This window comes from Agromyces ramosus, from assembly GCF_030817175.1.
Lineage (GTDB): Bacteria > Actinomycetota > Actinomycetes > Actinomycetales > Microbacteriaceae > Agromyces > Agromyces ramosus_A.
In genome coordinates, this window is sequence record NZ_JAUSYY010000001.1 from 2,259,057 (window position 1) to 2,315,463 (window position 56,407).

Genomic DNA, 56,407 nt, shown 5'->3' on the forward strand with positions numbered 1-56,407 from the left:
GACCTCGTAGCCATGCGCCTCGAGCGTGGGCCCGAGGTTGCCGAGGCCGATCGCCGAGTCGTGCCGGAGCACGAGCGCGGTGAGGCCGGCGCCGCCGGTAGTGCCGGTGCCGCCGGTGCCGCCGGCGCCGCTGAGGCCGCGCGTCACTCGAGTCCCTTGATGACGATCGCGTCGGTGGCGGGCGCCACCTGGTTGGGCTCGACGTAGACGTCGGGCTCGACGTAGATGACGCGCGCCGCAGGGACGGCGTGGCGGATGCGGGTCTCGATCGCGTTCGTCGCGGCCGACACCTCGAGCAGCTTCTGGTCGGCGTGGAAGCCGACCTTCGCGGCGACCATCAGCTCGTCGGGACCGAGGTAGAGGGTCTTCATGTGGATGATGCGGTCGGCCTCGGGACCGGCGAGGATCGCCTGCTCGATCTTGGCGTGGTCGGCATCGGTCGCGCCCTCGCCCACGAGGAGGCTCTTCGTCTCGAGGCCCAGGATGACGGCGACGACGATGAGCAGCGCGCCGATGAAGAGGGTGCCGATCGCGTCGAAGAGCGGATCGCCGGTGATGATCGTGAGCCCGACGCCGATGAACGCGAACACGAGGCCGAGGAGCGCCGCGATGTCTTCGAGCAGCACGACCGGCAGCTCGGGAGCCTTCGCGTGACGCACGAACTGCACCCAGCTCTGGCGGCCGCGCACGTGGTTCGACTCCTTCACGGCGGTGCGGAGCGAGAACGACTCGAGCACGATCGCGATCGAGAGCACGAGGATCGGAAGCCACGGCACGTCGAGCTCGTGCGGGTGCTGCAGCTTGTCGATGCCCTCGTAGATGGAGAACACGCCACCGACCGAGAAGAGCACGATCGACACCACGAAGGCGTACACGTAGCGCTCGCGGCCGTAGCCGAAGGGGTGCTCCTTGTCGGCCGCCCGTTTCGCCTGGCGACCACCGAAGATGAGGAGCAGCTGGTTTCCCGCGTCGGCCACCGAGTGCACGGCCTCGGCGAGCATCGAGGAGGACCCCGAGAAGAACCAGGCGATGAACTTGGTGATCGCGATGCCGGTATTGGCGAGGAATGCCGCGATGATTGCCTTGGTTCCGCCTGATGCGCTCATAGCAGCAATCCTAAGGCGGCCATCGGGCGCGTTGCAGCGCCCCATCGGGTCTGTGGAGGCCGATCCTAGGATGGTCGCATGAGTGCCGACACCCCCGTGAAACTGCCCCCGATCGCCTTCCTCGGCGCCGGCTCGATGGCCCGCGCGATCATCTCCGGGCTGCTCACGCCGACGGTCACCGTCGAGGGCGGCATCCGCACGACGAACCGCACGACCTCGAAGGCGGCCGAGCTCGCCGGGCTCGACGGCGTCACGGCCTTCGCCACCGAGACCGATGCCGCGGCGAACGTCGCGGCGGTCGCCGGTGCGAAGCTCGTCGTCGTCGCGGTGAAGCCCGCGATGGTCCCCGAGCTGCTGCGCGAGATCGCCCCGTCGCTCGAGCCCGGCACCGTCGTGGTGTCGGTCGCCGCGGGCGTCACGGTCGAGACGTTCGAGCGCCTGCTGCCCGAGCACGTCTCCGTCATCCGCTCGATGCCGAACACCCCGGCTCTCGTCGGCCGGGCGATCACGGGCGTCTCCGCGGGCACGCGTTCGAGCCATGACGACCTCGCGCTCGCGGTGGCGCTCTTCGAGACGGTCGGCGAGGTGCTCGTCGTGCCCGAGTCCCAGCTCGACGCGCTGTCGACGATCTCGGGCTCGGGGCCGGCGTACGTCTTCTACCTGATCGAGCAGCTCACGGCCGCGGCCGTCGACAAGGGGTTCACACCCGAGCAGGCCGCCGTGATGGTGCAGGGCACGTTCCGCGGAGCGAGCGAGCTGCTCGCGGCATCCGACGACGACCCGGCCGAGCTCCGCCGCCGGGTCACGAGCCCGAAGGGAACGACCGAGCGCGCGATCGTCGTGCTCGAGGAGGCGGACCTCAAGCAGACCTTCGACCGCGCGACCGACGCCGCGCTGGCTCGCGCACGAGAGCTGGCGGCGGGCGCGTGATCCCGCGCCCGCTGGAGGTCCGCCGAGGCGCAGGGCACTTCGCGCTCACCGCCGACACGGGCATCCAGGCGGTCGCGGATGCCGCGGCATCCGTCGCCCGTCGGCTGCAGGCCGAGCTGCGCGAGGCGACGGGGTTCGCGCTGCCGCTGGCAGCCGGCGACCCGGCCGGCGGCGATGCCGATGACCGTGGCGCGATCCGCCTCACGCTCGATGAGCGGATGCCGCGCGAGGGCTTCCGGCTCGAGGTGACGCCGGCGGGCGTCGCGATCACCGGTGGCGGCGAGGCCGGGCTGTTCTACGGCGGGCAGGCGTTCCGGCAGCTGCTCGGGCCCGACGCGTTCCGGCGCGCGCCGGTGGCCGGCCGCGAATGGGCGGTCGAGGCATCCGTCATCGACGACGCGCCGCGCTTCGGCTGGCGCGGCTTCATGCTCGACGTCGCCCGCAGCTTCCGGCCGAAGCACGAGGTGCTGCGGCTCATCGACCTGCTCGCGCTGCACCGGGTGAACGTGCTGCAGCTGCACCTCACCGACGACCAGGGCTGGCGCATGGAGATCCGCCGCTTCCCGCGGCTCGCCGAGGTCGGCGGATGGCGGCCCGAGTCGCAGCTCGGGCACGGCCCGGAGTCGACGCTCGACGGGCGCCCGCACGGCGGCTTCTACACGCACGACGACCTGCGCGAGATCGTGGCATACGCCGCCGAGCGCATGATCACGGTCGTGCCCGAGATCGAGACGCCCGGCCACGTGCGGGCCGCGCTCGCCGCCTACCCCTCGCTCGGCGTCAGCGGCGAGCCCGTCGAGGTGTGGACGCGCTACGGCATCACCGACGACGTGCTCAACGTCGAGGAGTCGACCGTCGACTTCTTCCGCGGCGTGCTCGACGAGGTCATGCACGTCTTCCCGTCGACCTACATCGGCGTCGGCGGCGACGAGGCCCGCAAGACGCAGTGGGCGGCGGATGCCCGCACCCGCGAACTCATGGCCGAGCGCGGACTGGCGACGCCGAACGAGCTCCAGGCCTGGTTCATCCGTCAGCTCGACGACCACCTGACCGCGGCGGGGCGTCGCCTCTACGGCTGGGACGAGGTGCTCGAAGGTCCCCTCGCGCCCGGCGCGACGATCGCCTCGTGGCGGGGCCTTCGGGGTGCGCAGGTCGCGGTCGCCCGAGGTCACGATGTGGTGCTCTGCCCCGACGACTTCGCCTACCTCGACTACCGGCAGTCGGATGCCGCCGACGAGCCGATCCCCGTCGGCACCGTGCTGAGCCTCCGCGACGTCTACGACTTCGAGCCGCTGCCCGGCGACGCCGACGAGGCGATGCGCCGGCACGTGCTCGGCGTGCAGGCGAACGCGTGGACCGAGCACCTCGACACCGCAGCGCGGCTCGACTACGCGGTGTTCCCGCGGCTCGCGGCGTTCGCCGAGGTCGCGTGGAGCGCCCCCGGCAAGGACTGGGACGACTTCTCGTCGCGGCTCGACGAGCAGCTCGCGATCTACGACGCGATCGGCGTGGGGTACCGGCCGCTCGACGGCCCGCATCCGTGGCAGCAGCGGCCCGGCGTGCCCGGCGCGCCGCGGTCGAAGGCGGCCCGGCAGGCCGAGCTCGCGGCGCTGACCGCCGACCTGCTCGAGTAGCGCGCGCCGGCCGCTCCCACCCGCCCCCATACCCATCCCCCATCCCTCATCCCCTCGCACCCCCCTCGACGTCGCGTCGAGAGTGCGCTTGCCGTCGGTATCCGTGACGCGTGGACGGGGTGGAGGGGGTGCCGCGCGCGTCAGGCGCGCTCGAGGAGCACCATGACCTCGGCGTGGGTCGTCTGCGGGAACATGTCGAACACGCGGCCGCGCACGGGGCGCAGCGACGGCATCGCGTCGAGGTCGCGCGCGAGCGACGCGGCGTTGCAGCTCGAGTAGAGCACGTGCCGGGCGTCGGATGCCTCGAGCCAGCCCGCGAGCGTTGCGCCGATGCCGCGGCGAGGGGGGTTCACGATCACGAGTTCGGGCGAACGCGTCGCCGCGAGCGCGAACGCCGTGGCATCGCCGGCGGCGAAGCGCAGACGGGGGAGCGAGGCATCCGCCCGGCTCTGTTCGGCGCTCGCGACGGCCTCGACGCTCGTCTCGATGCCGACCACCTCGCCCGCGTCGCCCGCGATGTGCAGGGCGAAGCCGCCGACGCCGGAGTAGAGGTCCCAGGCGCTCGCCGGGGCGAGTTCGCGCACCCACTCGCGCGCCTCGCGGTACAGCGCCGACGCGATCTCGGTGTTCGTCTGGAAGAAGCCCTGCGGGCGCAGGTGCAGGGTCACGTCGTTCACGCGCATCGGGAGGGTGTCGGCGTCGGTGAGCACGACCTCGTGCGCGCCCTCGAGCACGGCCTTGTGCTCGGGCAGCACGTTCGCCGTGACGACGAGCGCCTGCGGCAGCGCCTCGAGGAGCGACGCCAGGTGCTTGCGGATGCGCGGGAGCGCCTCGGTCGAGCGCAGCACGAACCGGATCATGAGCTCGCCGGCAGGGGACTCCGTGATGATGAGGTGCTTCAGCTCGCCGGTTCGCGCCGGCACGTCGTACGGGGTCAGCCGGGCGCGGAAGATGAATGCCGAGATCGCCGGGAACGCCGCGCGAAGGCCGGGGGAGCAGATGCCGCACGCCTGGAGGTCGACGCCGTAGCCGTCGGCGTCGAGGATGCCGATGGTCGGGGCGTCGACGGTGCCCCCGACCACCATCTTCGCCTTGTTGCGGTAGCCCGCCTCGGTGCTCGCGACGGGCGGGAGCCAGCTGAGCCCGCGGTGCCGCTCGAGCAGCGCCGCGACGAGCCGCTGCTTCTCGTCGAGCTGCGCGGCATACGGCTGACCCATGAGCGTGCACGAGGTGCATCGCAGGTCGTCGAAGTAGGCGCAGTCCACCAGCCCAAGCGTAGGCGGCGGTGCCGAGAGCTCCCTGACCCGCGCAGCTGCGTTCGAGCACGCGTCGCCGCGACGGTACCGTAGGCGCATGGGTGCAGCAGAGGTCGTCTCGGTCGTCACCGAGGTGATCAGCTGGATCGCACTCGGCGGCGGCATCGCGTGCCTCCTGCTGGCGCTCCTCATCCGCATGGCCGACGGGCGGTGGCTGCGCACCGAGGCCGTCGTCATCGACGGCGAGGAGGGCAGCGTCGTGCGGTGGTTCGCCGAGGGTGCGTTCCACTCCCGGCATCTCAGCGCCGAGGAGCGCGCGCACGTGCAGCACCCCGAGGAGGAGCCCGCCTTCTACAAGCAGCGCGAGCCCGACCGGTTGCGGCTGCATGAGCCGCCCGTCGGTCGCCGGGTCATCCGCACGCTCGGCCTCGTGCTGCTCGGCATCGCGTTCGTCGCGGCACTCGCCGGGCTCATCGCCACGCTCGTCGCCTGAGGCCGCCGGCGCGGGCCGGCACCTTGCGGCATCCGACCTCGTTCGCTACTCGAGCGCCGCGAACTTCTCGATGTCGCCCTCGGTGCCCGACACGATGATGAGATCGTGGTTCGAGACCACGGTCTTCTCGGTCGCATACGTGAACGGCTTGCCCGGGCTCTTCACGCCGACCACGGTGACGCGGTGCCGGGAGCGCACGCCCGACTCGGTGAGGGTCTTGCCGCGAATCGGCTTCGGCGGGTACATCTTCACGAGGGCGAAGTCGTCGTCGAACTCGATGAAGTCGAGCATGCGGCCGCTCACGAGGTGCGCGGTGCGCTCGCCGGCCTCGCGCTCGGGGTAGATGACGTGGTTCGCGCCGATGCGCTGCAGGATCTTGCCGTGCGATGCCGAGATCGCCTTCGCCCAGATCTGCGGGACCTTCAGGTCGACGAGGTTCGCCGTGATGAGCACGGATGCCTCGATCGAGGAGCCCACCGCGCAGACCGCGATCGAGAAGTCCTGTGCGCCGATCTGGCGGAGCGCGTCGATGTTGCGTGCGTCGGCGACGACCGCGTGCGTGACGCGCTCCGCCCACTTCTGCACGAGGGCCTCGTCGCCGTCGACCGCGAGCACCTCGCGACCGAGGCGGTCGAGTTGGCCTGCCGTCGCGGCGCCGAATCGGCCGAGACCGATCACGAGCACCGGGGCATCGTGCTTGATGCGATCAACCAACGATGGGCCTCTCTTCCGGACGCCTGAACAACTGTCGGCGCTGGCTGGCCGCCAGAGCCGCGGCGAGTGTCACTGTACCAACCCGCCCCATGAACATGGTGGCGGCCATGACGTACTTGCCCTCGGGGGGCAGCTCGGCGGTCAGGCCCGTCGAGAGGCCGCACGTGGCGAAGCCCGAGATCACGTCGAAGAGCACGAAGTCGAGCGGTTCCTTCGTGATCTGGGCGATGGCGATCGTCGACACGGCGACGATGGTCGCTCCCCACAGCACGACGCTCACCGCGAGCCGCAGGATGTCGCGGGGGATTCGCCGTCCGAACGCCTCCATCGCGGGCGCACCGCGCGCCTCGGCGAACGCCGCGAGGAACAGCACGGCGAGCGTCGTCACCTTGATGCCGCCGGCGGTCGACGCCGAGCCGCCGCCGACGAACATGAGCATGTCCGAGACGAGCATGCTCGAGCTGTTCAGGTCGTGCATGTTGATCGTCGCGAAGCCACCCGAGCGCGTCATCGCCGACATGAAGAACGACTGGAAGACCGTGGGCGACGCGTCGAGCTGGCCGTAGGTGCGCGGGTTGTTGTACTCGAGGAGCAGGAACATCGCCGCGCCCGCGACGAAGAGGATGACCGTCGTCGCGATCGTGAGCTTGACGTGCACGCTCCACCGGCGCGGCTTGCGCCAGGTGCGCAGCAGCGCGAAGATCACCGGGAACCCGAGGCTGCCGAGGAACACGTCGAGCATCAGGAGTGACTGGAACCAGTAGTCGTCGACGAACTCGACGGGACCCGCTGGGTTGGGGCTGAACCCCGTGTTCGTGAAGGCACTCACCGAGTAGTAGCTCGAGTACCAGGCGCTCGTGCCGAAGTCGTAGCCGGCGGCGAACATGCTCGGCATCATGGCGATCGCGATGACGGCCTCGATGACGAGCAGGCTCGCCGCCACGGTGACCAGCAGCCCGCCGACCTCGCCGAGCCGCACCGCCTGTCGTTCGGCGACGGGTCCGACGTGGATGCGCGACGGGTTGGTGTCGCTCGCCGCGATGAGCTTCGCGCGCAGTCCGAGCCGGCGCGAGATGACGAGACCGAGGATCGACGCGAGCGTCAGCACGCCGACGCCGCCGACGTTCATGCCGATGAAGATGACCGCGTTGCCGAACGGCGACCAGTAGGTCGCCATGTCGACGGTCGCCAGGCCCGTGACGCAGATCGTCGACACCGCCGTGAACACCGCGTCGGCGAGCGGCGTGACACTGCTCTCGCCTGCCCGTGCGATCGGCAGTGACAGCAGCAAGGTGGTGACGAGGATGAGGGTCGTGAAGATGAGGATCGCGAAGCGCGACGGCGAGTGCTTGACGAGCCCGTCGATGGCGTCGCGCACCTGCCCGAACCATGACCGCCCATCGACTCGACCCAGGCGGGCCAACGGCTGTGCGCGCATCGAGCCCCCTCCGTGCCATCAGCGAATGCGTGAGTCATGGTACTCCCCGCCGGGAGTGACTACCCTTGGGGCATGGCGGACATCTTCGATGTGGTGGCGGACTCGACGCGGCGCGACATCCTCGCGGTGCTGCTCGAACGAGAGGGCGTTCCGCATTCGGGTGGGGAGATCAGCGTCTCAGAGATCGTGACGGCGCTCGGGGCGAGCCAGCCGACGGTGTCCAAGCACTTGAAGGTGCTGCGCGAGTCCGGACTCGTCGTCGTGCGCGAAGAGGGCCAGCACCGCTACTACAAGCTCGACCGCACCCCGCTCGAGACGCTCGAAGACTGGCTGATCCCGTTCGTGTCATCGGATGCCGCGGCCGACGCCGCCACGCTGGCCGGCGCCGAATTCGGCGACGAGACCGCGCTCAACCACGAGCAGCGGGCGTTCGCGTCGGCGATCGGCAAGGCGTTCGCCGAGACCGCCCACCAGGTCACTGCGGTCGTCGCGCCGAAGAAGCGTCGTTAGCGCCTGGCCTGCGCACTCAGCTCACGAGGGCGACCACGAGGCACACGCACGCCACCGCCGATGTGAGCGAGCGCACGTGGTTCCACGCCTGCCAGCCCGGCCGGAACTCTCCCCAGGCGGCGGCGAGCGCCGCGTCGTCGCTCGCCGACGCCGCTGCGAGCCGGTTGTTGCGCGGCACGTTCGCACCGCCCGTGACGCCGACCACCCCGACGAGGTAGACGACGGCCCCGGCGATGGCCCACCAGGGCGCCGCCAGCTGACCGGCGATGGCGAGCACGACGAGGGCGAGCGCGACGAGGGCGGTGCCGAAGATGGCGAGCATGAGCGGCGCACGCACGGCCGTGACGTTGATCTCGCGCATGGCCCGTGCCGCATCGGCGGCCGGCAGCCGATGCAGCCCTTGGATGACGAACCCCGAGAAGGCGTAGAAGACCCCGGAGACGACCCCCGTGCCGAGGATCGCGACGACGAGCAGCACATCGATGAACACGGTCATGTGGCAAGTCTGGCGTGCGCCACCGTCAGCGGAGGGGCTTGATCATCTCGAGCTCGAGGCCGCCGGGCTCGAGCTCGTACTCGCGACTGCGACCGGTGAGCGTGAACCCGAGCTTCTCGTAGAACCGGATCGCGCGGGGGTTGTCCTCGTGCACCTCGAGCCGGAGGGTGTCGCCGAACCCGCGCGCCCACTGCTCCACGGCGTCGAGCAGCAAGCGGGAGACGCCGGCCGCGTCGCCGCGGTAGTCGGGCGCGACGTACACGCCGACGAGCAGCGGGCCCGTCGCGGCATCCGGGATGTAGCCGCCCATCTGCCCGACCCAGCGCTCGCCGTCGATCGCGACGATCGACGTCTGGCCGTGGGTTGTGCCGCGAGCTGCGCGCATGCGCCATACCGGCTCCTCGACGTCGAGCGCGTGCGCGAGCGTCTCGGCGTAGGCGATCGGGTAGTCGCGGAGCATCTCGAGCCGCAGCGCCCGCACCGCCTGCCAGTCGGCTTCCGAGGTCGTGCGGATGAGGATGTCGTGGCGCGGCATCCTTCGACGCTAACCCATGGGCAGGGGGCCGGCGCGCGATCCGGTAGACTACCCCGAGGCTTTCAAGCCAACGGCCGCGGCACGCGCGGCCGACTCGATCTTTTCTGTGAGGTTCTGATGGGTTCCGTCATCAAGAAGCGCCGCAAGCGCATGGCGAAGAAGAAGCACCGCAAGCTGCTGCGCAAGACGCGTCACCAGCGTCGCAACAAGAAGTAGGCTTCCGCTTCACCGGCTGAGCGTCAGGCCCCTGCGGCCTGGCGCTTTTCGCTGTACCCGGGCGGCGTACCCTGAGAAGGTGCCCCCACGCGACATCCGCCTCACGCTCATCGGCAAGCCCGGCTGCCACCTCTGCGACGACGCACGCGAGGTCGTGCTCGGCGTCGTCGCGGAGATCGAGGCGACGGATACCTCGCGCCGCCCGCTGCTCGACGAGGTGTCGATCCTCGACGACGACGAGCTGCGCGCGCGCTATGCCGAGGAGATCCCGGTGCTCCTCATCGACGGCGAGGTGCACAACTACTGGCGCATCGACCCGGTGCGCCTGAAGACGGCACTGCTCGCGCGCTGACCGGCGTGCGCGGGTCGTAGCCGCCTGGCCTCGACCGGTCAACCCGTTGCCGCCCGGTGAGCGGCCGCGTTGACTGGCACCATGACGTCGATCTGGAGAGCAGCCGCGCCCGCGTCATCCGCCGACGGCACCTCCGAGCCGAGCTTCACGCCCAGCGACCTCCGCCGCGACCGGTTCGACGTCGCGGTCGTCGGCGCCGGCATCACGGGCCTGTCGACCGCACTCATGCTCGCGCAGGCCGGCCGGAGTGTCGTGGTCGTCGAGGCACGCGAGGTGGCGGCGCTCGCGAGCGGCGGCAACACCGGCAAGGCGAGCGTGCTCCAGGGTGCCAGGCTGCAGCGCATCCGTCGCTCCCACTCGGCCAAGGTCGTGCAGGCCTATGTCGATGCGAACCTCGACGGCCAGGCGTGGATCGCCGAGTTCGCCGCCGAGCACGGCGTCCCCGTCGAGCGCGAGACGGCGTACAGCCACGCCCAGTCCGACTCCGGGCTCGAGACCGTTCGCGCCGAGTACGAGGCGGCCCGCGAGGCCGGCCTCCCGGTCGAGCTGGTCGAGCAGATGCCGGTCACCTTCCCGTTCGCGGGCGCCGTCGCCCTCGAGGGCCAGCTCGCGCTCGACCCGTATCGGCTCGTCGTCGCCCTCGCCCGCGCGTTCGTCACCGAGGGCGGCGTGCTCCTCGCGGGGGTGCGGGTGCACGGCGTGCACGCCACCGATCCGGCCAACGTCGAGACCGAGCACGGCCCGATTCGTGCGGGGGCGGTGGTGATCGCCACGGCGGCGCCCATCCTCGGGCGTGGCCTGTACTTCGCGAAGACCCGCCATTCGCGCTCGTACCTCGCATCGTTCCGCCTCGACGACCCGCCGCCGCCCGGACTGTTCCTCTCCGTCGACCAGCCCACCCGGTCGGTGCGCACGGCACCCGACGACCGCGCACCGGGGGCGCCGCGCCAGCTCATCGTCGGCGGCAGCGAGCATCCCGTCGGGCGCGTCGACTCGACCGCCGCCCGTGCCGACGAACTCGTCGACTGGACCCGTCGATACTTCGCCGGCGCGGAGCTCACGCACCGGTGGTCGGCGCAGGACTACGAATCGCTGAACCTGGTTCCGTTCGCCGGGCGGATGCCGCGCGGGCGAGGCCGCGTCTGGTTCGCGACGGGCTACGCGAAATGGGGGCTCACGAACGGTGTGGCAGCCGCGCTGCGGATCACGGCCGAGGTACTCGGCGAGCCGTGGCCCGAGCACCGCGCGTGGATCCGCACCCTGGGCACCCGAACGACGAAGCCGTCAGACCTCGGCCGTGGAGTCGCGGAGAACGCGACCGTCGCGAAGCTCCTCGTGACCGGCTGGGTCCGTGCCGAGACGAACCGGGCGCCCGCGCCCCGCCCCGCCGAGGGCGAAGGGGTCGTCCTGTCGCGAGGCGGCGTTCCCGTCGGAGTCTCGACGGTCGAGGGGCGCACCTGCGCGGTACGCGCGGTGTGCACGCACCTCGGGGGAGTGCTCACGTGGAACGACGCCGAGTCGACCTGGGACTGTCCGTTGCACGGCTCGCGCTTCGAGGCATCCGGCCGGCTCATCGAAGGGCCCGCGACGCGCGACCTGCGCGCGACCGTGGAGCCCGACGGCGCGCTCTGAGCGCGGGTGACGCATTGTTCCGCAGGATGAGCGCGCCGATGATCGCTCCGCAGGGTCAGGTTGCGGCTCGTCCTGTGCAGCAGCACTCAGGCGTCGCGCGCGCAGCGGAACCCGATGTGCGTCATGGCGGTGTCTTCAGCCTGCGGCGAGCGGGCCGACGGGCGGTAACGCAGGCAGTACTCGGGCGAGCAGAGGTGCGAGCCGCCCTTCAGTACCCGGCGGGGAATGCGGGAGCCGGGCTCGGCGGATGCCGCGGCGAGCAGGTTCGGGCGCGCTTCGGCGTCGACCGCCTCGACGCCCGGCACGACGTGCCGCGGCGTGTAGAACTCGGTGGTCCACTCCCACACGTTGCCCGTGACGTCGAAGAGGCCGTATCCGTTCGCCGGGAACGTCATGACGGGCGAGGTGCCGACCCAGCCCCCGGCGCCGGTGTTGCGGTACGGGAACGAGCCCTGCCACTGGTTCGTCATGAGTCGCCCGCCGGGTCGCTCCTCGTCTCCCCAGGCGAAGCGTGCGCCGTCGAGCCCGCCACGGGCGGCGAACTCGAACTCGGCTTCGGTGGGCAGCCGCTTGCCGGCCCACGCCGCGTAGGCCGAGGCATCCTCGAAGCTCACCTGCACGACCGGGTGAGTGGGCTTGTCGTCGACGGATGACTCGGGGCCGAACGGATGCGCCCAGCTCGCCCCCGCCTGCCAACGCCACCACTGGCGCCAGTCGCGAAGGTCGACGGGTCCCGCGGTCGGCGTGAACACCATGCCGCCGGGCATGAGCTCGGCGGGGTCGACCCCGGGAAAGTCCACGGGGTCGAGCGGCCGCTCGGCGACCGTCACGTAGCCGGTATCGGCGACGAACGCGGCGAACTGCTCATTGGTGACCGGGTGCACGTCGAGCTCGAACGAGTCGACCCGCCGCTCGTGCACGGGCGCCTCGTCGGGGTAGAACTCGGCCGAGCCCATGCGGAACGTGCCGCCGTCGAGGCGGATCATGCTCGTGGTGTCGGTTGCGGAGGTCACCGTTCGAGCCTACGCGCCGCCGCGCCATGCGCCGCCGGACCGTGCAGCGCAGCTAGGGAAGCAGGCGCGTCGGGCCGCGGAAGAGGTAGGTCGTCTCGCGGATCGACTGCTCGCCGAGCATGAGCATCAGCACGCGAGCAAGCCCCATGCCGAAACCGCCGTGCGGCGGCACGCCGTAGCGGAAGAAGTCGAGGTAGAACTCGAGCTCTTCAGGGTCCATGCCCTTGTCGCGAGCCTGCTCGACGAGCACGTCGATGCGGTGCTCGCGCTGCGCGCCGGTCGAGATCTCGACGCCGTTGTAGATGAGGTCGTAGGAGTTCGTGAGGCTCGGGTCGCCCTCGTGGCGCATGTGGTAGAACGGCCGGATGCTCGATGCGTAGTCGACGAGGAACACGAAGTCGTGCCCGTACGTCTCCTTGACGTGGGCCGAGATCTGGCGCTCGCCCTCGGGGTCCATGTCGTCGTCGGCGCGGGGGATCACGTAGCCGCGGTCGGCGACGATCTGCTTCGCCTCGGCGAGCGGGATGCGCGGGAACGGCGTCGCCGGCACCTCGAGCTCGACGCCGAAGAGCTCGGCGATCTCGGCGCCGTGCTTCTCCTTCACCGCGGTGAAGCCCGCGACCATGAGCTCTTCGTGCAGCGCCATGACGTCGTCGTGCGAGTCGACCCAGCTGATCTCGGTGTCGATCGAGGTGAACTCGGTCGCGTGCCGCGACGTGAACGACGGGTCGGCGCGGAACGCCGGGCCGACCTCGAAGACGCCGCCGAAGCCGGCCGCCTGCGCCATCTGCTTGAAGAACTGCGGGCTCTGCGCGAGGTACGCCTTGCCCTCGAAGTAGTCGACCTCGAAGAGCTCTGCACGCGACTCGGATGCCGAGGCCATGAGCTTCGGCGTGTGGATCTCGATGAGCCCCTTCTCGACCCACACGCCGCGAAGCGCGTGGAGGAAGGTGGTCTGGATGCGGAAGATGAGCGCCTGCTTCGGGTGGCGCAGGTCGAGGAAGCGCCAGTCCATGCGCTTGTCGAGGCTCGAGTCGGCCGCGATGGGCGTCTCGGGGTTGGCCTCGGTGACGACGTCGAGCGTGCCGATCTTCACCTCGAGGCCGCCGAGCTTCACGCGCTCGTCGTGCTTCAGCTCACCCGACACGGTGATGAACGAACCATGCGAGAGGGCCGAGATCGCCTCGGTCGTCGCCAGGCGAGCGGATGCCGCGGCGTCGGCGCCTTCCTCGAGCTCCCGCGTCGCGGGGTTCACGAGCTGCACCGCACCCGACTCGTCGCGGAGGATGACGAACTGCACCTTCTTCTGATCGCGCACGGTCTCGACCCATCCGGACACGGTGACGGGGCCGTCGGGGAGCGCGGCGAGGTTCTTGACGAGGGTGCGGTTGATCACGATCGACCATCCTACCTGTGGGGGTTTCACGGCCCGGCGCACGGCGGATTCAAAGGGAACGCCTCTCTAGACTGGAAGCCGTGCCGGCCGACCAGATCCATCTCGTGCGCCACGGCGAGGTGTTCAACCCGCAGGGCGTGCTCTACGGGCGACTTCCGGGCTACGGGCTCTCCGACCTGGGCCGGCGCATGGCGCAGGCCGCGGCCGACGACCTCCTCGCCCGCGACCGCCACGTTCGGTCGCTCGTCGTCTCGCCGCTGCAGCGCACCCGGCAGTCGGCCGAGCCGGTCGCCGCGGCGTTCGGGCTCGACGCGGTGCTCGACGACCGGGTGATCGAACCCGAGAACCGCTTCGAGGGCAAGCGCATGCGCGGCCGTGCGGGTGCCCTGCGCGACCTGCGCAACTGGCCGCTCCTCGTGAACCCGTGGGAGCCCAGCTGGGGCGAGCCGTTCCGGTCGATCTCGGCTCGCATGCTGCGCGCGATCACCGAGGCGTGGCAGTCCACCGACGACGGCGACGTCGTGATCGTCAGCCACCAGCTTCCGATCTGGATGGTGCACCGCAGCGTCGGTGGCCTGTCGCTCTCGCACGACCCGCGACGACGCCGCTGCGCGCTGTCGAGCATCACGACGCTCGAGCGTCGTGGCGACGGCAACGGCTTCGTCGAGGTCGGCTACGCCGATCCCGCTGCGGGGCTCGCCGCCGAGGCGACCGATGTGGGTGGCGGTGTGATGGGCAGGCGCTGGTCGACGTTGGCGCTCGTCGCGGCATCCGTCGTCGTGCTCACCGGATGCACGAGCGACCCGCTCGCCGACCAGTTCCGCGAGGGCAGCGGCAAGAACTACATCGCGGGCGACGGCACCATCACCGAGTACGCGCTCGAGAGCCGCGGCGATCCGATCGAGTTTTCCGGCGAGACCGTTGAAGGCGAGAGCTACGATTCCGCGGATGCCGCGGGCCGGGTGCAGGTCGTGAACTTCTGGTACGCCGGCTGCGCGCCGTGCCGCGTCGAGGCGCCGATCCTGCAGGAGGTGCACGAGGGCGTCGACCCCGACGACGTGAGCTTCGTCGGCGTGAACGTGCGCGACCAGGCCGCGAACGCGGCATCCTTCGAGCAGAGCTACGGCATCACCTACCCGTCGATCCTCGACGTCGAGAGCGGCGAGGCGCAGCTCGCGTTCGCGGGCCCAGTGCCGCCGGCGGCCGTGCCGACGACGATCGTGCTCGACCGCGAGGGCCGCGTCGCCGCACGGGTGCTCGGCCAGCTGAAGGACGCCTCCATCCTCGAGTCGATCATCGACGACCTCCTCGCCGAGCAGGCGTAGCCATGGGCGTCGGGGAGGTCGTGCTGAACGGGCAGCTGCTCGCCGCCGTGCCGATCGCGCTCGCCGCGGGCCTCGTCTCGTTCCTCTCCCCGTGCGTGCTGCCGCTCGTGCCCGGCTACCTCGGCTACCTCGGCGGGTTCACGGATGCCTCGGCAGACGCCGCGGTCGAGCAGCGCAACCGCCGGCGACTCCTGCTGGGCGTGCTGCTGTTCATCGCCGGGTTCACGCTCGTGTTCGTGACGTTCAACCTCGTCGCGGGCGTCGCGGGTTCGTGGCTGCTGCGATACTCCGACGTCATCGTGCGCATCGCGGGCGCGCTGCTCATCGTGATGGGCCTCGTCTTCATCGGACAGTTCGGCTTCCTGCAGCGCACGATCAAGGCGTCCTGGCGGCCGGCCACCGGGCTCGCCGGCGCGCCGCTGCTCGGCATCGTCTTCGGCATCGGCTGGACGCCGTGCATCGGCCCGACCCTCGCGGTCGTGCTCGCCCTGAGCGCCGACTCCGCCTCCGCCGGCCGCGGCGTGCTCCTCGGCCTCGTCTACTGCATCGGCCTCGGCATCCCCTTCCTCCTCGTCGCCGCGGGGTTCAGCTGGGTCACCGGGTCGCTCGCGTTCCTGCGTCGACACATCCGTGCGATCAACATCGCCGGCGGCGTGCTGCTCATCGCGATCGGCGTGCTCATGGTGTCGGGCATCTGGTCGATCTGGATGTACGGGCTGCAGGCGGTGATCACCGGTTTTGTCCCCGCAATCTGACCCGGGCGCGCCCTCGCGCCCCGCCGACCACATCGACTCGGTCGAGAACGATGCCGGCGAGGCATCCGTCACCCAACCGAAGCTCGGCTTCGTCGGCTGGGTGCGCTTCGCGTGGCGGCAGCTCACGAGCATGCGCACGGCGCTGCTGCTGTTGCTGCTGCTCGCGATCGCCGCGGTGCCCGGGTCGCTCGTGCCGCAGCGGTCGAGCGACCCCAACGGCGTCACGCAGTACTTCAACGACAACCCGCGGCTGGCGCCGATCCTCGACGGCTTCCAGATGTTCGACGTCTACACCTCGGCGTGGTTCTCGGCGGTGTACCTGCTGCTCTTCGTGTCGCTCATCGGGTGCATCATCCCGCGCACGAAGCACCACCTCGAGGCGCTGCGCGCGCGGCCCCCGCGCACGCCGGCGCGGCTCTCGCGGCTCGCGGGGTACACCGAGCGTCCGCTGGTGAGCAGGACCGACGCGACCGGGGCGACCGCCGCCGGGGCCGACGCCGGGGCCGACGCCGATGCCGCGATCGATGCCGCCGCGAAGCAGCTGCGCCAGGCGGGCTACCGCGTCGAGCGGTACGAGCTGCGCGGCGAGGCATCCGTCTCCGCCGAGCGCGGCTACCTGCGGGAGACCGGCAACCTGGTGTTCCACACGGCGCTGCTGGGCGTGCTCGTCGCGGTCGGCTTCGGCGGCGGCTTCGGGTTCTCGGGCCAGCGCGTGGTCGTCGAGGGCCAGGCCTTCGTGAACACCCTCGCGGCCTACGACTCGTTCAACCCGGGCCGGTTCTTCAGCGACACCTCGCTGACGCCCTACCGCCTCTCCCTCGAGGAGCTCGACGCCGTCTACGAGACGCAGAACCGCGACGCCATCGGTCAGCCCATCGACTTCACGGCTCACGTGACCGTCGAGGGGCAGGGCGAGCAGCCCGAGGAGCGCACCGTCAAGGTGAACGAGCCGCTCTACACGCACGGCACCGACGTGTACCTGCTCGGCAACGGCTACGCCCCGACGATCACGGTGCGCAACGCCGACGGCGACGTCGTCTTCACCGATTCGGTCCCCTTCCTGCCGCAGGACGCGAACCTCACCTCGATCGGCGTCGTGAAGGTGCCCGACGGGCTGCCCGAGCAGGTCGGCATGGTCGGGTTCTTCTACCCCACGCAGAGCGAGCTGGCCTCGGGTGCCTACACCTCGAGCTACCCCGACCTGATCCTGCCGGTGCTCACGCTGAACGTGTACCAGGGCGACCTCGGCATCGACGGCGGCGAGCCCACGTCGGTCTACACGCTCGACCCCTCGTCGATGGAGCAGCTCACCGGCGGAACGACGGGCGTCGACTCGGTGGAGCTGAAGCCCGGCGAGACCGCCGAGCTGCCGAACGGGCTCGGCACGGTCACGTTCGAGGATGCGTCGCCCGATGCCGGCGATGCGGATGCCCCGGCCGACTACTCGCAGAGCGTGCCGCGGTTCGCGAGCTTCGACATCCACCACGACCCCACGCAACTCTGGGTGCTCGTGTTCGCCGCCCTCATCCTCGGCGGCCTGCTCGTGTCGCTCTTCGTGCCGCGCCGCCGCATGTGGGTGAAAGCCGTCACGCGCCCCGACGGACGCGTGGTGCTCGAGTACGCGGCGCTCGCGCGCGGCGAGGACCCGGGCCTCGAAACCGCCGTGACGGCCTTCGCCGACAAGCACGCCGGGCCCGCTGCCGCGGCATCCTCCGATGGCCCCGCGAAGTCTTCGACGTAAGGTAGAAACATGTCGCTCGACGAGATCTCCGTGTTGCTCGTGTACTCGGCCATGGCCGTCTACGCGCTCGCGTTCATCGCCTACGCGATCGACCTGTCGAAGCGGTCGGTCGCGGGTGCGAATGCGGCGTCGGCGGATGCCGCGGCGCGCGTCTCGTCCGTCGCAGCGCCGGTCGGGGCGGCCGCGGGCGCCGGCGGTGCCGGCAGCGCACGTCCCGGCGCAACGGGGGCCACGAACGCGCCGGCCACGGTCTCGCCGCGACCGGCGGGCAGGTTCGCGGCGGGAGCATCCGTCGCCTACGGCCGTTCGCCGGCACTACGCGTCGGCGTCGCACTCACCGTCGTCGCGTGGGCCCTGCACCTCACCGCCGACGTGCTGCGCGGTGTCGCGGCGGGCCGGGTGCCGTGGGCGAACATGTACGAGTTCGCGCTCACCGGCACGCTCATCATCACCACCGTCTTCCTGGCGGTCGTCGTCATCGCGAAGCACGACCTCCGCTTCCTCGGCACCTTCGTCGTGGGCCTCGTGCTCGTGCTGCTCGGCGTCGCGAGCGTCAACTTCTACGTGAGCCCGATTCCGCTGCCGCCGGCGCTGCAGTCGGTGTGGCTCGTCATCCACGTGTTCGTCGCCAGTGCGTCGGTCGGGTTCTTCGCGCTCGGGTTCGCGCTCTCGGTGGTGCAGCTCATGCAGTCGCGGCGCGAGGCGCTCGCCGCGACGGCCAAGGCCGCGAAGCTCACGTTCCTCGCGACCCTGCCCGACTCGATCACGCTCGAGAACCTGGCGTACCGCGTCAACATCATCGGGTTCATCCTCTGGACCTTCACGCTCATGGCCGGGTCGATCTGGGCCGAGAAGGCGTGGGGCCGCTACTGGGGCTGGGACACCAAGGAGGTGTGGACCTTCATCGTGTGGGTGGTCTACGCCGGCTACATCCACGCGCGGGCGACGCGGGGCTGGCGCGGCTCCCGCTCGGCGTGGCTCGCGATCATCGGCTTCTCGACCGTGCTCTTCAACTTCACGATCGTCAACCTCTTCTTCAAGGGCCTGCACGCGTACTCGGGCCTCTGAGCTTCGCGCTCGGCGCACGTTCGTCGCGCCGGCGCATCGAGGTCGGTGCGCCCGCGCGACAAACCTGCGCCGAGCCGACCGTGAGCCGCCGTTGCGCTCGCGGTCGGGAGCGAGCACCATCGCTCTATGACGCTGCTCGAGCGCGAGCGTGAACTGGCCGAACTCGGCGATGCCGTGCACGCCGCGATCGAGGGCAGCGGCTGCGTGCTGCTGGTGCACGGCGAGGCGGGCATCGGCAAGTCCAGCCTCGTCGGCGCGCTGCGCGATCGGCCTCCATCAGGGAGTCGCGTGCTCATCGGTGCCTGCGATGCGCTGTCGACTCCGCGCACCCTCGGGCCCCTGCGCGATCTCACGCCGTACGTCGGAGCGCGTCTCGGCGATGCCCTGCGTGCGGGCGACCGTGAGGAGGTGCTCACGGCCCTTCACGAGGAACTCACCTCGACGCCGGGCACCGTGCTCGTCGTGGAGGACGTGCACTGGTCCGACGAGGCGACCCTCGATGTGCTGCGCTTCCTCGGCCGACGCATCGACGAACTGCGGACCGTGCTCGTGCTCACCTACCGCGACGACGAGCTCGACCGCGACCACCCGCTCGCGCGACTGCTCGGCGATCTCCGCGTGAACGTGCGCCACCTCCCGCTGCGGCGGTTGTCGGCGGCCGCCGTCAGCGAGCTCGTCAGCGACAGCAGCGTCGACGCCGAGCGGGTGTACGCCCTGACGGACGGCAACCCGTACTTCGTGAGCGAGATCATCGCATCGGCGGATGCCGCACAGGTGCCACGCACGGTCGTCGACGCAGTGACGGCCCGACTGCGCCGCCTCGACCACACGACGCAGGCTCACGTGGAGCAGCTCGCCGTCGTCCCCTCGGTCGTCGGTGTCTCGGAGCTCGCGCATCTCGTGCCAGGCGGATCCGGCGCGCTCGCCGCGGCCGAGGAGGCGGGACTCATCACGGTGCGACCCGAGGGGGTGCAGTTCCGCCACGAGTTGACGCGACGGGCCATCGTCGACGCGCTGCCCGCGTCGCGACGCATCGAACTGAACGCCCAGGTGCTCACGATGCTGCTCGAGGTCGGCGGCGATCCCGGCCGGATCGTCTCCCATGCGGTGGAGGCCGGCGACGTCGACGCCATCGTGCACTGGGCACCGCGGGCCGCCCGCGACGCAACGGTCAGCGGAGCGCGTCGGCAGGCGGTCGAGCACTATCGGGCCGCCCTCGCCCACCCCGAGCGCTTCGGCGCGGCCGAGCGCACCGAGCTGCTCGAGGACTTCGCGATCGAGCTCCACATGCTCGGCCGGGGATTCGACGCCGTCGATGCTCAGATGGAGGTCATCCGCATGCGGCGGGAGCAGGGTGAGCCCGCTGCGCTCGGCGCAAGCCTGCGCTGGCTTTCTCGCTTCCACTGGCTCGCGGGCGATCGTTCCGCTGCCGAGGCGGCGGCGGGCGAGGCGTCGACCGTGGCCGCGGGGGCGGATGATCGCGGACTGCTGGCCATCGCGCTGAGCAACGAGGCGCAGCTCGCCATGCTCGCCCACGACATCCCGAGAACCATCGATCTCGCCACCCGCGCCATCTCACTCGCACAGGACGCGGACGAGCCGGGTGCGCTCTCGCACGCGCTCAACAACCTCGGCACCGCGCACATGCTGCAGAACAACGACGACGGGATCGACGAGCTCCTCGAGGCCGCAGACATCGCGATCGCATCGAACCACATGTATGACGCAGCACGCGCCCACGTGAACCTCGTCTGGAGCCTGCTCGAGCAGTACCGACTCGACCTCGCGGAGCGCTACCTGCAGCCCGCCCTCGAACTGTCGGAGCGCACGGAGGTCGTCGCGCTCTGGGCCTACCAGCGGGTCGAGCAGGCGCGGTTGCACCTCGCGCGGGCTCAATGGGACGAAGCGGTGGCAGCCGCCGGGCACACCGGCGAGTCCCTGCCGCAGCCGCATTGCGTGGCGCTCATGGTGATCGGCCTTGCCCGAATCCGCCGAGGTGACCCTGCCGGAGAGGCGACGCTCGAGGAGGCGAGCCGGCTGGCCGAGCGCCTCGGCGAGTTGCAGCGCACCGGCCCCGCCGCTGCCGCCCGCGCGGAGGCGGCACTCCTGCGCGGCGACCTCCGCGCTGCACGGTCGATCGCCCGGCCTGCGTACGACGAGGTGGTGCGCCTGCAGAACGGGAACCTGCAGGCCGAGCTCGCGTCGCTGCTTCGCAGGGCAGGTGAGGTCGTCGAGGTGCCCGAGGGTGATTTCCCCTTCGCCGTCCAGGCGCGGGGGGACTGGAAGCGGGCGGCAGAACTGTGGCGGGCGAACGGATGCCCCTACCACGAGGCCTCGGCACTCGCCGAGAGCCCACATGAGTCGGACCTCCTCGCGGCGCTCGCGATCCTCGACCGCATCGAAGCCCTGCCGCTCGCCCGGCGTGTGCGGGCCATCCTGCGGGAACGCGGGGCGCGAAGCATCCCGCGGGGACCCTCATCACTGACACGTGGGAACCCGGCCGGCCTCACGGCGCGGCAGGTGGAGGTGCTGCGGCTGGTGGCCGAAGGACGCACGAACGCCGAAATCGCTGACCGGCTGGTGCTGTCGGTCCGCACGGTCGACACGCATGTCGCCGCAGTGCTCGCGAAGCTCGGCGTCGCGACGCGTGCCGAGGCGACGCGGCTCGCGCCCGACGTGCTCGAGCCGGCCGGCTGAGTCGGGGCGATCCGCCGCACTCGGTAGACGGCACCCGCGGATGTCGGTAGCGCGGTCGCCCGATCTCGGTAGTCATCGCCGATGAGCCGCCCCACCCCCTCGCCGTAGAACAGAGGTGAGCCCGGAATCGGGCGGAAATCCACTGATCCACTCACACCACAATCCACCCCACATGGTCATTGCACTCAGGAGTCATCATGAACACCGCACTCGTCGCAACCGGGGCTGTGCCCAGCCGGCCCGGGACCCGACCCTCGACGCTCGCCGAGCGTCTCGTTCTCCGCGCAGGACTCGCGTTCGGATGGAGCCGCACGACGCGGCACTCCCTCAGCCGCGAAGAACTCGTCGTCCTCCACGAGCGTCGGCGCGAGGCCGAGCACCTTCGTGAAGCCAACTTCCGCGACGTCACCTTCGCCCGCCTGTTCTGATGTCGGGTTCGGGCATCCGGCGCACGTTCCTCACTTCGGCGCACAGACGAACATGCGCCGATGCGAGGAACGTGCGCCGGCGTGCGGGTTGCTCGTTCCAGTGCGTGGAGTTCCTCGCACGCGAGCGACGAACCCGCACCGGCACGGCACGAGTGTGGCCGGGCCCCAGCGAACGAGGGGCGGTTCTGAGAGCGCTTCCAGCGGGCGCGGCGGCGCGGGGCACTGTGCTGATGGGACATCCGTCGATCTCGGGACATCTGGTCTGTAAGCGCTTGCATTAACGCAAGGCCCGCTGCTAGCGTCGCCTCCAGTGTCGGTGGCACGGAGTCGTGCCGGAAATCGGGAGTCAAGGATGACGCAACGCGCTCGCGCACGCAGCTGGTTCGCCCTCGTAGTGTCGGGAGCCCTCGCGGCTTCCGCCATCGCCGTCATTCCGGGACTCGCCGCCGCGGCCGAGGAGCCACGCACCTTCGCGCTCGTCGGCTCGCTACAGTCGGAGCTCGGATGCCCCGGTGACTGGCAGCCCGAGTGCGCCGAGACCGAGCTCATCGCGACCGGCACACCGGGCGTCTTCGCGGCCGAGTTCACGATCCCGGCCGGCATCTGGGAGTACAAGGTCGCGGTCAATGACACGTGGGACGAGGCCTACGGCCTCAACGGCGGCGGCGACAACATCCCGCTCACCGTCGCGGGCGACACCCCCGTGCGCGTCGTGTTCGACGACACCCTGAAGCGCGTGGGGCTCGAGTCGACCGGCATCCGCACCGCATACGACGAGGCATCCGACGCCGCGCTCGTCGCCGACCCCGTGCGCCAGCCCGGCAGCGACGAGACGTTCTACTTCGTCATGACCGACCGCTTCGCGAACGGCGACGCCACCAACGATCAGGGCGGCCTCACCGGCGACGCCCTGACCACCGGCTACGACCCGACCCACAAGGGCTTCTACAACGGCGGCGACCTCGCGGGCCTGCACGACCAGCTCGACTACATCGAGGGCCTCGGCACGAGCGCCATCTGGCTCACGCCGAGCTTCAAGAACCGTCCCGTGCAGGGCGAGGGCGCGAACGCGTCGGCCGGCTACCACGGGTACTGGATCACCGACTTCACGCAGATCGACCCCCACCTCGGCACGAACGCCGAGCTCGAGGCCCTCATCGCCGACGCGCACGCCCGCGGCATCAAGGTCTACTTCGACATCATCACGAACCACACGGCCGACGTCATCGACTACGCCGAGGGCCAGCACGCCTACATCGACCAGGCCGCGAGCCCCTACACGGATGCCTCGGGCACCGCGTTCGATCCCGCCGACTACGCGGCTGCCGGGTCACCGCCCTTCCCCGCCCTCGACCCTGCGACGAGCTTCCCGTACACCCCGGTCGTCACCCCCGAAGACACCGATCTCAAGGTGCCCTCGTGGCTCAACGACGAGACGCTGTATCACAACCGCGGCGACTCGACGTGGGAGGGCGAGTCGGTCACGTTCGGCGACTTCGTCGGCCTCGACGACCTGATGACCGAGCACCCGACCGTCGTCGAGGGCTTCGTCGACGTGTACCAGCAGTGGATCGACCTCGGCATCGACGGCTTCCGCATCGACACGGCGAAGCACGTGAACTTCGAGTTCTGGGAGCAGTGGTCGACGCAGGTGCTCGACTTCGCGCACGCCACGGGCAAGCCCGACTTCTTCATGTTCGGCGAGGTCTACGACGCCGACCCCGTGAAGCTGAGCCCGTACGTGCGCAACAGCGACATGAACTCGGTGCTCGACTTCACGTTCCAGTCGCAGGCCGTGAGCTTCGCGGCCGGCAACTCGGCGAAGAACCTGCAGTCGCTGTTCGCCGGCGACGACTACTACACGACGCCCGACTCATCGGCGACGGCGCTCCCCACGTTCCTCGGCAACCACGACATGGGTCGGGTCGGCTACTTCCTGAACTCGACCGCCGAGCCGCTGCAGCGCGATGAGCTGGCCCACGAGCTGATGTTCCTCACGCGCGGCCAGCCGGTCGTCTACTACGGCGACGAGCAGGGCTTCGCCGGCATCGGCGGCGACCAGAGCGCCCGGCAGACGCTGTTCCCGACGCAGGTCGCCGAGTTCCAGAACCAGCAGCTGGTCACGGGTGAGCCGTTCGGCACCGGCGAGCACTTCGCGACGGATGCCCCGCTCTACGAGCACATCGCGGCCCTCGCAGCGCTGCGCGAGTCGCACCCCGCGCTCGAGACCGGCGCGCAGATCGAGCGCTACGTCGACAACGGCGCGGGCGTCTACGCGTTCTCCCGTGTCGATCGGGCGGAGAAGACCGAGTACCTCGTGGCGGCGAACAACTCGAACGCCGCGAAGACGGTCGACGTGTCGACCCTCACGAAGGACGGCGCGTTCGCGCCGCTCTACGGCACCGACGGCCCTGCCGTCGTGGCGAACGCCGACGGAGTGGCATCCGTCACCGTCCCGGCACTCGGCACCGTGGTGCTGAAGGCCGACCGCCCGGTGAGCGCCCCCGACGCGGCATCCGCCATCTCGGTCTCGGTGCCCGTCGCCGGTGCCGGCGTGACCGGGGTCAGCGCGGTCGCCGCCGACGTCGACGACGCCACCTGGCAGGAGACGAGCTTCGCCTGGCGCGTCGCCGGCTCGAGCGACTGGAAGGCACTCGGCACCGCCGAGGACACGAGTCCCCGCGTCTTCCACGACACGGCGGGCCTCGCGAACGGCACGCTGCTCGAGTACCGCGCGGTGTCGACGGATGCCGCGGGCAACCGCTCGGCCGCCTCGTCCTACGCCTCGGTCGGCAACGCCGTGAACCTCGTCGAGGAGGAGGAGCCCGAGACGCCGATCGAACTCGTGACGGTGCCCGGCTCGCACAATTCCGAGATGGGCTGCGCCGGCGACTGGGCACCCGGCTGCGAGGTCGCGAAGCTGACCCTGCGCGCCGACGGCATCTACGCCGGCACCTTCGACGTGCCGGCCGGCGACTACGAGTACAAGGTCGCGATCAACGGCAGCTGGGACGTCAACTACGGCGCCAACGGCGAGCCGAACGGCCCGAACGTCACGTATTCGCACGCGGGCGGGCCGATCACCTTCTACTGGAACCCGAACACGAAGGTGGTCTCGTCGACCGCCGAGGGCCCCACGGTGACGCTGCCCGGCAGCTTCCAGTCCGAGGTCGGATGCCCCGGCGACTGGCAGCCCGAGTGTCTCGCGTCGCTCATGCAGGACGGCGACAAGGACGGCGTCTACACCTGGTCGACCTCCTCGATCCCCGACGGGTCGTACGAGGCGAAGGTCGCGCACGGCCTCAGCTGGGACGAGAACTACGGCGTCGGCGGCGCGCCCGGCGGCGGCAACTACTCGTTCATCGCCGAGACCGGCAAGCTCGTCGAGTTCCGCTACACGATCGCCACTCACGTACTCGAGATCATCGTGACCGACCCGCCGCTCGCCGGCACGGGCCAGTCGCGGGCGCACTGGGTGAGTGAGGACACGCTCGCGTGGCCGGCGGAACTGCTCGGTGGGGCATCCGCAGCCTCGACCGTGTGGACCATCGAGCACTCGCCCAACGCCGCACTCGCCGTGGCCGACGGCGCCGTGACCGGCGGCGGCGACGCGATCGAGCTCGCACTCGATCCGGCCGGGCTGAGCGACGCGCAGCTCGCGAAGTTCCCGGCGCTCGAGGGCTTCCTCGCCCTGCGCCCGGTCGGCGTCGACCGAGCGGCGGTGCAGCAGCTGCTGACCGAGCAGCTCGCGGTCGCGCAGTCGACGGATGGCACGCTCACCGCCTTCACGGGCGTGCAGGTGCCCGGCGTGCTCGACGACCTCTACGCCGACGCCCTCGCCTCGACGCCGCTCGGCGCGAGCGTGACCGGGCTGGATTCGACCGTCACCCTCTGGGCTCCCACCGCGCAGTCGGTGTCGCTCGAGGCGTGGCCGTCGGGCGGCACCGGCGATCCGACGGTGATCCCCGCCGAGTTCGACCCGGCCGACGGCACCTGGAGCGTCAGCGGCCCGTCGGTCGGCGACGAGTACCGCTGGTCGGTCGAGGTCTACGCCCCGACCACCGGCACGATCGAGACGAACTCCGTCACCGACCCGTACTCGGTCGCGCTCACGACGAACTCGGCCCGCTCGGTCGTCGTGAACCTCGACGACGAGTCGCTGCGCCCCGCGCAGTGGGAGGAGACGCCCGCGCCCGTGGTCGAGCGCCCGGTCGACCGTGCGATCTACGAGCTGCACGTGCGCGACTTCTCGATCACCGACGAGACCGTGCCGGCCGAGGAGCGCGGCACCTACCGTGCCTTCACCCGCGACTCGGCCGGCACCGCCCAGCTCGAGCAGCTCGCAGAGGCCGGCATCAACACGGTGCACCTGCTGCCGACGTTCGACATCGCCACGATCGAGGAGCGCCGCGCGGCGCAGGCGACCCCCGCCTGCGACCTGGCGAGCTTCGGCCCGGCGTCGCCCGAGCAGCAGGCCTGCCTCGAGCCGATCCGCGACCTCGACGGGTTCAACTGGGGCTACGACCCGTTCCACTTCCAGGCGCCCGAGGGCTCCTACGCGGTGGACCCGAACGGCGGCGCCCGCGTCGCCGAGTTCCGCGAGATGGTCGGCGCGCTGCACGCGACGGGCCTGCAGGTCGTGCTCGACAAGGTGTACAACCACACCGCGCAGAGCGGCCAGGGCGAGAAGTCGGTGCTCGACAAGGTCGTGCCGGGCTACTACCAACGCCTGAACGCGGTGGGCAACGTCGAGACCTCGACGTGCTGCCAGAACGTCGCCACCGAGCACGAGGTCGCGCAGAAGCTCATGGTCGACTCGGTCGTGCTGTGGGCCAAGGCGTACAAGGTCGACGGCTTCCGCTTCGACCTCATGGGCCACCACTCGAAGGCGAACATGCTCGCGGTGCGCGCGGCGCTCGACGAGCTGACGATCGAGGAGGACGGCGTCGACGGCTCGGCGGTGTACCTGTACGGCGAGGGCTGGAACTTCGGCGAGGTGGCGAACAACGCGCTCTTCGAGCAGGCCACGCAGGGCCAGCTCGGCGGCACGGGCATCGGCACGTTCAACGACCGGCTGCGCGACGGCGTGCATGGCGGCAGCCCGGTCGACGGCGCGTCGACGTTCGACCAGGGCTTCGGCACCGGGCTCGGCACCGACCCGAACGGGGCGCCCATCGACCCCGCCGACCGCACGCTCGGGCAGCAGACCGATCTCGTCAAGCTCGGGCTCGCGGGCAACCTGCGCGGCTACGAGTTCACCGGGTCCGACGGCATCGTGAAACGAGGCGAGCAGTTCGACTACAACGGGTCGCCGGCCGGATACGCCGACGAGCCCGACGAGGTCATCAACTACGTCGACGCGCACGACAACGAGACCCTCTACGACCTCTCGGTGTTCAAGCTCCCGACCGACACCTCGATGGCCGACCGTGTGCGCATGAACACGCTGTCGCTCGCGACGGTGACCCTCTCGCAGTCGCCCTCGTTCTGGCACGCCGGCACCGAGCTGCTGCGCTCGAAGTCCCTCGATCGCAACAGCTACAACTCGGGCGACTGGTTCAACCGCATCGACTGGACCGGCCAGGAGTCGACCTTCGGCTCCGGGCTCCCGTCGAAGGCCGACAACGAGGACAAGTGGCCGATCATGGCGCCGCTGCTGGCGAACCCGGCGCTCAAGCCGGGTGCTGCGGACATCGCGGCGGCCGAGGCATCCGCCCTCGACCTGCTGCGGGTGCGCAACGAGGTCGACCTGCTGCAGCTCGGCTCGGCGGAGCTCATCGACGAGAAGGTGACGTTCCCGAACAGTGGTGCGGATGCCACGCCCGGCGTCATCGTGATGCAGATCGACGATCTCGTGGGCGACGACGTCGACCCCGAGCTCGAGGGAGCGCTCATCGTGTTCAACGCGTCGCCTTCGGCCGTGACCGAAAGCGTCGACGGGCTCGCCGGTCGCACATTCGAGCTGGCCGACGCGCAGGCGAACGGCTCCGATGCCGTGGTGAAGACGACGACGTGGGATGCCGCGACCGGCTCGGTCTCGGTGCCGGCGCGCAGCGTCGCGGTGCTCGTCGACGAGCAGCCGCCCCCGGCCGTCTCGACGGCGACCGTCGCCACCCCGAACAAGCTCGTCGCGAAGGCCGGCTCCGCGGTGAAGGTCGCGGTGCAGGTGTTCGCCGCCGACGGGAGTGCGCCGGTCGGCACGCTCACGGTCTTCGATGGAGCAACGGCCATCGCCACCGTCGAGCTCACCGCGGGCGATGACGGACGAGCCAAGATCAAGCTGCCGAAGCTGCCCGCCGGCCTGCACCTCATCAGCACGTCGTTCGACGGCGGCGAGGGCTACGCCGGCTCGCAGTCGGCGCCGGTGCCGCTGCTGCTCTGGTGATGCGCGGAGGCGGAGACCGCGCCTGATTGCCGGTCTCCGTCGCCGTCGGGCACGGAATTCAGGATGAGCGCCCGCAGCGCCGCTCTCAGCGTGGTCTGTCGGCGCTCATCCTGCGGAAGTCCGGGCGGCAGCCTCGGCGAGCACCGCGTACGCCCGCCCGAGTCGCTCGAGCCACCATTCGGTGCGCTCGGGCGACGCCGCGTAGCGGTCGAGCAGCGCGGGGTCGGGCAGCACCCGCCGCACGGGGATCGAGCCGTCTTCGGGCAGGAGCGGAGCGCGCGTGACATCCGCGGCCAGCAGTGAAGCCGTGCCGAGCCCGCAGTCGAACTCGAGCGAGGGCACGGATGCCGCGAGCGCCGCGCCCATCGCGAGCCCGACGCTCGTGTCGAGTGCACTCGAGACGACGACCGGGAGCCCCGCCTGCGCCACGATGTCGAGCGCGCGGCGGATGCCGCCGAGCGGCGCGGCCTTGATCACGAGGAGGTCGGCGGCGCCCGCCGCGGCGACCGCCAGCGGGTCATCCGCTCGCCTGACGCTCTCGTCGGCGGCGATGGGGATGCCCATGTACTTCGTGCGCCGTCGGATCTCGGCGAGCTCGTCGACGGTGGCGCACGGCTGCTCGACGTACTCGAGGTCGAACGGTGCGAGCGCGTGGATCGCGTGCTCGGCCTCGTCGACGTTCCAGCCGCCGTTCGCGTCGATGCGGATGCGACCCTCGGCGCCGAGCGCCTCGCGCACGGCGCGTACGCGCGCGACGTCCGCCGACAGCGGCTCGTCGCCGCCGGCGACCTTCACCTTCGCCGTACGGCATCCGGGGAATCGGGCGAGCACCGCTCGCACACTGTCGGGGTCGACGGCCGGCACGGTCGCGTTCACGGGGATGCGGTCGCGCATCGCAGCCGGGGTCGCGTTCCAGCCGTAGTCGATCGCGGCGGCGAGCCACGCGGATGCCTCGTGGTCGTCGTACTCGACGAACGGCGAGAACTCGGTCCAGCCCGCGGGACCCTCGAGGAGCACGGCCTCGCGGACGTCGATGCCGCGGAACCGCGTCACGAGGGGGAGCGCGACCACTCGGGCGGTGGCGAGCAGTTCATTCGGCTCGGGCAGCATGCGCCCAGTCTTGCACCCCCGGCGCCCGCAGGGGGGTCTGCTAATCTGACGGCTCCGAGGGAGGCGACATGATGCAGGCGGAACGCGCGGTCGGCACGGAGCACACGGTCGCCGCCGATGACGAGCTCGCCGAGGCGCTCGCACCCGATGAGGTCGAGCCCGAGTCGACGCCGAAGAACATCGTCATCGCGGTCGTCGGCATCCTCGTGGTGATCGCGGCCCTCATCCCCATCACCTACGCCGCGCTCACGATCGGTTCCGTGGTGTTCGCGAGCCTCTCGTCGTTCCTGAGCGGTGGCGCCGCGGGCGTCTGACCGGCACCGCTCGCACCCCAGCGGGTCCACGGCAATAGGCTGGTCGCATGGCAGCCGAGGTGTCCGAACTGTTCGACGCGAGCGAGTGGGCGGATGCCGCAGCGGGTGTGGCCGGGTCATCCGGCCCCTTCACCGACATCACCTACCACCACTCGCTCGACGGGCGCATCGCCCGCATCGCGTTCCACCGGCCCGAGGTGCGCAACGCGTTCCGGCCGCACACGGTCGACGAGCTCTACCGGGCGCTCGAAGACGCGCGCATCAACCCGCGCATCGGCGTGGTGCTGCTGACGGGCAACGGCCCGAGCGCGAAAGACGGCGGCTGGGCATTCTGCTCCGGCGGCGACCAGCGCATCCGCGGACGCGACGGCTACAAGTACTCCGACGCCGAGACGGCGATCGTCGAGGGCGGCGGTGGCCACGCCGCGGTCGGCCGCCTGCACATCCTCGAGGTGCAGCGGCTCATCCGGTTCATGCCGAAGGTCGTCATCGCCGTCGTGCCCGGCTGGGCGGCCGGCGGCGGCCATTCGCTGCACGTCGTCTGCGACCTCACGATCGCGAGCCGCGAGCACGGGCGGTTCAAGCAGACCGACGCCGAGGTCGGCAGCTTCGACGCCGGCTACGGCAGCGCCTACTTCGCGCGGCAGATCGGCCAGAAGTTCGCCCGCGAGGTGTTCTTCCTCGCCGAGGAGTACTCGGCCGAGCGCGCCCATGAGATGGGTGCCGTGAACCGGGTCGTGCCGCACGCCGAGCTCGAGCGCGAGGCCATCTCGATGGCGCGCACGATCCTCACGAAGTCGCCCACCGCGATCCGCATGCTGAAGTTCGCATTCAACGCGGTCGACGACGGCATGGTCGGGCAGCAGGTCTTCGCGGGCGAGGCGACGCGCCTGGCATACGGCACCGATGAGGCGGTCGAGGGCCGCGACGCCTTCCTCGAGAAGCGCGACCCCGACTGGGGTCCGTACCCGTGGCACTTCTAGGTCGACGGACGCCGCGATGAAACCACTCGAGCGGGTTACCGCGACGGATCTCTCTCGAGTGACGCACGCGCTCCGTGCGGCCCTGTCGGGCGGCGCGGCCGTCTGGTCGGTCGCGGGCGATCCCGCCGCGCCGACCGATGCCCCACGCGAGGTCGACGACGACATCGCCCTCGTCGTCGAGACGAGCGGATCGACGGATGCCCCGAAGCGCGTCGCCCTCTCGGCCGACGCGCTGCTCGCCGCTGCCGACGCCACGCACGACGCCCTCGGCGGGCCGGGCCAGTGGCTGCTCGCGCTGCCCGCCCACTACATCGCGGGCGCCCAGGTGATCGTGCGGGGCATCCACGCGGGCACCCAGGCGGTCGTGCTCGACGGCGAGCACTTCGACGCGGGGGCATTCGCCGCGGCATCCGCTCGGCTCGCTCCGAACCGGCCGCACTACACGTCGCTCGTGCCCCTGCAGCTCGCCCGCCTCGTCGACGGCGCCGATCGCGACGCCTTCATCGCGGCCGCGCTCCGCTCGTACGATGCCGTGCTCGTGGGCGGTCAGGCGCTCGCGCCCGGGCTCGCGGAGCGCGCGGCGCACCTCGGCGCGAACGTCGTGCGCACCTACGGATCGAGCGAGACCGCCGGCGGCTGCGTCTACGACGGCCGCGCGCTCGAGGGCGTCGGCGTGCGCATCGTCGACGGCATGGTCGAGCTCTCGGGTCCGATGCTCGCCGACGGCTACCTCGGCGACGCCGGCCGCACGGCTGCGGCGTTCACGACCGATGCCCGCGGCACGCGCTGGTACCGCACGGGCGATCTGGGGGACCTCGGCGATGACGGGCGACTCCGCGTCCGCGGGCGAGGCGACGACGTCATCATCTCGGGCGGCGTCAAGGTCGTGCTCGGCGAGGTCGAGCGGGCGGTGCGCGCGGTCCCCGGTTTCGGCGAGGCCGTCGTCGTGGCCGTCGGCGACGCCGCGTGGGGCGAGCGGGCGGCCGTCGTCGCAGCGCGAACGGATGCCGCCGCGACATCCGCTGCCCTCACGAGCCTGGTCGCAGCGACCGACGCCGCGGGGCTCACGCCCGCCGCGCGCCCCGTGCGCCTGCTCCTCGTCGACGCCATGCCCCTGCTCCCGTCGGGCAAGCCCGACCGGCGTGCGCTCGCCGTGCTCGCCGGCGGCCTGTCGTAACGGGTCAGGCCACCGGCGCGGGCTGCTGCGCGGCATCCGCCGCAGCCGCTTCCGCGTCGGCCTCGGCGAGCCGGCGCGCCTCCTCGAGATGTGCCTGCACGCTCGCGCGGCCCGGGAGCAGCAGGCTTGCGAGTGCGGCGACCGCGAGGCCCGCGACCGAGACCCAGACCGACGCCTGCAGCGCCTCGAGCACGTGCTCTCGGCTCCAGTCGTCGCCGATGATCGTGAAGAAGACGGTCGTCGAGACGGCGACGCCCACCGCGGCGCCGAGCTGCTGGAAGGTGCTGTACGCCCCGGAGGCCGCACCGGCGTCGGCGACCGGCACGGTTGCGAGCGCGACATCCACGAGCGGGATGATGATCAGCGCGAGGCCCACGCCCGCGAGGGCCATCGGCCACACGGCGGCCCACCCCGTGAAGGACGCGCCCGCCTCGCTGACGATCGCGAAGACCCAGAGCACGCCGGCGGCGAGGACCACCGAGCCGCCGGTCACGAGCACCTTGCCCAAGCGGGCGACGAGCGGGATGACCAGGCCCGTGCCGAGCATCGCGCCGAGGCTGAACGCGAGGAGGTTGAGTCCGGCGGTCAGGGCATCGAAGCCGAGGCCGACCTGCAGGTAGATGATGAACGGCAACGTGAACGCGTTGAGCGCACCCTGGAAGGCGGCCTGGGTGACGATGCCCGCCGAGAAGCCGCGATCGGCGAAGAGGGGCATCGGCAGGAGCGCCGAGCCGTCGCGGCGCATGCGGCGGCGCGAGTACACGACGAACACGGCCAGGAGCACCGCGCCGACGGCGACGGGGATCCAGAGCCAGGCCGGCCAGCCGAGCGCCCGGCCCTCGACGAGCGGAACCATGAACGCGAGCACCACCGCGCTGAGCAGCAGCACTCCCGGGAGGTCGAGGCGCATCGGGCGAGGCGAGCGGGTCTCGGGCACGAACCGCGCCGCCAGGGCGAAGATCGCGATGCCCACGGGGATGTTGATGAGGAATACCGTCCGCCAGCCGAGGCCCCACAGGTCGGCGTCGATGAGCCAGCCGCCGAGCACGGGACCGGCGACTGCGGCGAGGCCGCTCACGCCGCCGATCAGGCCGTACATCGGCGCGCGTTCGCGCGGGCTGTAGAACGCCTGCACGCAGGCGAGCAACTGGGGCACCATGAGCGCGGCGAAGAGGCCCTGAGCGATGCGGGTGGCCACGAGCACCTCGCCCGACCACGCGGCGGCGGCGGCTGCCGATGCGAGGGTGAAGCCGGCGATGCCGACGAGGAAGATGCGCCGGCGGCCGTACAGGTCGCCGAGCCGGCCGCCGGTGATGAGCGCGACGGCGAAGGCGAGCATGTAGCCACCCACGATCCATTCGAGCTGCGCTTCGGATGCCCCGAGGTCGGCGTCGATCGACGGCAGCGCGACCTGCACGATCGTGACGTCGAGCAGGTCCATGAACGAGGCGAACAAGAGGATGCCGATGGCGAGTCCACGGTGCGGGATGGTGGTCATGCCCGTCGTCCTTTCGTATGCTGAAGTTGTTTCCGAGGTGGAATAGTTGCATTGTGGGATAATCCCACAATGGGAAGAATAGGGAGTCGGATCGCGGATGTCAAGCAAGGCCGAGCTCACCGAGCGCATCGTCGGGCTCCTCCAGCTCGTCATCGCCTCGTCGGTGATGACCAACGAGCGCATCGCCCGATCGCTCGGGCTCAACGTCGTCGACCTGCAGGCACTCGGCTTCATCGCCCGCCACGGCGAGGGGATGACGGCGGGCGAGGTGAGTCAGCAGACGGAGCTGCCCACCAGCACGACGACGCGGGTCCTCGACCGGCTCGAGAAGCACGGCTTCATCGAGCGATCGACCGATCCCCACGACCGACGGCGCGTCGTCGTGCGGTCACGACCCGAGGCGCTGCCCACCGCCGGTCGGGGCGGCGATGACGACCCCTACAGCGGAATCCTGACCGGCATGCAGCGCGTGCACGAGCGGTTCACCGCCGACGAGCTCGAGATCGTCGCGCGCTACCTCGACGCCGTGAAGGACGTGCGCTGACCCCCGACGGCGGCCGGCTCGCACGGCGCAGCCGTCCGGCCACGAACTAGCATTGCCCTGTGGCACGCCCGAAACCCCAGCGCATGAATCCCGACGACCTCTCGAAGCGCGGCACTGCCGGCCGCCGTGCGGGGAATCCCGCGAAGAAGCCCGTTCCACCCGCGGGGGCGCCTCGACCCGCGACCGCCGCCGACTGGGTCGCCGGCGCGCGCCTCCGCACGCTGCCGCTCGCGATCGCCCCGGTCGCGCTCGGAACGGGTGCCGGCATCGTCGCGATCCCCGACGGCTCGTGGCATCCGGCCCGCGCCGCCCTTGCGCTCGTCGTGGCACTCGCGCTGCAGATCGGCGTGAACTACGCGAACGACTACTCCGACGGCGTGCGCGGCACCGACGACCACCGCGTCGGCCCGGCTCGGCTCACCGGCTCGGGGGCCGCGAAGCCGCGTCACGTGCTGGCCGTCGCCGCGAGCTTCTTCGCGCTCGCGGCGCTCGCGGGCCTCGCGCTCACCCTCGCCACCGGCCAGTGGTGGCTGCTCGCCGTCGGCGCGGTCGCGATCGTCGCGGCGTGGTTCTACACCGGCGGCAAGCGGCCGTACGGCTACTACGGCCTCGGCGAGCTGTTCGTGTTCGTGTTCTTCGGCCTCGTCGCGACGGCCGGCTCGGCGTTCGTGCAGGCGCTGACCGTGAACCTCGAGGCCTGGCTCGGCGGCGTCGGTGCCGGACTCCTCGCGTGCGCCGTGCTGATGGCGAACAACCTGCGCGACGTGGCGCAAGACAAGATCGCGCGCAAGCGCACGCTCGCGGTGCTCGTCGGCCCGCTCGCCGGCCGCGTCCTGTTCGTCGTCTTCATGCTGGTGCCGTTCGCGCTCGCCGGGTTCTGGGCGCTGCTGTACCCCTTGGCCCTGCTCGTGCAGTTCGCGTTGCTCGCGGCGTTGCCCGCATGCGTCATCGTGCTCACCGCCAAGACGCCGCGCGAGTTCATCATCGCGCTGCAGCTCGCGAGCCTCACGGCGCTCGCCTACGGCGTCGGCCTCGGACTCGCCTTCGCACTGTAGAACCCTGACCGCGCAGGACCCGCTCTCCCGGCGGGCGCAGCGAGGACGTTCTCGCCCGCTCGTACGGGCTACTCGGCGGCGTCGGTCGGCCGGTGCGCGGTGCGCTGCTCGACGGCGGCATCCTCTTCCTGGTCGTCGCTGCGCACGACCGGCTTCTCGCGGTGGCGCGCGGCGTAGAGATCGCTGGACATCGCCTCGCGAGGACGCCGCAGGAAGATGAGCGACGCGCTCAGGCCGAAGAGCGCTGCGACAGCCGCGGAGACCCACGGGTCGACGCCCGCGGCGAGCAGCACGGCGAGCGGTACGGCGAAGAGCACGACCCGCAACGCGGTGTACCAGATCCAGACGGGCACGGATTTCACAGGTGCCAGTGTAGGCGGCAGATCTGGGGGGTGGCTCCCAGCCCGCCGTGACCTCCGCACGCCTAGACTTGGGGGATGATCCGCCTCGCGATTCCCGTCGTGGTTGCGGCAGTGGTGTTCACGATCTACGCCGTCGTCGATTGTGCACTGTTCGACCGCATGCGCATCCGAGGGCTGCCCCGGGGCTGGTGGATCGTGGTGATCCTCCTCGTTCCCCTCATCGGTGCGACGCTGTGGTTCGTGATCGGCCGCGGTCGCGCGAACCGATCGTCGGGCCGCGGCTATTCCGTGGCTCCCGACGACGACGCCGACTTCCTGCGCCAGCTGAACAGCGACGCAGCCCAAGACGAGCGCATCCGCCGGCTCGAGCAAGAGCTCGCCGAGCTCGACGGCGAGCCCGAGGCGACCGACCCGGGCGACGCACGAGACGGCGACGGTCGCGGCGCCGACGGCCGCGGCGCCCCCGACGACGCCCCCGACGGTCCCCGAACCGAACGAACCCAGCACCCCGACACCCCCGAAACGCCGGGTGAGGCCGGCCCGTCCGGCCGCCCGAATGGCTGAGCCGGCATCCGGCCGGCCGCATCGTTCGCCGAGTCCGGCGAGCGATGTCGCGATGTCGCTGCTGCAGTCGTTCATCCGGGCCGGAGTCAGTGACGTCGTCGTCGCGCCCGGTTCCCGCTCGCAGGCGCTCGCGCTCGCCGCCGCCGAGCTCGAGCGCATCGGCGCCGTGCGCCTGCATGTGCGCATCGACGAGCGGGGCGCCGCGTTCCTCGCCCTCGGGCTCGCGGTCGAGTCCGGCCGTCCCGCACTCGTGATCACGACCTCGGGCACGGCGGTCGCGAACCTGCATCCGGGGGTGCTCGAGGCGCACCATGCCGGGGTGCCGCTGATCGTGCTCTCGGCCGACCGGCCCGCCGAGCTCCGGGGCATCCGCTCGAACCAGACGACCATGCAGCCCGGCATCTTCGCCGGTGCTGTGCGGCTCGAACGTGACGTCACCGCGCCCGAAGGGGCGACCGGCGAGACGGATGCCGCGGCGCGCCTCGCTCGCGAGGCCCTCGCCGCGTCGCTCGGCCGCGTCGCTTCGGGCGCGTTCGTGGCGCATCCCGGTCCGGGGCCGGTGCACCTCAACCTGCAACTGCGCGAGCCGCTGTCGGCGCCGATCGCGCTCGACCCGTCGGCGGCGGCAGCAACGGCTGCGCCTGCGCCCGCCGAGCCTGCGACTGTTCCCGGGCCCGCGCTCATCGCGGCCGGCCCGCGCACCGTCGTCGTAGCCGGGGCCGGTGCCGGACCCGCCGCCGAGGAGTTCGCCCGCGACGGCGGCTGGCCGCTCATCGCCGAGGTGACGAGCGGTGCCCACTTCGGCCCGAACCTCGTGGTCGCCTACCGCGAGCTCCTGCGCGAAGCCGGTTTCGGCGACCAGGTCGAGCGTGTCGTGGTGTTCGGCCACCCCACCCTCTCCCGCGAGGTGCCTGCACTGGTGCAGCGCGACGGCGTCGAGGCCATCGCCGTGGCGCCGTGGGGCATCGAGTGGTTCAATCCCGGCCGCCGGATCCACCGGTTCGAGCGTTCGGTGCGCACCGAGCCGCACCCGCCGTCGGCCGACGAACGCGCCTGGCTCGGCCGCTGGGTGCACGCGAGCCGCATGCTCGTCGAGGCCGGACTGCCCGAGGTCGCTCCCGTCGCGAGTGGCGTCGACGAGACCGGTCACGTCAGCGACTTCGCCGCGCAACGTGAGTACATGCGGGTCCAGCTCGCCGCCATGCGCGCGCCGGTCACCCGCCGCGCGCTCGTCGACTCCGTCTGGGCGGCGACCTGGCCGCACGACCGACTCGTGTTCGGCGCGTCGCGGCTGATTCGCGACGCCGACCGCGCCGTGCCGGGGCGGCGCATCATGGCCCACGCCAACCGGGGCCTCGCCGGCATCGACGGAACCGTCGCCACCGCCATCGGCATCGCGGTCGCCAGCCAGGCCCGCGACGCGGCATCCGACCCCTCACACGCCGGCGTCACCCGCGCGCTCATCGGCGACCTCACCCTGCTGCACGACGTCGGCTCGTTGCTGCTCGGTGCCGGCGAGCGGCAGCCCCGCCTGCAACTGATCGTGGGCAACGACGGCGGCGGATCCATCTTCGACGCCCTCGAGGTGGCCGGCTCGGCACCCGCCGCGGCGTTCGACCGGGTGCAGTTCACGCCCCAGCAGGTCGACCTCGCGAGCCTCGCCGCCGCCTACGGCTGGAAGTATGCTCGGGCGAGCATACGTAGTGAACTCGACGAGGCGCTCGGTACGCGCATCGACGGCCCCTCGATTCTCGAGGTGCCGCTGCCGCGCTGAGCGGCCGCTCTCGCCGACGAGGGCGTCGGTCCGCGACATCCGGAATCCGCAGGGCCGCCGTCAGAGCGGAACTTGACGGGTCGGGTGCCCGCACGGGCAGGATGGAACCCTGCGCGGCGCCGCGTCGCGTGGAGGGGAGCGTGTCATGAGCCGCGAGTCGTACTGGGCATCGGATCCGAGCGAGGTACTGCGGGTCGGTGACGGGTTCCGCCTCGATCGGGTCGATCCTCGCTCGACTCCCGGGTTCGAGGGCGACAAGGCGAACGGCCGGCTCGCACTCGCCCAAGGTGCCAAGATCCTCTCGGTGCTGCAGGAGCAGCTCTTCGCCAACAGCCGCATGGGCGGCTACGAGCGGCGCATCCTCCTCGTGCTGCAAGCACTCGACACCGCAGGCAAGGGCGGCATCGTGAAGCACGTGATGGGGTCGGTCGACCCGCAGGGCGTCGCACTCACCGCATTCAAGAAGCCCACACCCGAAGAGCTCGAGCACGACTTCCTCTGGCGTGTCGAGGGCGCCGTGCCGGAGCCCGGCCAGATCGGCGTCTTCGACCGCTCGCACTATGAGGACGTGCTCATCGCCCGCGTGCGGGAGCTCGCCCCGCCCGAGGAGATCGAGCGCCGCTACGGCGCGATCAACGAGTTCGAGGCGAGGCTCGCCGCATCCGGCACCACCATCATCAAGGTGATGCTGCACATCTCGGCCGACGAGCAGAAGGCGCGCCTGCAGGATCGGCTCGAGCGCCCCGAGAAACACTGGAAGTTCAACGCCGGCGACATCGACGAACGGCTGTTGCGCGAGCACTACATGCAGGCGTTCCAGGTCGCCTTCGACCGCACGACGGTCGCGAATGCCCCGTGGTTCGTGATCCCCGCCGACCGCAAGTGGTATGCACGGCTCGCGGTGCAGCACCTGCTCATCGAGGCACTCGAGACGCTCGACCTCGACTGGCCGAAGGCCGACTTCGACATCGCCGAGCAGCAGGCGCGGCTCGCCGCGAGCTGAGGGGCGGGCATCCGGGCGGTCGTCTGGCGGCCCACACTCCGCCGCCTGCACTCAGCCGCCGAACGCCTCGACGATCGGCCGGAACTTCATGACCGTCTCGGCGAGTTCGTCGGACGGCACCGAGTCATGCACGATGCCGCATCCGGCATATGCGGTCACCCGTCCGTCGGGCTCGACCTGCGCGCAGCGCAGAGCGATGGCCCATTCGCCGTCGCCGTCGCCGTCGATCCAGCCGACCGGTCCGGCATAGCGGCCCCGGTCGAACCCCTCGAGCACGGCGATGACCGGCAGCGCGATGCGGCGCGGCGTGCCGGCCACGGCGGCGGTCGGATGCACCGCCTGCACGAGGTCGAGCGAGCTCGACCCGTCGCCGAGCGTGCCCTTGAGGTCGGTCGCGAGGTGCCAGAGGTTCGGGAGCTGCAGGGTGAACGGCTCGGGGCTCGCATCGAGGCGCGCGGTGTGCGGGGCGAGCCGCTTCACCGCGCTCGCGACGGCGAGGGCGTGCTCGGCGAGGTCCTTCGTCGAGGCGGCGAGTGCGGTTGCGCGCTCGCGATCGGATGCCTCGCCCGCGCCCCGTGACGTCGTGCCCGCGAGCACGCGCGCCGAGACGGTGCCGTGGTCGACGCGCACGAGCGTCTCGGGGCTCGCCCCGATGAGCCCGTCGACCGCGAAGACCCACGTGTCGGGGTAGTCCTCGGCGAGCCGGTTGATGGCGGCCCGCAACCCGGCGTCCTCATGCAGCTCGCCGACGAGCTGCCGGGCGAGCACGACCTTCTCGAGCACGCCGGCGTCGATGCGGCGCACCGCCTCGGCGACCGCGGCCTCGTAGGCCTCGGGGGGCACGGCGCCCGGGGTGAACGTGACGCGGGGCACCTGCCGCTTCGGCGCCGGCTCGGGGATCGCGAGGCCCGGGGGAGTCGCTGCGCCCTCGGCATCCGGAGCGCCTGAGGCATCCGTCGCGCCAGGACCGCCGGTCTCGTCGAGGCCGTCGGGGTCGCCCGTGGCGAGTGAGATGCGGGTCACCCACGCCCTCCCGTCGCGGCGGCCGAGCACGAGCTCGGGGACCGTGAGCACGCTCGTGGACGCGGATTCGTCGGCGAACGCGAATGCCCCGAATGCCACGAGTCCGGTGCCGGGGAGCCCCACGCGGTCGTCGACGTCGGCGACGGCGGCGATCGAGCGCCACGCTGCGGCGGCGTCCTCGATGCGATCCGGGCCGCTCGACTCGATGCGCAGCGTCTCGCCGAGGCCGACGATGCCCTCGCCGCGACGCATCCAGAGCAGGGGAGTGCGCGGATCGGCGCGTGGGATCAGCGGGTCGATCTCGTCGACGGGCTCGGTGCGAACCACGAGTCGTGTCGGCGCGGCGTGGTGGGTTCGGCTTGCCGCGTGAGTCACCACGCCAGCCTACGCCGGGCTGGACGGAGGGCCGTCTGGCCGCGAGACCACCGCCGTAGACTGGCGGGATGACCCGCGCAGACCTCGGCAAGGACCCCTCGCAGGTGTCGGCGATGTTCGACCGTGTCGCCGCGCGCTACGACCGCACGAACAACCTGCTCTCGGTCGGCAACGCGCCGCTCTGGCGGGTGGCGACGACCCGCGCCGTCGACCCCAAGCCGGGCGAGCGCATCCTCGACGTCGCGGCGGGCACCGGCACCTCGAGTGCGAGCCTCGCGAAGTCCGGGGCATCCGTCGTCGCCGCCGACTTCTCGCCGGGCATGATCGACGTCGGCCGCCGGCGCCAGGCGCACGTGTCGAACCTCGTCTTCGTCGAGGCCGACGCCACGAAGCTGCCGTTCGCCGACGGCGAGTTCGACGCCGTCACCATCTCGTTCGGCCTCCGCAACGTGAACGAGCCGAAGCTCGCGCTCGCTGAGTTCTTCCGGGTCACGAAGCCCGGGGGGCGCCTCGTGATCTGCGAGTTCTCGACGCCCCCCGTCGGCTTCGTGCGGTTCGGGTACGGCATGTACCAGCGCTACGTCATGCCGCCGCTCGTGAGGCTCTCGAGCTCGAACGACGACGCCTACGAGTACCTCAACGAGTCGATCAACGCCTGGCCCGACCAGCATGAGCTCGCCGCGTGGATCCGCGAGGTGGGCTACCGCGAGGTCGCGTGGCGGAACCTCATGATGGGCGTCGTCGCGCTGCACCGAGCACGGAAGCCCCTCGCCACGGCGTGACGAACGCCCCACGATGTCACGGGGCATCCGCCCAGCAATGCCCCCGATAGGCTAGGGAGCGTGAATCCGAGCCTCCCGGTCGCGCGTCGCGGCTCATCGCTCGCCTCGAATCTGGGGCTGAGTGAGCGCGTCTTCGCCTCCCCGGCCGACCGGGCCATGGCGAACTCCATCGATGCCGGTCTCGAGCGGGTCGAAGACGGCCTCGTGCAAGAGGTCCGATTCACCGATCGCATTGCCGACGCCTCGACGCGCTACCTGCTCGAGGCGGGCGGCAAGCGCGTGCGCCCGATGCTCACGCTGCTCACCGCGCAGCTCGGCGACGGCGTGACCGACGACGTCATCATCGCCGCCGAGGCGATCGAGATCACCCACCTCGCGAGCCTCTACCACGATGACGTCATGGACGAGTCCGATCGCCGTCGCGGAGTGCCGAGCGCCCAGACGGTGTGGGGCAACTCGGTCGCGATCCTCACCGGCGACCTGCTCTTCGCACGCGCGAGCCAGCTCATGGCGCGGCTCGGCGAGCGGGCCATCCGCATGCAGGCCGACACCTTCGAGCGGCTCGTGCTCGGGCAGCTCAACGAGACCGTCGGCCCGGCCGACGGCGACGACCCGATCGAGCACTACATCCAGGTGCTCGCCGACAAGACCGGCTCCCTCATCGCGGCCGCCGCGCAGTCGGGCATCATCTTCTCGAACGCCGACCGGGCGTTCGAACAGCCGATCATCTCGTTCGGCGAGAAGATCGGCGTCGCGTTCCAGCTCATCGACGACGTGATCGACCTGTCGCAGCAGCCCGAGCAGACGGGCAAGGTTCCGGGCACCGACCTGCGCGCCGGCGTCGTGACGCTGCCCGTGCTGCGGCTCGCAGAACTGGCGAAGACGGATGCCGCATCAGCCGCCCTGTTCGAACGCATCCGTCGCGACGTCATGCCGGTCGACCTGGCCGAGGCCGGCGACCCGGTCGACACCAACACCCTGGCCTCGCGCATCGTGCCGTCGAGGGAGACGGTCGACGCAATCGTCGCGGAGCTCCGCGAACACGAGGCCACCCGCGCTACGCTCGCCGAGGCGCACCGTTGGGCGCGCGACGCGGTCGCCGCCCTGGCGCCGCTGCCCGACGGCAGCGTGAAGAAGGCGCTCACGCGCTTCGCCGACACCATCGTGGAGAGATCGAACTAGTGACGAGGAACAAGTTGCGGCTGGCCATCGTGGGCGCCGGACCCGCGGGCATCTACGCCGCCGACATCCTGCTGAAGTCGGAGCGGAACTTCGATGTGTCGATCGACCTCTTCGACCACCTTCCGGCGCCCTACGGGCTCGTGCGCTACGGCGTCGCCCCCGACCACCCCCGCATCAAGGGCATCATCTCCGCCCTGCGCGAGGTGCTCGACCGCGGCGACATCCGCATCTTCGGCAATGTGCGCTTCGGTGAAGACATCACCCTCGACGACCTGAAGAAGCACTACAACGCCGTGATCTTCGCCACCGGCGCGGTGCGCGACGCGTCGCTCAACGTGCCGGGCCACGACCTCGAAGGCTCCTACGGCGCCGCCGAGTTCGTGAGCTGGTTCGACGGGCATCCCGACTACCCCCGCACGTGGCCGCTCGAGGCCCGCGAGGTCGCGGTGATCGGCAACGGCAACGTGGCCCTCGACGTGTCGCGCATCCTCGCGAAGCACGTCGAAGACCTGATGCCCACCGAGATTCCGGCGAACGTGGCATCCGGACTCGCCGCCTCGCCCGTCACCGACGTGCACATCTTCGGTCGGCGCGGCCCGACCTCGGTGAAGTTCACGCCGCTCGAGCTGCGCGAGCTCGGCGAGCTGCGCGACGTCGACATGATCCTCTACGACGAGGACTTCGACTACGACGATGCCGCCCGCGCCGCGGTCTCGGGCAACAAGCAGGTCTTCGTCATCGACAAGGTCCTGAACCAGTGGCGCCAGCGCGAGGTCGGCCAGGCGAGCCGCCGGCTGCACCTCCACTTCTTCGCGAAGCCGCTCGAGATCGTCGACGACGGCACGGGCAAGGTCGGCGCGTTCCGCTGGGAGCGCACCGCGCCCGACGGCGAGGGCGGCGTGGTCGGCACCGGTGAGATCCGCGAGCTGCCCGTGCAGGCCGTGTACCGCGCGGTCGGCTACTTCGGGTCGCAGCTGCCCGGCATCCCCTTCGACAAGAGGTTCGGCGTCATCCCGAACCACGAGGGCCAGGTGCTCATGCGCGACAAGCAGACGGGCGAGGCCCGCCAGATGTACGGCGTCTACGCCACCGGCTGGATCAAGCGCGGCCCCGTCGGCCTCATCGGGCACACGAAGTCCGACGCCATGGAGACGATCCGCCACCTCATCAACGACCTCGGCAACTGGTGGCGGCCCGAGTCGCCGTCAGAGGCATCCGTCATCGAGATGCTCGAGGCTCGCGGAATCCGCTGGACCGACCTCGACGGCTGGCATCGTCTCGACGAGCACGAGCAGGCGCTCGGTGCCGCCGAGGGCCGAAAGCGCATCAAGGTCGTGCCGCGCGACGAGATGGTCGACATCTCGCAGGGTCAGGCGTAAGGGGTCAGGACTCCCGGCCCACGGGCGGTTCGCCGACGTATTCGTGCGCCTCGTGCGCGAGCTCCGACCAGAGCTCGCGGTCGCCGACGCGAATCCAGTTGCGGCTCGGGCCGCCGTGTGCGCCGCTGAATGCCGTGGCGATGCCGCGCCGCCGTAAGTCGGCGGAGCGCGCCTCGGGCAGCTCGACGACGAGGTGGCTGCCATCGAGGAACGCGAAGAGTCGGCCCCGCACGAGCAACCCATCGGGCGTCTCGTCGACGTCGAGGTCCTCGTCGAGCAGGAGCTCACGTGTCACCGCCTCGTACGTCTGTTCTGCCTCGTCCATCAGGCACCCCTCCCCGTTGCCGAGTCGTTACGTCAGTCTGCACCCTCGCCGTCCACAGGGCGACGCCTGTCGGGGCATCCGGCACCGCGCTACCGCTACGCTGCACATCATGCCGCTCGCGACCGTCACCACCGCAGTGCTCGCGGCCGTTGTCGGCGCCGCCCTCGGCTGGTGGCCACTCGCTGCATGGGCTCAACAGTCGATGCACGACGAGCGGATGCCGCAGCGCACCGTGCGCATCGCCGCCGCGGTCATCACCGCCGCCGTCTTCGGGGCCCTCGTCATGCGTTTCGGCGTCTCCTGGATCCTGCCGGCGCTCCTCGCCTTCGCGGCCGCCGCGACCGTGCTCGCGATCGTCGACCTCGCTGAGAAGCGCCTGCCGAATGCCGTCGTCTTCCCCGCGCTCGGCGCTGTTGCGCTGCTCCTCGTGCCGGCGACGTGGGAGCTCGGAACGTGGTGGCCCCTGCTCTGGGCGGTCGTCGGCTCGGCGGCGATGTTCGCCGTGTACTTCGTGCTGGCGCTCCTCTCGCCGTCGTCGATGGGCATGGGTGACGTCAAGCTCGCGCTCGTCATCGGGTTGCTGCTCGGCTGGTTCGGGCTCTCGGCGTGGCTCGTGGGGCTGCTGGCCGCCTTCGTCGTCGGCGGCGTGATCGCGCTCATCGCGCTCGCAATGCGTCGGGTGACCCTGCGCGGGTCGATCCCCTTCGGGCCCTCGATGCTCGCCGGGGCACTCGTCGCGGTGCTGCTCGTCGGCGGTTGATGCCGTTCGGGTACACCAACGTACCCCCAGACCGGGGTACGTTCGGCACTATATTGCTGAGTAATCCCCACAAAACGGGCGATTCTTGCGATGCAAGCGGGTACATCCCCCAAAGTGGGGCGTTTGCCGCATGCATACGCAGAGTAGCTTCAGGGTCACCGTCACTTACCCAGACGGCACTCACCGTCACTTACCCAGACGGCACTCACCGTCACTTACCCCGACGGCGTTCGCATTATTCCTACCCGAAGGACACATCATGCTCAAGGTATACACGCGCGCTCTCGCGCGACTCAACGCACTCCGCGAAGAAGAGGGTGCAACCGCAACCGAGTACGCGCTCGTGCTGGGCCTCGTCGCGATCGCCCTGGTCGTCGCCGCTGTCGCCCTCACTCCCATCCTGGACACCTTCGTAGCCGACATCGGCACGTGGATGGACGGCCAGGTCGTCGGTAGCTGACTCGCGTCAACGATTGCAGCGGGGTTCGGGATGCCAAACGCATCCCGAACCCACTGGCAGTAAGGGCGTGAAGCATGCGTACTCGCGAGAAGGAACGAGGAGCCGCGGCGGTTGAGTTCGCCTTGGTATTCCCGCTCGTCATCATGCTCTTGTTGAGCGTGATCGAGTTCTCTCGCCTCTGGAACATCCAGGCGACCATCTCGGACAGCGCCAGAATCGCGGCGCGCTCCGCGGCCATCCTCTCGAATAACCCTGCACTCGACGACGCGGAGATCGAGGCGGCAGCGACCGCGGACGCAACCGGCATTCCGAGCTTCGTCGATTGGACAACCGCGACCGTCACCGTCGAACTCGACTGTGACACGTCTGGTGGTGTCGCGACGAGTGTCGTCAGCGTCACGCCGGGATCATTCTCGACATGGTTCAGCTCCGCTCTCGGGACCCCCATCACGTTGACCGCGAATGGAGAAATGCCATGCGGAGGTTGAAGGCCCGACTCCGTCGACTCGTTCACGATGAGCGCGGGGCAAACGCCGTGTTGATCGTGTTTCTCCTCGTCCCGATGATGGGGTTCGGAGCGCTCGCGCTCGACGTGTCCGCCCAGCACGCCGAGCTCGGGCAGCTTCAGCACGGGGCCGACGCCGCTGCTCTCGCTGTAGCTTCGGCGTGCGCCAGTGATGATGCTGCGTGCCTCGGCACGGCAGACGCGACCGCCGAGGAATTCCTTGATGGCAACGGCGCCATTCAAGTCGCCGGCGAAGCGACGGCCGTTCCCGACGTGACGAGTCGAACCGTGACGGTCACGGCTGAGGCCGAGTTCCCGCACTTCCTCGCGTCGCTCATCGACGGCGATGGGGACCCCGACCACACCACCGTCCGCACCGATGCCACGGCCGAGTGGGGGTACATCGGTGGTGGCGAGTTCATTCCCCTGGCAATAGCGGAATGCGAGCTCGAGCGAGGGATCGCAGCAGCAGGCTCGATCGGCACGCCGTTCAAGCTGCTCACCGATCCCACTCCCTCGGGCGGGGGCGGCGGGCCAGGCGGGGGCGGCGGGCCAGGCGGGGGCGGCGGGCCAGGCGGGGGCGGCGGGCCACCGGCCACCGGCCCATGCGCCGACGCCGACTACCCCGGCGGTTTCAGTTGGCTCACCGATGACAATTGCCGCATCACACTGACCCCCGATTTCGTCGCGCCTGGCGACACCGGCAACAACACGAACGGCACCGGCTGCGGCGCGGGTTTCCTGCACGACCTGCTCGATGAGACCGTGTTGGTGGCGCTGTACGACGATGTCACCGGACTCACGGGCGGCGGTTCGCACGGCGAGTACACGATCTCGAGGTTCGCGGCGTTCCACATCACCGGCTACTCAGCTGTTCTGTCTGGTGTGCCAGGAGGTGGTGCGACCAGGGAGTACATCGGATCACCGTACGACGCGAGTCCGTTGAAGTTCACCGGCAGTGAGCGTGGCCTCCAGGGCTGGTTCGTCGAGTACGTCTCGGTCGCGGACGCACTCCTGCTGACCTCGGCAGGCAGTCCGGGCGACCCGATCGTCGTTCGGCTCATCATCGATTAGCCCGCAGCACCCGTCGCCCTCACCGACTCACCATCAAGGATCATCATGAAGACCCGAATCATCGGCGCGATCGTCGCTCTCATCCTCGCAGCGGTCGGCGCGTTCGTGCTCATCACCTATGTGCGCGGGGCGGATGCTCGAGCTGCAGAGGGCGCTGAGCTCACGGACGTCTACGTCGCGCAGGAAGAGATCCCGAAGGGAACGCCGGGCGAATCGGTCAATGACCTCGTCACGCTCGATTCCGTTCCCACACGGAACGTTCCCGCGGGCAGCGTCACGAACCTCGACGATCTTGCCGGCCTCGTCGCCGACGCCGACATCCTGCCGGGCGAACCGTTGCTCGAAGCGCGCTTCGTCGATCCGGCAGAGCTCGCCGCGCGTGGCGACGTCGTCGTGCCTGAAGGCATGCAGCTCGTCTCCTTCACGCTCCCCGCCGACCGCGTCGTCGGCGGCCAGGTGCGAGCCGGTGACAAGATCGGTCTCGTCGGCACCATCGATCCCGATGAGGTCGGCGAGGAGCAGGACGTGATCAACCCGATCACGAGCTTCGCCTTCCACGGCGTGCTCGTGACGAACGTGCAGGGCGTCGTCACGCCGAATCCTGAGGCGGAGGAGCAGGTCGAGCAGAGCGCCGGTGACAGCATCATGCTCACGGTGGCCCTCTCCGCCCACGACATCGAACGGTGGGTGTGGTTCGCCGAGGGCGAGTCCGCAACCTACGCGCAGATGTGGCTGACGCTCGAGAACGAGAAGACCGACAACAGTGGCACAGCGCCCGTCACCGGAAGCACGGCGTTCTAGTGACCCCATTCCTCCTCGTCAGCCGTTCCGCCGAGTACGAGACCCGTCTTCGGGCACTACTCGGCGAACGGCTTGCCGTGATCCCGGGCGAGTTCCTGACGTTCGGTTCCGAGTCCGTGGTGAGTCGAGTGACCGCCGAACCGCGCATCGCCCTGCTCGGTCCGGTGCTCAATTATGAGGAGACGAAGGGTCTCGTCGAAGAGCTCACGGCGCAGCATCCCGGCCTCGGCCTCATCGTCGTGCGGGAGCAGCGCTCCGACCTCGAAGACTGGGTCGACGAACTCGTCCTGCACGCAGTACTCAGCCCTGACGCGAGCGACGACACGACGCTTGCCCTGCTCGACCGACTCGCCGACTGGCTCATCGCCAACGGCCGCGCCGGTGCTCGTGACTTCGACCCCCCGCTCGCTCTCGAGATCGACGACATGCCATTTGTGGATCTGCTGGATGCTGCAGCCGGAGCCCTGGCGCAGAACGACTTCGATTCGATCGCCGATGCCGACCGGACTGCCGAGCCTGAGACCGCCGCGCCTGAATCTTCCGGACCCATCTGGGCGTTCCCGCCGCTCGAATCGGGCACCCCGACTGAGGCGATCGCGGTGGTGGCGCCGAAGGGCGGTCAGGGCAAGACCACGATCGCGATCAACCTCGCGACCGGACTCGCCGAGGTCGCCCCGAACTCGGTCGTGCTGATCGACGCGGACCTGCAGTTCGGCGACATCACCGCCGCACTCGCGCTCGTTCCCGAACGCACCATCGTCGACGCGGTCGCGGAGGCCGCGAACGATGAGATCGTGCTGAAGACCACGCTGACCCATCACGCCGATGGCTTCTTCGTCGTCGCGAGCGCCCCCTCGCCGGAGCTCGGCGACCTGGTGTCGCCCGTCGCGCTGGCTCGTCTCATCGACCGCCTTCGCGCCACCTTCCGCTACGTGATCGTGGACACGACACCCGGCATGGGGGAACATGCCCTCGTCGCGCTCGAGCACGTGACCGATGCGGTGTTCGTCAGCAACATGGGGGTGCCGAGCCTGCGGGCGATGCGCACCGAGTTCGAGCTGCTCACCACCCTCGGCCTGATGCCGGGCAACCGGCACGTGGTCGTCAACCAGACCGACAAGCTCAGCGGTATCACCATCAAGGACGTCGAGAACATCCTCGGAGCGCCGGTCGACGTCGACGTGCCGAAATCGTCGGCCGTGCTGCTCGCCAGCAACCGCGGTGTGCCGCTGATCCACGATGACGTACGCGACCCGGCCGCGAGGGCGATCCGCTCGATCGTGCTGCGCATCGCACCCGGGGCAGACCCGAAGCGAAGCAAGATCCAGAGAAGGCGGCGATCCAATGAACCTGAATGATCGGCTGAACGCCCTTCGCAGCCCGCAGCAGACCACTGCGGTCGACTCGGCAGCAGCCACGCCATCGCCGACCGACGTGCTCGAGCCTGAGGTGCACGCCGCTCAGGCATCGGTCACGAACGCAATTGATGCGCCCCCCATCGACGTGGAGTCGGTACTCTTCCAACCACCGGCAGCGCAGCGGATGCCAGCGCCGAAGCCCGTAGGGGCCGTCGACCCGCTCGCGGCAGTGAAGGAGAAGGCGGCGGAAGAACTGTTCGCCCGCATCGGCTCGCGCCTCAGTGACGCGTCGCTCACCGAGGAGCAACTGCACCAGCTCGCGCGCGCCGAACTCGCTGGAATCGTCGCAGCCGAGCAACTCGCCCTCTCCACCGCCGAACGCAACCGCCTGATCGACGACATCGGCGCCGACGTGCTCGGCTACGGGCCGCTCGAACCGCTCCTCATCGACCCGACCGTGAGCGAGATCATGGTCAACCGGTACGACCAGCTCTACGTCGAGCGCAACGGTCGACTGCAGGAGACGCCACACCGGTTCACCGGTGAAGCCCAGTTGCGGCGGGTCATCGAGCGCATCGTGGCTCGCGTGGGGCGGCGCATCGACGAGTCGTCGCCACTCGTCGACGCACGTCTCGACGACGGCTCACGTGTCAACGCGATCATTCCACCCCTCGCGGTCGATGGTTCCTCACTGACCATCCGCAAGTTCGCGGGAACGCCGTACACGAGCTCCGATCTCATCAATTTCGGAACGCTCACCCGCGAGGTGGCCACGGTGCTCGATGCAGCCGTGCGGGCAAAGCTCAACATCCTCGTCTCCGGCGGTACAGGTACCGGAAAGACGACGTTGCTCAACGTGCTCTCGGCGTTCATCCCGGGTGATGAACGCATCATCACGATCGAGGATGCCGTCGAGCTGCAACTGCAGCAGGAGCACGTCGTGCGCCTCGAATCGCGTCCGTCCAACATCGAGGGGCGCGGTGAGATCACCATCCGCGACCTCGTGCGGAACTCGCTCCGCATGCGTCCCGACCGCATCGTCGTCGGCGAGGTGCGTGGCGCCGAGGCGCTCGACATGCTGCAGGCGATGAACACCGGCCACGAGGGCTCGATCTCGACGCTGCACGCCAACTCGCCTCGCGACGCGGTGTCGCGCATGGAGACGCTCGTGCTGATGTCCGGCATGGACCTGCCGTTGCGCGCGATCCGCGAGCAGATCTCGTCGGCGATCGACCTCATCGTGCAGATCACGAGGCACAAGGACGGCGTTCGACGCGTCACGCACATCACCGAGGTGCACGGCATGGAGGGCGACATCATCACCCTCCAGGACGCCTTCACCTTCGACTATTCCGCCGGGTACGACGCGGAAGGCCGCCTGCTCGGTCGGATCGCGCCGACCGGAGTGCGGCCTCGATTCGCCGAACGCGTCGCCGACCACGGCATCGCATTGCCGGTATCGCTGTTCCAGCCGGATCTGCGAGAGATGCTCGGAGAGATCCGATGAGCCCGGTCACGCTCGTGGGCGGCATCGCGATCGCATTGCTCGCGCTGCTCGTCCTCCTGTTCTTCGTCGTGTCCCCGCCAGCGCCGCGAGTCGCTCGCGATCGCCGGCTCGCGCCCGGCGTCGAACACGTGTCGCCCCTCTCGAGGGTGACCCAGAAGACTACCGCGGTGATCGAGTCAGCCGTGTCGAGGCGAACGAGTCGGTTGTTCGGCGCTCAACGGCTGGAGCTCGCCGGCATCAGGACCGAGCCGTCAGGCTTCGTCGTGCTCGTGGCGTCGGCGGCGTGCGTGCTCGCACTCCTCGGGGTGTTGATCGGATTCGCGAATGGCACCTCGCTCGTCTGGGCGATCCTGCTCGCACTGCTCGCGCCGGTGGGGGCGAAGCTCGTCGTGTCGAGCCGAACCTCGAGACGGAGGTCGAGGTTCGGCGACCAGGTCGACGACACCGTGCAGCTGATGGCCGGCAGCTTGCGCGCCGGGCACGGGCTCAGCCGCACCGTGGGCGCTGTAGCAAGCGAGGCCGAATCGCCGACGAGCGAGGAGCTCGCCCGGGTCGTGAACGAGGTGCGTCTTGGCCGCAGCCTCGCCGAATCGCTCTCGGTCACCGCCCGGCGCATGCAGAGCGACGACTTCGAATGGGTCGCGCAGGCGGTCGCGATCAACCAGGAGACCGGCGGCAACCTCGCTGAGGTGCTCGATCAGGTCGGCAAGACGATCCGCGACCGCAATGAGATCCGCCGGCAGGTACGGGCGCTGAGCGCCGAGGGGCGCTTGTCGGCGATCGTGCTGATCGCCCTGCCGATCGTCGTCTTCCTCTTCCTCATCATCGTGCAACCCGCGTACTTCAATGCGTTCTTCACGACGCCCCTCGGCGTGGTCGCGCTCATCCTTGCGGTGGTGCTGCTCATCGTCGGATCGATCTGGACCGCCCTGGCCGTGAGAGTGAGGTTCTGACATGGATGCCTCGACCGTTCTCATCAATGTCGTGATCGGTGTGACGGCGCTCGCCCTCGGCGCCTTCGTGTTCCTGCTCTTCCCCGGCCGGCACCTCGTCGCGGAGCCGACCGTGAAGGAGCATCCGACGCTCGGTCCCGTGCAGCAGACGTCGCTCGCCGCGTCGCTCGTCGCGGCGGCGCCGAGCGGCTACACCGGGTGGATCGAGAAGCAGCTCGTCTACGCGGGTCGCCCGTCCGGCTGGTCGCTCAACGGGCTGGTCGTCTGGAAGATCATGCTCGCGACCGCCGGGGTGCTCTTCGGGCTCATGTTCGTGTACAGCGGCGGGCCCGAACCGTGGAAGGTGCTGCTGGCAGTCGGAGCTGCCCTCATGCTGTTCTTCCTCCCCGATGTGCTGATCAACAGCCGTGCCCACGACCGGCAGCAAGCGATCCAGCGCTCGCTGCCCGACGTGCTCGACCAGATGACGATCGCCGTCGAGGCCGGGCTCGGATTCGACGCCGCGATGGCGAAGGCCGCCCGCAACGGCACCGGCCCCCTCGCCGAAGAGCTCATTCGCGTGCTGCAGGACATGTCGATCGGCCGCACCCGTCGTGATTCGTTCATGGAACTGGAACGTCGCACGAAGGTCGACGATCTGCGCCGCTTCATCCGGGCGGTCATCCAGGCCGATCAATACGGTGTCGCAATCGGCGACGTCCTGCGGGTGCAGGCGGGTGAGATGCGGCTGAAGCGGCGCCAGCGTGCCGAAGAGCAGGCGATGAAGGTCAGCGTGAAGATCCTCTTCCCGCTCGTCTTCTGCCTCCTGCCGGTGCTCTTCATCGTGCTGCTGACCCCCGCCGCGATCGGCATGCTGAGCTCGTTCGGCGGCGGCGGCATCGGGGGGTAATGGGGGGACAGCCCTCATGGCGTACGGCCCGTCGCGGCGGTGATGGCTCGCGCGCTCTTCGCGGCGGCTGATGCGTTTCGGGGTACACGATGATCCCCCACTTCGGGGTACGCACAGCGGAATACGGCCGAAAATCCCGCCCAAATCGGGGCATTGTTGCGATGTAAACGCGTGCACCCCCGAAGTGGGGCGTTCGGTGCATGCAGTTGCGACGGTAACTTCAACTCACCGTCGTACCCGGGATGGTGTTCTCGCTCACTCACGACAAAAGGACACTCTCATGCTCAAGGCATATTCGCGTGCGATGGCACGCATCAACTCGCTCGGCACCGAAGAAGAAGGCGCAACCGCAACCGAGTACGCCCTGGTTCTCGGCCTCGTCGCCATCGCGCTGGTCGTCGCCGCGGTCGGACTGACGCCGATCCTCACGGGTTTCGTGGCGGACGTGAACACGTGGATGGACGGTCGGACTGTCGGAAGCTGAGTAGGCGCCTCAGGCGTTTCAGCCGGGATTCGGGATGCATGTGCATCCCGAATCCCACTGGCAGTAAGGGTGTGAGTCATGCGTGCTCACGACAAGGATCGTGGTGCTGCGGCCGTCGAGTTCGCCCTGATGTTCCCGCTCGTCATCATGTTGCTGCTGAGCGTGATCGAGTTCTCTCGTCTCTGGAACATCCAGGCCACCATCTCCGACAGTGCTCGGATCGCAGCGCGCACCGCGGCGATCCTCTCCACTGACCCGACCTTCGACGACGCGGAGGTGCAGGCGGCCGCAATCGCAGATGCCACCGGGATTCCGAGCTTCGTCGATTGGACGACCGCCACTGTCACCGTCGAGCTCGACTGCGATGTGTCCGGTGTCGCGACGAGTGTGGTCACCGTCGCGCCCGGATCATTCTCGACGTGGTTCACTTCCGCCGTCGGTACCCCCATCACCTTGACCGCGAATGGAGCGATGCCATGCGGGGGATGACTTCGCCACTCCGTCGACTCGTTCGCGATGAACGCGGGGCGAACGCCGTGCTCCTCGCCCTTCTGTTCGTGCCGATACTGGGGTTCGGAGCGATCGCGCTCGATGTCTCGGCCCAGCATGCCGAGCTCGGCCAGCTTCAGCACGGCGCCGACGCCGCAGTCCTCGCCGTGGCTTCGGCATGCGCGGAGGATAGCGTCGCCTGCGTCGGACCGGCGGACGCGGCCGCAGACGCTCTCCTCGAGGGCAACGGCGCCATCCCCGTGGAGGGCGAAGCGACCACCGTGGTCGATGTGGCGAATCGAACCGTGACGGTCACGGCCGAAGCGGAGTTCCCGCACTTCCTCGCGTCGCTCATCGACGGCGATGGGGACCCCGACCACACGACCGTCAGCACCGAAGCCACCGCCGAGTGGGGTTTCATCGGTGGTGGCGATTTCCTGCCGCTGGCGATCGCGGAATGCGAGCTCGAGCACGGGGTCGCGGCGGCGGGGACGACCGGCACACCGTTCAAACTGTTCATCAAGGACACAGCCACTGGTCCGAGCCCGTGTGACGACGCCGACTACACAGGCGGATTCAGCTGGCTGACCGACGACGACTGCAACGTCACGCTGACTCCCGACCTCGTCATGGCGGGCAACAACGGGAACAACACCGGCGGTACCGGCTGCGGCACGACCTTCCTGCGCGACCTCCTCGGTCAGACCGTGCTGGTGGCGCTCTACGATCACGAAACCGGGCTCAGCGGGGGCGGGTCGAGCGGCGAATACACCATCTCGAAGTTCGCGGCGTTCCGTATCACGGGCTACTCGGTCGTGTTCGGTGGAGGCTCAGGAGCAGGCGCGACCACCGAGTACATCGGAGCACCGTACAACGCGAGTCCGTACAAGTTCACGGGGGGCCAGCGGGGCCTGCAGGGCTTCTTCGTCGAGTACGTGTCGGTCGCCGACGCCCTCCTCCTCACCTCGGAAGGCAGCGCGGGCGACCCGCTCGTCGTGCGGATCACGATCCCTCCCGACGAGTAGTCCGCAGCACCCGTCGCCCTGACCGACACACCAGCGAGGACCACTATGAAGATCCGGATCATCGGCGCCGATCGTCGCCCTCATCCTCGCCGCCGTCGGTGCACTCATGCTCGTCGCCTACGTGCGTGGCGCCGACGCGCGTGCAGCCGAAGGCGCGGAACTCGTCGACGTCTACGTCGCGCAGGCGGAGATTCCGAAGGCGATGCCGGGTGAGTCGGTGAGCGACCTTGTGGAGCTCGATTCCATCCCGGCACGCAATGTCCCCGAGGGGAGCGTCACGAACCTCGACGATCTTGCCGGCCTGGTCGCGGACGCAGACATCCTGCCGGGTGAGCCGTTGCTCGAAGCACGATTCGTCGATCCGGCTGAGCTCGCGGCTCGTGGCGACGTCGCCGTGCCCGCGGGGATGCAGCTCGTCTCGTTCACCCTTCCCGCCGACCGGGTCGTCGGCGGCCAGGTGCGCGCCGGCGACACGATCGGCCTGGTCAGCACGGTCGATCCCGACGAGGTCGGCGAGGAGCAGGACGTGATCAACCCCGTGACGAGTTTCGCCTTTCATGGCGTGCTCGTCACCAAGGTGCAGGGCGTGGTCACTCCGAACCCTGAGGCGGAGGGGCAGGTCGAGCAGGGCGCCGGCGACAGCATCATGCTCACGATCGCGCTCTCGGCGCACGACATCGAGCGGTGGGTGTGGTTCGCCGAGGGCGAGGCCGCAAGCTACGCGCAGATGTGGCTCACGCTCGAGAACGACACGACCGACAACGGTGGCACGGCGCCCGTCACGGGGAGTACCGCGTTCCAGTGACCCCACTCCTCCTCGTCAGCCGTTCCGCCGAGTACGAGACCCGTCTTCGGGCCCTGGTCGGCGAACGGCTTGCTGTGATCGACGGGGAGTTCCTGACGTTCGGTTCCCAGTTCGTGGCGAGTCGCGTGACCGGGGAACCACGGATCGCGCTCCTCGGTCCGGTGCTGAGCTACGAGGAGACCAAGGGCCTCGTCGATGCGCTCACCGTGCGGCATCCCAACCTCGGTCTCATCGTGGTGCAAGAGCAGCGCTCGGACCTCGAGGACTGGGCCGACGACATCGACATGCACGCGGTTCTGAGCCCTGACGCGAGCGACCGCGCGACGCTCGCTTTGCTCGACCGCCTCGCCGACTGGCTCATCGCCAACGGCCGGGCCGGCGCACGCGACTTCACGGTGCAGCCCGCGATCGCCCCCGTTCCTCTCGAGATCGACCCGCCTCTCGTCGATCTGGCGGATGCCTCAGTCGACTCGGCCGCGGGACCGGTGGTCGCCGAGCCCGGTTGGGTCTTTCCGCCATTGGAAGCGGGCACCCCGACTGAGGCGATCGCGGTGGTGGCGCCGAAGGGCGGTCAGGGCAAGACCACGATCGCGATCAACCTCGCGACCGGTCTCGCGGAGGTCGCCCCGAACTCGGTCGTGCTGATCGACGCGGATCTGCAGTTCGGCGATATCACCATCGCACTTGCGCTCACTCCAGAACGCACGATCGTCGACGCGGTCGCGGAGGCCGCGGACGATGAGATCGTGCTGAAGACGGCGCTGACCCATCATTCCGATGGCTTCTTCGTCGTCGCGAGTGCGCCGTCGCCGGAGCTGGGCGACCTGGTGTCGCCTGTCGCGCTCGGCCGCCTCATCGACCGCCTTCGCGCCACCTTCCGGTATGTGATCGTGGACACGACACCCGGCATGGGGGAACATTCCCTCGTCGCGCTCGAGCACGTGACCGATGCGGTGTTCGTCAGCAACATGGGGGTGCCGAGCCTGCGGGCGATGCGCACCGAGTTCGAGCTGCTGACGACGCTCGGCCTGATGCCGGGCAACCGGCATGTCGTCGTCAACCAGACCGACAAGCTCAGCGGCCTGACCATCAAGGACGTCGAGAACATCCTCGGAGCGCCGGTCGACGTCGACGTGCCGAAGTCATCGGCGGTGCTGCTGTCGAGCAACCGCGGGGTGCCACTGATCCACGATGACGTGCGCGACCCGGCCGCGAAGGCGATGCGCTCGATCGTGCTGCGCATCGCGCCCGAGGCATCCCCCACAGCGAACCAGGATCCAGAGAAGGCGGCGATCGAATGAACCTGAGTGATCGACTGAACATCATTCGCAACCAGCAAGCCGGGTCAGCGGTCCTGTCGCCGGTCGCGCCGCAACCGGCGTCGGCGATGCCTGAGGCGGAAGTGCCTCGTCCGCCGAACGCGCCGACGACCGCTCACGCGGAGGTCGCTGGAGCGCTGCGTGCAGACCAGCTCGACGGCGGGCCGCTACTCCTGCCGTCGGCACCGTCGGCACCGTCGGCACCGTCGGCAGCCCAGCGGATGCCTCAGTCGAAGCTTGCGCCGATCCTCGACCCGCTCGCCGCGGTGAAGGAGAAGGCTGCGGAAGAGCTGTTCGGCCGCATCGGCTCCCGCCTGAACGACGCATCGCTCACCGAGGAGCAGCTGCATCAACTCGCCCGTGCCGAACTCGCGGGAATCGTGGCCGGCGAGCAGCTCGCGCTCTCGA

Annotated in this window: 54 protein-coding genes and 1 pseudogene (2 of these 55 only partly in view); 41 read left to right on the top strand and 14 right to left on the bottom strand. The window is 70.1% G+C overall.

The features are described 5' to 3' along the window. Together QFZ26_RS10610 and QFZ26_RS10615 are read right to left on the bottom strand one after the other, a co-directional pair. Positions 1-147: the start of a glutamine amidotransferase-related protein gene (locus QFZ26_RS10610; protein ID WP_307041882.1), read on the bottom strand. 636 nt of this gene lie to the left of the window's left edge; the window shows 147 of its 783 coding nt (coding positions 1-147); it begins with the start codon at positions 145-147; the stop codon falls past the left edge of the window. Further along, entirely contained in the window at positions 144-1,106 is a 963-nt protein-coding gene (locus tag QFZ26_RS10615; RefSeq protein ID WP_307041884.1) for a cation diffusion facilitator family transporter, read from the bottom strand. Before QFZ26_RS10615 ends, QFZ26_RS10610 begins: the two co-directional genes overlap by 4 nt. Positions 1,107-1,184: 78 nt before the next feature. Here QFZ26_RS10615 and proC point away from each other — a divergent pair, with 78 nt between their 5' ends. Both proC and QFZ26_RS10625 read left to right on the top strand, forming a co-directional pair. After that, a complete protein-coding gene (gene proC, locus QFZ26_RS10620; protein ID WP_307041885.1) occupies positions 1,185-2,036 on the top strand; it encodes a pyrroline-5-carboxylate reductase in 852 nt (283 codons plus the stop codon). Further along, positions 2,033-3,670 carry a beta-N-acetylhexosaminidase gene (locus QFZ26_RS10625; RefSeq protein ID WP_307041887.1) on the top strand — a complete coding sequence of 546 codons (1,638 nt, stop codon included), beginning with the start codon at positions 2,033-2,035 and terminating at the stop codon, positions 3,668-3,670. The genes proC and QFZ26_RS10625 overlap by 4 nt, the downstream gene beginning before the upstream one ends. A 140-nt stretch (positions 3,671-3,810) precedes the next feature. Here QFZ26_RS10625 and rlmC read toward each other — a convergent pair whose 3' ends face one another. Then, the gene (gene rlmC, locus QFZ26_RS10630; RefSeq protein ID WP_307041889.1) at positions 3,811-4,935 is read right to left on the bottom strand and encodes a 23S rRNA (uracil(747)-C(5))-methyltransferase RlmC; all 1,125 of its coding nucleotides are present in this window, start codon (positions 4,933-4,935) and stop codon (positions 3,811-3,813) included. An 88-nt stretch (positions 4,936-5,023) separates the two neighbouring features. On the opposite strand from rlmC, the gene QFZ26_RS10635 reads away from it, so the two are divergent. Continuing rightward, a complete protein-coding gene (locus QFZ26_RS10635; protein WP_307041891.1) occupies positions 5,024-5,419 on the top strand; it encodes a hypothetical protein in 396 nt (131 codons plus the stop codon). Positions 5,420-5,464: 45 nt separating this feature from the next. Here QFZ26_RS10635 and QFZ26_RS10640 read toward each other — a convergent pair whose 3' ends face one another. Continuing rightward, positions 5,465-6,133, bottom strand: a complete 669-nt coding sequence (locus QFZ26_RS10640) for a potassium channel family protein (protein ID WP_307041893.1) — start codon at positions 6,131-6,133, stop codon at positions 5,465-5,467. After that, positions 6,126-7,571 carry a TrkH family potassium uptake protein gene (locus QFZ26_RS10645; RefSeq protein WP_307041895.1) on the bottom strand — a complete coding sequence of 482 codons (1,446 nt, stop codon included), beginning with the start codon at positions 7,569-7,571 and terminating at the stop codon, positions 6,126-6,128. Before QFZ26_RS10645 ends, QFZ26_RS10640 begins: the two co-directional genes overlap by 8 nt. Positions 7,572-7,643: 72 nt before the next feature. Between QFZ26_RS10645 and QFZ26_RS10650 the strand changes: the two genes are divergently transcribed. After that, positions 7,644-8,081, top strand: a complete 438-nt coding sequence (locus tag QFZ26_RS10650) for an ArsR/SmtB family transcription factor (protein ID WP_307041897.1) — start codon at positions 7,644-7,646, stop codon at positions 8,079-8,081. A 16-nt stretch (positions 8,082-8,097) separates the two neighbouring features. On the opposite strand, the gene QFZ26_RS10655 is transcribed toward QFZ26_RS10650, so the two are convergent. Both QFZ26_RS10655 and QFZ26_RS10660 read right to left on the bottom strand, forming a co-directional pair. Beyond that, a complete protein-coding gene (locus QFZ26_RS10655) occupies positions 8,098-8,577 on the bottom strand; it encodes an anthrone oxygenase family protein (RefSeq protein WP_307041899.1) in 480 nt (159 codons plus the stop codon). 25 nt (positions 8,578-8,602) lie between these two features. After that, a complete protein-coding gene (locus QFZ26_RS10660; protein ID WP_307041901.1) occupies positions 8,603-9,112 on the bottom strand; it encodes a GNAT family N-acetyltransferase in 510 nt (169 codons plus the stop codon). A gap of 117 nt (positions 9,113-9,229) precedes the next feature. On the opposite strand from QFZ26_RS10660, the gene QFZ26_RS10665 reads away from it, so the two are divergent. The 3 genes from QFZ26_RS10665 to QFZ26_RS10675 all read left to right on the top strand — a co-directional run bounded on the left by QFZ26_RS10665 (position 9,230) and on the right by QFZ26_RS10675 (position 11,312). Next, positions 9,230-9,328 (top strand): 30S ribosomal protein bS22, encoded by a 99-nt coding sequence (locus QFZ26_RS10665; protein WP_003792170.1) that lies wholly within the window; start codon positions 9,230-9,232, stop codon positions 9,326-9,328. 79 nt (positions 9,329-9,407) lie between these two features. Next, complete coding sequence (locus QFZ26_RS10670) at positions 9,408-9,680, top strand: glutaredoxin family protein (RefSeq protein ID WP_307041903.1); 273 nt, start codon at positions 9,408-9,410, stop codon at positions 9,678-9,680. An 81-nt stretch (positions 9,681-9,761) separates the two neighbouring features. After that, positions 9,762-11,312, top strand: a complete 1,551-nt coding sequence (locus tag QFZ26_RS10675; RefSeq protein ID WP_307041905.1) for an FAD-dependent oxidoreductase — start codon at positions 9,762-9,764, stop codon at positions 11,310-11,312. Between the two features lie 86 nt (positions 11,313-11,398). Here QFZ26_RS10675 and QFZ26_RS10680 read toward each other — a convergent pair whose 3' ends face one another. Together QFZ26_RS10680 and aspS are read right to left on the bottom strand one after the other, a co-directional pair. Then, positions 11,399-12,298 (bottom strand): formylglycine-generating enzyme family protein, encoded by a 900-nt coding sequence (locus QFZ26_RS10680; RefSeq protein WP_307045041.1) that lies wholly within the window; start codon positions 12,296-12,298, stop codon positions 11,399-11,401. Positions 12,299-12,377: 79 nt separating this feature from the next. Then, positions 12,378-13,721, bottom strand: a complete 1,344-nt coding sequence (gene aspS, locus QFZ26_RS10685; protein WP_307041906.1) for an aspartate--tRNA(Asn) ligase — start codon at positions 13,719-13,721, stop codon at positions 12,378-12,380. An 80-nt stretch (positions 13,722-13,801) separates the two neighbouring features. On the opposite strand from aspS, the pseudogene QFZ26_RS10690 reads away from it, so the two are divergent. From QFZ26_RS10690 to pulA, 8 genes and pseudogenes are all read left to right on the top strand, one after another. Continuing rightward, positions 13,802-14,443, top strand: a pseudogene (locus QFZ26_RS10690) (histidine phosphatase family protein); the annotation flags it as partial. A gap of 9 nt (positions 14,444-14,452) precedes the next feature. Next, the gene (locus QFZ26_RS10695) at positions 14,453-15,046 is read left to right on the top strand and encodes a TlpA family protein disulfide reductase (RefSeq protein WP_307045043.1); all 594 of its coding nucleotides are present in this window, start codon (positions 14,453-14,455) and stop codon (positions 15,044-15,046) included. Between the two features lie 2 nt (positions 15,047-15,048). Beyond that, positions 15,049-15,801, top strand: a complete 753-nt coding sequence (locus QFZ26_RS10700) for a cytochrome c biogenesis CcdA family protein (RefSeq protein ID WP_307041908.1) — start codon at positions 15,049-15,051, stop codon at positions 15,799-15,801. Further along, positions 15,785-17,542: a cytochrome c biogenesis protein ResB gene (gene resB, locus QFZ26_RS10705; protein WP_307041910.1), complete on the top strand. Its 1,758-nt coding sequence runs from the start codon at positions 15,785-15,787 to the stop codon at positions 17,540-17,542. The genes QFZ26_RS10700 and resB overlap by 17 nt, the downstream gene beginning before the upstream one ends. Before the next feature lie 9 nt (positions 17,543-17,551). Next, on the top strand, positions 17,552-18,610 hold the full coding sequence (ccsB, locus tag QFZ26_RS10710; RefSeq protein ID WP_307041912.1) for a c-type cytochrome biogenesis protein CcsB: 1,059 nt from the start codon (positions 17,552-17,554) through the stop codon (positions 18,608-18,610). Between the two features lie 126 nt (positions 18,611-18,736). Beyond that, positions 18,737-21,307: an ATP-binding protein gene (locus tag QFZ26_RS10715; RefSeq protein ID WP_307041914.1), complete on the top strand. Its 2,571-nt coding sequence runs from the start codon at positions 18,737-18,739 to the stop codon at positions 21,305-21,307. Between the two features lie 197 nt (positions 21,308-21,504). Continuing rightward, complete coding sequence (locus QFZ26_RS10720; protein ID WP_307041916.1) at positions 21,505-21,735, top strand: hypothetical protein; 231 nt, start codon at positions 21,505-21,507, stop codon at positions 21,733-21,735. 352 nt (positions 21,736-22,087) lie between these two features. Next, complete coding sequence (gene pulA, locus QFZ26_RS10725; RefSeq protein ID WP_307041918.1) at positions 22,088-28,120, top strand: pullulanase-type alpha-1,6-glucosidase; 6,033 nt, start codon at positions 22,088-22,090, stop codon at positions 28,118-28,120. A gap of 105 nt (positions 28,121-28,225) precedes the next feature. Here pulA and QFZ26_RS10730 read toward each other — a convergent pair whose 3' ends face one another. Then, complete coding sequence (locus QFZ26_RS10730) at positions 28,226-29,230, bottom strand: o-succinylbenzoate synthase (RefSeq protein WP_307041920.1); 1,005 nt, start codon at positions 29,228-29,230, stop codon at positions 28,226-28,228. 68 nt (positions 29,231-29,298) lie between these two features. On the opposite strand from QFZ26_RS10730, the gene QFZ26_RS10735 reads away from it, so the two are divergent. The 3 genes from QFZ26_RS10735 to QFZ26_RS10745 are packed head-to-tail and all read left to right on the top strand — an operon-like array spanning position 29,299 to position 31,704. Next, positions 29,299-29,544, top strand: a complete 246-nt coding sequence (locus QFZ26_RS10735; RefSeq protein WP_307041922.1) for a hypothetical protein — start codon at positions 29,299-29,301, stop codon at positions 29,542-29,544. A 47-nt stretch (positions 29,545-29,591) separates the two neighbouring features. Then, entirely contained in the window at positions 29,592-30,527 is a 936-nt protein-coding gene (locus QFZ26_RS10740; RefSeq protein ID WP_307041924.1) for a 1,4-dihydroxy-2-naphthoyl-CoA synthase, read from the top strand. A 58-nt stretch (positions 30,528-30,585) separates the two neighbouring features. Beyond that, positions 30,586-31,704 (top strand): AMP-binding protein, encoded by a 1,119-nt coding sequence (locus QFZ26_RS10745; protein WP_307041926.1) that lies wholly within the window; start codon positions 30,586-30,588, stop codon positions 31,702-31,704. A 4-nt stretch (positions 31,705-31,708) separates the two neighbouring features. Here QFZ26_RS10745 and QFZ26_RS10750 read toward each other — a convergent pair whose 3' ends face one another. Then, positions 31,709-33,202 carry an MFS transporter gene (locus QFZ26_RS10750; protein WP_307041928.1) on the bottom strand — a complete coding sequence of 498 codons (1,494 nt, stop codon included), beginning with the start codon at positions 33,200-33,202 and terminating at the stop codon, positions 31,709-31,711. Positions 33,203-33,299: 97 nt separating this feature from the next. Between QFZ26_RS10750 and QFZ26_RS10755 the strand changes: the two genes are divergently transcribed. Together QFZ26_RS10755 and QFZ26_RS10760 are read left to right on the top strand one after the other, a co-directional pair. Then, positions 33,300-33,746 (top strand): MarR family winged helix-turn-helix transcriptional regulator, encoded by a 447-nt coding sequence (locus tag QFZ26_RS10755; protein WP_307041930.1) that lies wholly within the window; start codon positions 33,300-33,302, stop codon positions 33,744-33,746. 83 nt (positions 33,747-33,829) lie between these two features. Continuing rightward, complete coding sequence (locus tag QFZ26_RS10760) at positions 33,830-34,801, top strand: 1,4-dihydroxy-2-naphthoate polyprenyltransferase (RefSeq protein WP_373460757.1); 972 nt, start codon at positions 33,830-33,832, stop codon at positions 34,799-34,801. Positions 34,802-34,869: 68 nt separating this feature from the next. Here QFZ26_RS10760 and QFZ26_RS10765 read toward each other — a convergent pair whose 3' ends face one another. After that, entirely contained in the window at positions 34,870-35,163 is a 294-nt protein-coding gene (locus QFZ26_RS10765; RefSeq protein ID WP_307041934.1) for a DUF4229 domain-containing protein, read from the bottom strand. A 75-nt stretch (positions 35,164-35,238) separates the two neighbouring features. Here QFZ26_RS10765 and QFZ26_RS10770 point away from each other — a divergent pair, with 75 nt between their 5' ends. The 3 genes from QFZ26_RS10770 (at position 35,239) to QFZ26_RS10780 (ending at position 38,504) form a co-directional block, all read left to right on the top strand. Next, complete coding sequence (locus QFZ26_RS10770) at positions 35,239-35,727, top strand: PLD nuclease N-terminal domain-containing protein (RefSeq protein WP_307041935.1); 489 nt, start codon at positions 35,239-35,241, stop codon at positions 35,725-35,727. After that, on the top strand, positions 35,720-37,501 hold the full coding sequence (gene menD / locus QFZ26_RS10775) for a 2-succinyl-5-enolpyruvyl-6-hydroxy-3-cyclohexene-1-carboxylic-acid synthase (protein ID WP_373460714.1): 1,782 nt from the start codon (positions 35,720-35,722) through the stop codon (positions 37,499-37,501). The genes QFZ26_RS10770 and menD overlap by 8 nt, the downstream gene beginning before the upstream one ends. Positions 37,502-37,646: 145 nt before the next feature. Next, entirely contained in the window at positions 37,647-38,504 is an 858-nt protein-coding gene (locus QFZ26_RS10780) for a PPK2 family polyphosphate kinase (protein ID WP_307041939.1), read from the top strand. Between the two features lie 51 nt (positions 38,505-38,555). On the opposite strand, the gene QFZ26_RS10785 is transcribed toward QFZ26_RS10780, so the two are convergent. Continuing rightward, on the bottom strand, positions 38,556-39,902 hold the full coding sequence (locus QFZ26_RS10785; protein WP_307041941.1) for an isochorismate synthase: 1,347 nt from the start codon (positions 39,900-39,902) through the stop codon (positions 38,556-38,558). A 68-nt stretch (positions 39,903-39,970) separates the two neighbouring features. On the opposite strand from QFZ26_RS10785, the gene QFZ26_RS10790 reads away from it, so the two are divergent. From QFZ26_RS10790 to QFZ26_RS10800, 3 genes are read left to right on the top strand one after another with little or no spacing between them, the layout of a single operon-like run. Continuing rightward, positions 39,971-40,684, top strand: a complete 714-nt coding sequence (locus tag QFZ26_RS10790) for a class I SAM-dependent methyltransferase (RefSeq protein ID WP_307041943.1) — start codon at positions 39,971-39,973, stop codon at positions 40,682-40,684. Positions 40,685-40,744: 60 nt separating this feature from the next. Then, positions 40,745-41,866, top strand: a complete 1,122-nt coding sequence (locus QFZ26_RS10795; RefSeq protein WP_307041945.1) for a polyprenyl synthetase family protein — start codon at positions 40,745-40,747, stop codon at positions 41,864-41,866. Next, positions 41,866-43,245, top strand: a complete 1,380-nt coding sequence (locus QFZ26_RS10800; protein ID WP_307041947.1) for an FAD-dependent oxidoreductase — start codon at positions 41,866-41,868, stop codon at positions 43,243-43,245. Before QFZ26_RS10795 ends, QFZ26_RS10800 begins: the two co-directional genes overlap by 1 nt. 4 nt (positions 43,246-43,249) lie before the next feature. On the opposite strand, the gene QFZ26_RS10805 is transcribed toward QFZ26_RS10800, so the two are convergent. Next, entirely contained in the window at positions 43,250-43,570 is a 321-nt protein-coding gene (locus QFZ26_RS10805) for a hypothetical protein (RefSeq protein ID WP_307041949.1), read from the bottom strand. A 109-nt stretch (positions 43,571-43,679) separates the two neighbouring features. Here QFZ26_RS10805 and QFZ26_RS10810 point away from each other — a divergent pair, with 109 nt between their 5' ends. From QFZ26_RS10810 to QFZ26_RS10880, 15 genes are all read left to right on the top strand, one after another. Continuing rightward, complete coding sequence (locus tag QFZ26_RS10810; RefSeq protein ID WP_307041951.1) at positions 43,680-44,330, top strand: prepilin peptidase; 651 nt, start codon at positions 43,680-43,682, stop codon at positions 44,328-44,330. Positions 44,331-44,589: 259 nt separating this feature from the next. After that, positions 44,590-44,790, top strand: a complete 201-nt coding sequence (locus QFZ26_RS10815) for a Flp family type IVb pilin (RefSeq protein ID WP_307041953.1) — start codon at positions 44,590-44,592, stop codon at positions 44,788-44,790. A 74-nt stretch (positions 44,791-44,864) separates the two neighbouring features. Then, positions 44,865-45,278: a TadE family protein gene (locus QFZ26_RS10820; RefSeq protein WP_307041955.1), complete on the top strand. Its 414-nt coding sequence runs from the start codon at positions 44,865-44,867 to the stop codon at positions 45,276-45,278. Next, on the top strand, positions 45,266-46,369 hold the full coding sequence (locus QFZ26_RS10825; RefSeq protein ID WP_307041957.1) for a pilus assembly protein TadG-related protein: 1,104 nt from the start codon (positions 45,266-45,268) through the stop codon (positions 46,367-46,369). Before QFZ26_RS10820 ends, QFZ26_RS10825 begins: the two co-directional genes overlap by 13 nt. A gap of 45 nt (positions 46,370-46,414) precedes the next feature. Further along, positions 46,415-47,170, top strand: coding sequence for a Flp pilus assembly protein CpaB (cpaB, locus tag QFZ26_RS10830; RefSeq protein ID WP_307041959.1), 756 nt, complete (start codon positions 46,415-46,417; stop codon positions 47,168-47,170). After that, complete coding sequence (locus QFZ26_RS10835; protein WP_307041961.1) at positions 47,170-48,528, top strand: AAA family ATPase; 1,359 nt, start codon at positions 47,170-47,172, stop codon at positions 48,526-48,528. The genes cpaB (QFZ26_RS10830) and QFZ26_RS10835 overlap by 1 nt, the downstream gene beginning before the upstream one ends. Further along, the gene (locus QFZ26_RS10840) at positions 48,515-50,035 is read left to right on the top strand and encodes a CpaF family protein (protein WP_307041963.1); all 1,521 of its coding nucleotides are present in this window, start codon (positions 48,515-48,517) and stop codon (positions 50,033-50,035) included. The genes QFZ26_RS10835 and QFZ26_RS10840 overlap by 14 nt, the downstream gene beginning before the upstream one ends. Further along, positions 50,032-50,988: a type II secretion system F family protein gene (locus tag QFZ26_RS10845; RefSeq protein ID WP_307041965.1), complete on the top strand. Its 957-nt coding sequence runs from the start codon at positions 50,032-50,034 to the stop codon at positions 50,986-50,988. Before QFZ26_RS10840 ends, QFZ26_RS10845 begins: the two co-directional genes overlap by 4 nt. A gap of 1 nt (position 50,989) precedes the next feature. Beyond that, complete coding sequence (locus QFZ26_RS10850) at positions 50,990-51,877, top strand: type II secretion system F family protein (protein ID WP_307041967.1); 888 nt, start codon at positions 50,990-50,992, stop codon at positions 51,875-51,877. Positions 51,878-52,157: 280 nt separating this feature from the next. Beyond that, complete coding sequence (locus QFZ26_RS10855; RefSeq protein WP_307041969.1) at positions 52,158-52,361, top strand: hypothetical protein; 204 nt, start codon at positions 52,158-52,160, stop codon at positions 52,359-52,361. 78 nt (positions 52,362-52,439) lie between these two features. Further along, on the top strand, positions 52,440-52,850 hold the full coding sequence (locus tag QFZ26_RS10860; RefSeq protein ID WP_307041970.1) for a TadE/TadG family type IV pilus assembly protein: 411 nt from the start codon (positions 52,440-52,442) through the stop codon (positions 52,848-52,850). Next, on the top strand, positions 52,847-53,875 hold the full coding sequence (locus QFZ26_RS10865) for a TadE/TadG family type IV pilus assembly protein (protein WP_307041972.1): 1,029 nt from the start codon (positions 52,847-52,849) through the stop codon (positions 53,873-53,875). Before QFZ26_RS10860 ends, QFZ26_RS10865 begins: the two co-directional genes overlap by 4 nt. A gap of 106 nt (positions 53,876-53,981) precedes the next feature. Then, entirely contained in the window at positions 53,982-54,680 is a 699-nt protein-coding gene (gene cpaB / locus QFZ26_RS10870) for a Flp pilus assembly protein CpaB (RefSeq protein WP_307041974.1), read from the top strand. Continuing rightward, positions 54,677-55,981, top strand: coding sequence for an AAA family ATPase (locus QFZ26_RS10875; protein WP_307041975.1), 1,305 nt, complete (start codon positions 54,677-54,679; stop codon positions 55,979-55,981). Before cpaB (QFZ26_RS10870) ends, QFZ26_RS10875 begins: the two co-directional genes overlap by 4 nt. Further along, positions 55,978-56,407, top strand: partial view of a CpaF family protein gene (locus QFZ26_RS10880; protein ID WP_307041977.1) — the 5' end (the start) only. The gene runs 1,136 nt beyond the window's last position; 430 of the gene's 1,566 nt are visible here — the first part of the coding sequence; its start codon is at positions 55,978-55,980; its stop codon lies beyond the right edge, outside the window. The genes QFZ26_RS10875 and QFZ26_RS10880 overlap by 4 nt, the downstream gene beginning before the upstream one ends.

Bases quoted from the DNA above. Each gene is read 5' to 3' on its own strand.
- QFZ26_RS10615 (WP_307041884.1), bottom strand. From the start codon at position 1,106: ATGAGCGCATCAGGCGGAACCAAGGCAATCATCGCGGCATTCCTCGCC.
- proC (WP_307041885.1), top strand. From the start codon at position 1,185: ATGAGTGCCGACACCCCCGTGAAACTGCCCCCGATCGCCTTCCTCGGC.
- QFZ26_RS10635 (WP_307041891.1), top strand. From the start codon at position 5,024: ATGGGTGCAGCAGAGGTCGTCTCGGTCGTCACCGAGGTGATCAGCTGG.
- QFZ26_RS10645 (WP_307041895.1), bottom strand. From the start codon at position 7,571: ATGCGCGCACAGCCGTTGGCCCGCCTGGGTCGAGTCGATGGGCGGTCA.
- QFZ26_RS10650 (WP_307041897.1), top strand. From the start codon at position 7,644: ATGGCGGACATCTTCGATGTGGTGGCGGACTCGACGCGGCGCGACATC.
- QFZ26_RS10655 (WP_307041899.1), bottom strand. From the start codon at position 8,577: ATGACCGTGTTCATCGATGTGCTGCTCGTCGTCGCGATCCTCGGCACG.
- QFZ26_RS10660 (WP_307041901.1), bottom strand. From the start codon at position 9,112: ATGCCGCGCCACGACATCCTCATCCGCACGACCTCGGAAGCCGACTGG.
- QFZ26_RS10665 (WP_003792170.1), top strand. From the start codon at position 9,230: ATGGGTTCCGTCATCAAGAAGCGCCGCAAGCGCATGGCGAAGAAGAAG.
- QFZ26_RS10675 (WP_307041905.1), top strand. From the start codon at position 9,762: ATGACGTCGATCTGGAGAGCAGCCGCGCCCGCGTCATCCGCCGACGGC.
- QFZ26_RS10680 (WP_307045041.1), bottom strand. From the start codon at position 12,298: ATGATCCGCCTCGACGGCGGCACGTTCCGCATGGGCTCGGCCGAGTTC.
- QFZ26_RS10695 (WP_307045043.1), top strand. From the start codon at position 14,453: ATGGGCAGGCGCTGGTCGACGTTGGCGCTCGTCGCGGCATCCGTCGTC.
- QFZ26_RS10700 (WP_307041908.1), top strand. From the start codon at position 15,049: ATGGGCGTCGGGGAGGTCGTGCTGAACGGGCAGCTGCTCGCCGCCGTG.
- ccsB (WP_307041912.1), top strand. From the start codon at position 17,552: ATGTCGCTCGACGAGATCTCCGTGTTGCTCGTGTACTCGGCCATGGCC.
- QFZ26_RS10715 (WP_307041914.1), top strand. From the start codon at position 18,737: ATGACGCTGCTCGAGCGCGAGCGTGAACTGGCCGAACTCGGCGATGCC.
- QFZ26_RS10720 (WP_307041916.1), top strand. From the start codon at position 21,505: ATGAACACCGCACTCGTCGCAACCGGGGCTGTGCCCAGCCGGCCCGGG.
- pulA (WP_307041918.1), top strand. From the start codon at position 22,088: ATGACGCAACGCGCTCGCGCACGCAGCTGGTTCGCCCTCGTAGTGTCG.
- QFZ26_RS10730 (WP_307041920.1), bottom strand. From the start codon at position 29,230: ATGCTGCCCGAGCCGAATGAACTGCTCGCCACCGCCCGAGTGGTCGCG.
- QFZ26_RS10735 (WP_307041922.1), top strand. From the start codon at position 29,299: ATGATGCAGGCGGAACGCGCGGTCGGCACGGAGCACACGGTCGCCGCC.
- QFZ26_RS10740 (WP_307041924.1), top strand. From the start codon at position 29,592: ATGGCAGCCGAGGTGTCCGAACTGTTCGACGCGAGCGAGTGGGCGGAT.
- QFZ26_RS10750 (WP_307041928.1), bottom strand. From the start codon at position 33,202: ATGACCACCATCCCGCACCGTGGACTCGCCATCGGCATCCTCTTGTTC.
- QFZ26_RS10755 (WP_307041930.1), top strand. From the start codon at position 33,300: ATGTCAAGCAAGGCCGAGCTCACCGAGCGCATCGTCGGGCTCCTCCAG.
- QFZ26_RS10760 (WP_373460757.1), top strand. From the start codon at position 33,830: ATGAATCCCGACGACCTCTCGAAGCGCGGCACTGCCGGCCGCCGTGCG.
- QFZ26_RS10770 (WP_307041935.1), top strand. From the start codon at position 35,239: ATGATCCGCCTCGCGATTCCCGTCGTGGTTGCGGCAGTGGTGTTCACG.
- menD (WP_373460714.1), top strand. From the start codon at position 35,720: ATGGCTGAGCCGGCATCCGGCCGGCCGCATCGTTCGCCGAGTCCGGCG.
- QFZ26_RS10780 (WP_307041939.1), top strand. From the start codon at position 37,647: ATGAGCCGCGAGTCGTACTGGGCATCGGATCCGAGCGAGGTACTGCGG.
- QFZ26_RS10790 (WP_307041943.1), top strand. From the start codon at position 39,971: ATGACCCGCGCAGACCTCGGCAAGGACCCCTCGCAGGTGTCGGCGATG.
- QFZ26_RS10805 (WP_307041949.1), bottom strand. From the start codon at position 43,570: ATGGACGAGGCAGAACAGACGTACGAGGCGGTGACACGTGAGCTCCTG.
- QFZ26_RS10810 (WP_307041951.1), top strand. From the start codon at position 43,680: ATGCCGCTCGCGACCGTCACCACCGCAGTGCTCGCGGCCGTTGTCGGC.
- QFZ26_RS10815 (WP_307041953.1), top strand. From the start codon at position 44,590: ATGCTCAAGGTATACACGCGCGCTCTCGCGCGACTCAACGCACTCCGC.
- QFZ26_RS10820 (WP_307041955.1), top strand. From the start codon at position 44,865: ATGCGTACTCGCGAGAAGGAACGAGGAGCCGCGGCGGTTGAGTTCGCC.
- QFZ26_RS10825 (WP_307041957.1), top strand. From the start codon at position 45,266: ATGCGGAGGTTGAAGGCCCGACTCCGTCGACTCGTTCACGATGAGCGC.
- cpaB (WP_307041959.1), top strand. From the start codon at position 46,415: ATGAAGACCCGAATCATCGGCGCGATCGTCGCTCTCATCCTCGCAGCG.
- QFZ26_RS10840 (WP_307041963.1), top strand. From the start codon at position 48,515: ATGAACCTGAATGATCGGCTGAACGCCCTTCGCAGCCCGCAGCAGACC.
- QFZ26_RS10845 (WP_307041965.1), top strand. From the start codon at position 50,032: ATGAGCCCGGTCACGCTCGTGGGCGGCATCGCGATCGCATTGCTCGCG.
- QFZ26_RS10850 (WP_307041967.1), top strand. From the start codon at position 50,990: ATGGATGCCTCGACCGTTCTCATCAATGTCGTGATCGGTGTGACGGCG.
- QFZ26_RS10855 (WP_307041969.1), top strand. From the start codon at position 52,158: ATGCTCAAGGCATATTCGCGTGCGATGGCACGCATCAACTCGCTCGGC.
- QFZ26_RS10860 (WP_307041970.1), top strand. From the start codon at position 52,440: ATGCGTGCTCACGACAAGGATCGTGGTGCTGCGGCCGTCGAGTTCGCC.
- QFZ26_RS10865 (WP_307041972.1), top strand. From the start codon at position 52,847: ATGACTTCGCCACTCCGTCGACTCGTTCGCGATGAACGCGGGGCGAAC.
- cpaB (WP_307041974.1), top strand. From the start codon at position 53,982: ATGCTCGTCGCCTACGTGCGTGGCGCCGACGCGCGTGCAGCCGAAGGC.